The 40,701-nt window shown below is 30.4% G+C and carries 40 protein-coding genes and 1 pseudogene; 30 read left to right on the plus strand and 11 right to left on the minus strand.

All coding sequences use genetic code 11. The annotated features are described in order from the left end of the window. A pseudogene (gene putP / locus LFT63_RS12225) lies at positions 1-1,344 on the minus strand (sodium/proline symporter PutP); the annotation flags it as partial. Between the two features lie 423 nt (positions 1,345-1,767). Between putP and gatC the strand changes: the two are divergent. The 7 genes from gatC (at position 1,768) to dinB (ending at position 9,789) form a co-directional block, all read left to right on the plus strand. Next, positions 1,768-2,070 carry an Asp-tRNA(Asn)/Glu-tRNA(Gln) amidotransferase subunit GatC gene (gene gatC, locus LFT63_RS12230; protein WP_002452273.1) on the plus strand — a complete coding sequence of 101 codons (303 nt, stop codon included), beginning with the start codon at positions 1,768-1,770 and terminating at the stop codon, positions 2,068-2,070. 1 nt (position 2,071) lies between these two features. Further along, on the plus strand, positions 2,072-3,529 hold the full coding sequence (gene gatA, locus LFT63_RS12235) for an Asp-tRNA(Asn)/Glu-tRNA(Gln) amidotransferase subunit GatA (protein WP_017637869.1): 1,458 nt from the start codon (positions 2,072-2,074) through the stop codon (positions 3,527-3,529). A 12-nt stretch (positions 3,530-3,541) separates the two neighbouring features. Then, positions 3,542-4,969: an Asp-tRNA(Asn)/Glu-tRNA(Gln) amidotransferase subunit GatB gene (gene gatB, locus LFT63_RS12240; protein WP_017637868.1), complete on the plus strand. Its 1,428-nt coding sequence runs from the start codon at positions 3,542-3,544 to the stop codon at positions 4,967-4,969. Positions 4,970-5,479: 510 nt separating this feature from the next. Beyond that, on the plus strand, positions 5,480-6,451 hold the full coding sequence (locus tag LFT63_RS12245; RefSeq protein ID WP_046467430.1) for a diacylglycerol kinase: 972 nt from the start codon (positions 5,480-5,482) through the stop codon (positions 6,449-6,451). Between the two features lie 78 nt (positions 6,452-6,529). Beyond that, on the plus strand, positions 6,530-7,891 hold the full coding sequence (gene rlmD / locus LFT63_RS12250) for a 23S rRNA (uracil(1939)-C(5))-methyltransferase RlmD (protein WP_029056010.1): 1,362 nt from the start codon (positions 6,530-6,532) through the stop codon (positions 7,889-7,891). A gap of 144 nt (positions 7,892-8,035) precedes the next feature. After that, positions 8,036-8,578, plus strand: a complete 543-nt coding sequence (locus LFT63_RS12255) for a DUF3267 domain-containing protein (RefSeq protein WP_017637865.1) — start codon at positions 8,036-8,038, stop codon at positions 8,576-8,578. A gap of 140 nt (positions 8,579-8,718) precedes the next feature. Beyond that, on the plus strand, positions 8,719-9,789 hold the full coding sequence (gene dinB / locus LFT63_RS12260) for a DNA polymerase IV (protein ID WP_340769469.1): 1,071 nt from the start codon (positions 8,719-8,721) through the stop codon (positions 9,787-9,789). A gap of 31 nt (positions 9,790-9,820) precedes the next feature. On the opposite strand, the gene LFT63_RS12265 is transcribed toward dinB, so the two are convergent. Together LFT63_RS12265 and ftnA are read right to left on the minus strand one after the other, a co-directional pair. Beyond that, positions 9,821-10,372, minus strand: a complete 552-nt coding sequence (locus LFT63_RS12265; protein ID WP_029056009.1) for a 3'-5' exonuclease — start codon at positions 10,370-10,372, stop codon at positions 9,821-9,823. 339 nt (positions 10,373-10,711) lie between these two features. After that, positions 10,712-11,212, minus strand: a complete 501-nt coding sequence (gene ftnA, locus LFT63_RS12270) for an H-type ferritin FtnA (protein ID WP_017637861.1) — start codon at positions 11,210-11,212, stop codon at positions 10,712-10,714. Between the two features lie 194 nt (positions 11,213-11,406). Between ftnA and LFT63_RS12275 the strand changes: the two genes are divergently transcribed. Together LFT63_RS12275 and LFT63_RS12280 are read left to right on the plus strand one after the other, a co-directional pair. After that, entirely contained in the window at positions 11,407-12,720 is a 1,314-nt protein-coding gene (locus LFT63_RS12275) for a Mur ligase family protein (protein WP_340769472.1), read from the plus strand. Beyond that, the gene (locus LFT63_RS12280; protein WP_017637859.1) at positions 12,720-13,445 is read left to right on the plus strand and encodes a type 1 glutamine amidotransferase; all 726 of its coding nucleotides are present in this window, start codon (positions 12,720-12,722) and stop codon (positions 13,443-13,445) included. Before LFT63_RS12275 ends, LFT63_RS12280 begins: the two co-directional genes overlap by 1 nt. A gap of 384 nt (positions 13,446-13,829) precedes the next feature. Here LFT63_RS12280 and LFT63_RS12285 read toward each other — a convergent pair whose 3' ends face one another. Further along, complete coding sequence (locus tag LFT63_RS12285; RefSeq protein WP_029056008.1) at positions 13,830-14,816, minus strand: FUSC family protein; 987 nt, start codon at positions 14,814-14,816, stop codon at positions 13,830-13,832. Positions 14,817-14,981: 165 nt separating this feature from the next. Between LFT63_RS12285 and map the strand changes: the two genes are divergently transcribed. The 5 genes from map (at position 14,982) to vraR (ending at position 18,649) form a co-directional block, all read left to right on the plus strand. Further along, positions 14,982-15,737, plus strand: coding sequence for a type I methionyl aminopeptidase (map, locus tag LFT63_RS12290; RefSeq protein ID WP_017637857.1), 756 nt, complete (start codon positions 14,982-14,984; stop codon positions 15,735-15,737). 150 nt (positions 15,738-15,887) lie between these two features. Further along, complete coding sequence (locus LFT63_RS12295) at positions 15,888-16,274, plus strand: DUF2543 family protein (RefSeq protein ID WP_017637856.1); 387 nt, start codon at positions 15,888-15,890, stop codon at positions 16,272-16,274. A 14-nt stretch (positions 16,275-16,288) separates the two neighbouring features. After that, a complete protein-coding gene (gene vraT / locus LFT63_RS12300) occupies positions 16,289-16,990 on the plus strand; it encodes a cell wall-active antibiotics response protein VraT (RefSeq protein WP_017637855.1) in 702 nt (233 codons plus the stop codon). Then, entirely contained in the window at positions 16,987-18,030 is a 1,044-nt protein-coding gene (vraS, locus tag LFT63_RS12305) for a sensor histidine kinase VraS (RefSeq protein WP_017637854.1), read from the plus strand. Before vraT ends, vraS begins: the two co-directional genes overlap by 4 nt. Further along, positions 18,020-18,649 carry a response regulator transcription factor VraR gene (gene vraR / locus LFT63_RS12310; RefSeq protein WP_017637853.1) on the plus strand — a complete coding sequence of 210 codons (630 nt, stop codon included), beginning with the start codon at positions 18,020-18,022 and terminating at the stop codon, positions 18,647-18,649. The genes vraS and vraR overlap by 11 nt, the downstream gene beginning before the upstream one ends. Positions 18,650-18,739: 90 nt before the next feature. On the opposite strand, the gene LFT63_RS12315 is transcribed toward vraR, so the two are convergent. From LFT63_RS12315 to LFT63_RS12325, 3 genes are all read right to left on the minus strand, one after another. Further along, the gene (locus LFT63_RS12315) at positions 18,740-19,978 is read right to left on the minus strand and encodes a YihY/virulence factor BrkB family protein (protein ID WP_017637852.1); all 1,239 of its coding nucleotides are present in this window, start codon (positions 19,976-19,978) and stop codon (positions 18,740-18,742) included. A 289-nt stretch (positions 19,979-20,267) separates the two neighbouring features. After that, a complete protein-coding gene (locus LFT63_RS12320; RefSeq protein WP_017637851.1) occupies positions 20,268-20,552 on the minus strand; it encodes a hypothetical protein in 285 nt (94 codons plus the stop codon). A gap of 4 nt (positions 20,553-20,556) precedes the next feature. Beyond that, positions 20,557-21,021 carry a low molecular weight protein-tyrosine-phosphatase gene (locus LFT63_RS12325; protein ID WP_017637850.1) on the minus strand — a complete coding sequence of 155 codons (465 nt, stop codon included), beginning with the start codon at positions 21,019-21,021 and terminating at the stop codon, positions 20,557-20,559. Positions 21,022-21,182: 161 nt separating this feature from the next. Here LFT63_RS12325 and LFT63_RS12330 point away from each other — a divergent pair, with 161 nt between their 5' ends. The 3 genes from LFT63_RS12330 to LFT63_RS12340 are packed head-to-tail and all read left to right on the plus strand — an operon-like array spanning position 21,183 to position 23,205. After that, positions 21,183-21,365, plus strand: a complete 183-nt coding sequence (locus LFT63_RS12330; RefSeq protein ID WP_037555624.1) for a DUF1128 domain-containing protein — start codon at positions 21,183-21,185, stop codon at positions 21,363-21,365. Between the two features lie 13 nt (positions 21,366-21,378). After that, positions 21,379-22,620, plus strand: a complete 1,242-nt coding sequence (locus LFT63_RS12335) for an aminopeptidase (RefSeq protein WP_340769475.1) — start codon at positions 21,379-21,381, stop codon at positions 22,618-22,620. Between the two features lie 54 nt (positions 22,621-22,674). Continuing rightward, a complete protein-coding gene (locus LFT63_RS12340) occupies positions 22,675-23,205 on the plus strand; it encodes an acyl-CoA thioesterase (RefSeq protein ID WP_340769477.1) in 531 nt (176 codons plus the stop codon). Positions 23,206-23,300: 95 nt separating this feature from the next. On the opposite strand, the gene yfkAB is transcribed toward LFT63_RS12340, so the two are convergent. Beyond that, positions 23,301-24,443: a radical SAM/CxCxxxxC motif protein YfkAB gene (yfkAB, locus tag LFT63_RS12345; protein ID WP_340769479.1), complete on the minus strand. Its 1,143-nt coding sequence runs from the start codon at positions 24,441-24,443 to the stop codon at positions 23,301-23,303. 234 nt (positions 24,444-24,677) lie between these two features. On the opposite strand from yfkAB, the gene LFT63_RS12350 reads away from it, so the two are divergent. The 7 genes from LFT63_RS12350 to LFT63_RS12380 all read left to right on the plus strand — a co-directional run bounded on the left by LFT63_RS12350 (position 24,678) and on the right by LFT63_RS12380 (position 30,191). Then, a complete protein-coding gene (locus LFT63_RS12350; protein ID WP_017637845.1) occupies positions 24,678-24,839 on the plus strand; it encodes an SE1561 family protein in 162 nt (53 codons plus the stop codon). Between the two features lie 121 nt (positions 24,840-24,960). After that, a complete protein-coding gene (locus LFT63_RS12355; protein ID WP_017637844.1) occupies positions 24,961-25,479 on the plus strand; it encodes a type 1 glutamine amidotransferase domain-containing protein in 519 nt (172 codons plus the stop codon). 229 nt (positions 25,480-25,708) lie between these two features. Further along, positions 25,709-26,518: a monofunctional peptidoglycan glycosyltransferase SgtB gene (gene sgtB, locus LFT63_RS12360; protein ID WP_029056005.1), complete on the plus strand. Its 810-nt coding sequence runs from the start codon at positions 25,709-25,711 to the stop codon at positions 26,516-26,518. Positions 26,519-26,685: 167 nt separating this feature from the next. Further along, positions 26,686-27,504, plus strand: coding sequence for a recombination regulator RecX (recX, locus tag LFT63_RS12365; RefSeq protein WP_017637842.1), 819 nt, complete (start codon positions 26,686-26,688; stop codon positions 27,502-27,504). Next, positions 27,482-27,796 carry a YfhH family protein gene (locus LFT63_RS12370; RefSeq protein WP_340769481.1) on the plus strand — a complete coding sequence of 105 codons (315 nt, stop codon included), beginning with the start codon at positions 27,482-27,484 and terminating at the stop codon, positions 27,794-27,796. Before recX ends, LFT63_RS12370 begins: the two co-directional genes overlap by 23 nt. Positions 27,797-27,810: 14 nt before the next feature. Then, positions 27,811-29,319: an ATP-binding cassette domain-containing protein gene (locus LFT63_RS12375; RefSeq protein ID WP_029056003.1), complete on the plus strand. Its 1,509-nt coding sequence runs from the start codon at positions 27,811-27,813 to the stop codon at positions 29,317-29,319. 8 nt (positions 29,320-29,327) lie between these two features. Continuing rightward, a complete protein-coding gene (locus LFT63_RS12380; RefSeq protein WP_029056002.1) occupies positions 29,328-30,191 on the plus strand; it encodes a membrane protein in 864 nt (287 codons plus the stop codon). 112 nt (positions 30,192-30,303) lie between these two features. Here LFT63_RS12380 and LFT63_RS12385 read toward each other — a convergent pair whose 3' ends face one another. Beyond that, positions 30,304-31,281, minus strand: coding sequence for a metal-dependent hydrolase (locus tag LFT63_RS12385; protein ID WP_017637515.1), 978 nt, complete (start codon positions 31,279-31,281; stop codon positions 30,304-30,306). 164 nt (positions 31,282-31,445) lie between these two features. Here LFT63_RS12385 and mutY point away from each other — a divergent pair, with 164 nt between their 5' ends. The 3 genes from mutY to LFT63_RS12400 all read left to right on the plus strand — a co-directional run bounded on the left by mutY (position 31,446) and on the right by LFT63_RS12400 (position 35,224). After that, the gene (mutY, locus tag LFT63_RS12390; RefSeq protein WP_154829303.1) at positions 31,446-32,489 is read left to right on the plus strand and encodes an A/G-specific adenine glycosylase; all 1,044 of its coding nucleotides are present in this window, start codon (positions 31,446-31,448) and stop codon (positions 32,487-32,489) included. Between the two features lie 155 nt (positions 32,490-32,644). After that, positions 32,645-33,187 (plus strand): nucleoside tri-diphosphate phosphatase, encoded by a 543-nt coding sequence (gene ntdP, locus LFT63_RS12395; protein ID WP_002452360.1) that lies wholly within the window; start codon positions 32,645-32,647, stop codon positions 33,185-33,187. A 300-nt stretch (positions 33,188-33,487) separates the two neighbouring features. Continuing rightward, positions 33,488-35,224: an ABC transporter ATP-binding protein gene (locus LFT63_RS12400; protein ID WP_017637513.1), complete on the plus strand. Its 1,737-nt coding sequence runs from the start codon at positions 33,488-33,490 to the stop codon at positions 35,222-35,224. A gap of 108 nt (positions 35,225-35,332) precedes the next feature. Here LFT63_RS12400 and LFT63_RS12405 read toward each other — a convergent pair whose 3' ends face one another. Together LFT63_RS12405 and LFT63_RS12410 are read right to left on the minus strand one after the other, a co-directional pair. After that, positions 35,333-36,427: an FUSC family protein gene (locus tag LFT63_RS12405; RefSeq protein WP_029055999.1), complete on the minus strand. Its 1,095-nt coding sequence runs from the start codon at positions 36,425-36,427 to the stop codon at positions 35,333-35,335. Positions 36,428-36,692: 265 nt separating this feature from the next. Beyond that, complete coding sequence (locus tag LFT63_RS12410; RefSeq protein ID WP_029055998.1) at positions 36,693-37,982, minus strand: glutamate-1-semialdehyde 2,1-aminomutase; 1,290 nt, start codon at positions 37,980-37,982, stop codon at positions 36,693-36,695. Positions 37,983-38,061: 79 nt separating this feature from the next. Here LFT63_RS12410 and bcp point away from each other — a divergent pair, with 79 nt between their 5' ends. The 3 genes from bcp (at position 38,062) to perR (ending at position 40,017) form a co-directional block, all read left to right on the plus strand. Beyond that, complete coding sequence (gene bcp / locus LFT63_RS12415) at positions 38,062-38,517, plus strand: thioredoxin-dependent thiol peroxidase (RefSeq protein WP_029055997.1); 456 nt, start codon at positions 38,062-38,064, stop codon at positions 38,515-38,517. A gap of 6 nt (positions 38,518-38,523) precedes the next feature. After that, positions 38,524-39,474, plus strand: coding sequence for a phosphoglycerate dehydrogenase (locus LFT63_RS12420; RefSeq protein ID WP_340769489.1), 951 nt, complete (start codon positions 38,524-38,526; stop codon positions 39,472-39,474). A gap of 93 nt (positions 39,475-39,567) precedes the next feature. Beyond that, positions 39,568-40,017 carry a peroxide-responsive transcriptional repressor PerR gene (perR, locus tag LFT63_RS12425; protein WP_017636959.1) on the plus strand — a complete coding sequence of 150 codons (450 nt, stop codon included), beginning with the start codon at positions 39,568-39,570 and terminating at the stop codon, positions 40,015-40,017. Positions 40,018-40,701 lie beyond the last annotated feature (684 nt).

Below are 40,701 nucleotides of genomic sequence, written 5' to 3' on the forward strand. Positions count from 1 at the left end.
TGCTCCGCTAATCATTCCACTAATTGCACCAGCTCTAGTTAAATCTTTCCAATATAATGAAAATAATACTAACGGGCTAAATGATGCACCAAAGCCAGCCCATGCATTACCAACTAAATTAAGAATAGTGTCATTTGGGTACCACGCAATGACAATTGCAATAATGGCAACAATTAATACTGATAATCTACCAACCATTACAAACTCTTTTTGATGAGTAGCTGCTTTTTCTTCACCGCGAATAAGTTTATAAAAATCTTCGGTTAAAGAACTTGAAGTAACTAATAATTGTGAAGAAATAGTACTCATAATGGCTGCTAAAATTGCAGCAAGTAAAAATCCGCCAACAAGTGGGTGGAATAAAATTTGACTCATAATAATAAATAACGTTTCTGGATCTTCCATTTTTATATTTCTTTCTGATATAAATGCAATACCTGTTAATCCAACGCCTACTGCTCCTAAAAGTCCGATAGCCATCCAACTAATACCTAGACGTCTTGCTTTAGGTAATAATTTATGTGATTTAATAGACATAAAACGTACGATAATATGAGGTTGTCCAAAATAGCCTAAGCCCCATGAAAATAAGGAAATAATTCCAATTACTGTTGTCCCTTTAAAAATATCCATATTAGTAGGTTTCATTTCAGCAACTCTACTAAAAGTATCTAAACCATTTAACTGCATCATCGTAACAATTGGTACCATAACCATGGCGATTAGCATAATAACACCCTGAAAAAAGTCTGTAATTGATACGGCTAAGTATCCTCCAAAGAAAGTGTAGAAAATTACTATAATAGCTACAAGTATTAATCCATAATGATAATTTAAGCCGAACGCACTTTCAAATAACTTTCCACCTGAAACAAATCCAGAGTGCGTATATAACGTAAAAAATATAACAATAATTAAACCTGAAATAATTTTAATGATATTTTGTTGGTCATTTAATCTGTTTTTAAAGAAATCTGGAAGGGTGATAGCATCTCCCGCTATTTCTGTATAAACTCTTAACCTAGGTGCAACGACCCAATAATTGATATAGGCGCCAAGTGTTAATCCAATTGTTATCCACATCGCAGATAAACCAGTGCTATATACCGACCCCGGTAACCCCATAATCATCTAACCGCTCATATCAGAAGCTCCTGCAGATAATGCAGTGATATAAGGTCCTATACTACGACCGCCCAACATAAACTCGCTTAAATTACCAGTAGCTTGTTTGTAACCATAAAACCCAATAATAAGTAAAATAATGAAGTAAATGGCAATCATAATATAGGTTTGCCAATTTGCATTCACTTGCTGATTAAGTGCTGTCCCCAAATATAGCATTTTAAACACTCCCTTATATAAGTATTTATTTGTGTCACATGTAATATTATACATTATAGTTAAATGTTTAGAAAAGTGAAAAAATAAAATTTTGTTTTTAATCAACTTTAAGTGCTTTATGTAAAGAGGATACTTTAATAAATGTGTGTTGTTTATTGTTTATTAATTATGCATAATAATGTATCCAAAGATATACTTAGTGATATTTTTTCAATAAATATGCTTTTATTTATAAATAAGTAACAAAAACACAATTAACAATCGATGTGGTTCGAGTTTATTTCACTCCAATATTTGAATAAATATCAACCTAAGATATGAAATGAGTTATTTAAATTACTCTCAATCAATAAATGCTTAGATTTTTAAATGAATATTTGATACAATTTAGTGATGAATGAGTAATAAGGAGGCTTTTATTTAATGACTAAAGTAACACGTGAAGAAGTTGAACATATAGCTAATTTAGCCAGACTTCAAATTTCTCCTGAAGAAACGGATGAAATGGCCAATACATTAGAAAGTATTTTAGATTTTGCTAAACAAAATGATAGTGCTGATACAGAAGGTGTAGAACCAACATATCATGTATTAGATTTACAAAATGTATTACGTGAAGATAAAGCTATCGAGGGCATTCCTCAAGAATTAGCATTAAAAAATGCAAAAGAAACTGAAAATGGACAATTTAAAGTTCCAGCCATCATGAATGAGGAGGACGCTTAAGATGAGTATTCGCTATGAGTCTGTTGAGAATTTATTAACTTTAATTAAAAATAAAGAAATTAAGCCATCACAAATAGTTAGTGATATTTATGATGCAATTGAAGAAACAGATCCAACAATTAAATCTTTCTTAGCTTTAGATAAAGAAAACGCAATGAAAAAAGCACAAGAATTAGATGAATTACAAGAGAAAGACCAAATGGAAGGTAAGTTATTTGGTATCCCAATGGGAATTAAAGATAATATCATCACAAAAGATTTAGAAACTACTTGTGCAAGCAAAATGTTAGAAGGTTTTGTACCAATTTATGAATCTACAGTTATGAACAAATTGCATAATGAAAATGCTGTATTAATTGGTAAATTAAATATGGATGAATTCGCGATGGGTGGTTCAACAGAAACATCTTATTTCAAGAAAACTGTAAATCCATTTGATCACTCAGCTGTACCTGGTGGATCTTCTGGTGGTTCAGCAGCAGCTGTAGCAGCAGGATTAGTACCATTTAGTTTAGGTTCAGATACTGGTGGTTCTATTCGTCAACCAGCTTCATACTGTGGAATCGTAGGTATGAAACCAACTTATGGTCGTGTATCACGTTTTGGGCTAGTTGCATTCGCATCTTCATTGGACCAAATTGGACCATTAACACGTAATGTTAAAGATAATGCTTTAGTTTTAGAAGCAATTTCTGGAATAGATGCTAATGACTCTACTAGTGCACCAGTTGATGATGTAGACTTCACTTCTGAAATTGGTAAAGATATTAAAGGCTTAAAAGTAGCTTTACCTAAAGAATATTTAGGTGAAGGTGTTAGTGAAGATGTTAAAAAATCAGTTAAAAATGCTGTAGAAACATTAAAATCACTAGGTGCTGAAGTAGAAGAAGTATCATTACCAAATACTAAATATGGTATACCATCATATTATGTAATTGCATCTTCAGAAGCATCAGCTAACTTAGCTCGCTTTGATGGTATTCGTTATGGTTATCATTCAAAAGAAGCACAATCACTTGAAGAATTATACAAAATGTCTAGATCAGAAGGTTTCGGTGATGAAGTGAAACGCCGTATCTTCTTAGGTACATTTGCATTAAGTTCAGGTTATTATGACGCTTATTATAAAAAATCACAAAAAGTTAGAACTTTAATTAAAAATGATTTTGATAAAGTGTTCGAAAATTATGATGTTGTAGTAGGACCAACAGCACCAACAACTGCATTTGATTTAGGTGACGAAATTGACGATCCATTGACAATGTATGCTAATGACTTATTAACAACACCAGTTAACTTAGCAGGTTTACCAGGTATTTCTGTTCCTTGTGGACAATCAAACGGACGCCCAATTGGATTACAATTTATAGGTAAACCGTTCGATGAAAAGACGTTATATCGTGTTGCATACCAATATGAAACACAATTCAACTTACATGACGCTTATGAAAAATTATAAGGAGTGGAAATAATGCATTTTGAAACAGTTATCGGACTTGAAGTTCACGTTGAGCTAAAAACAGACTCAAAAATGTTCTCTCCATCACCAGCGCATTTTGGAGCAGAACCTAACTCAAATACTAATGTAATTGACCTTGCATACCCTGGTGTATTACCTGTTGTAAATAGAAGAGCAGTAGATTGGGCAATGCGTGCGTCAATGGCTTTAAATATGGATATCGCAACTAATTCTAAATTTGACCGTAAAAACTATTTCTACCCAGATAATCCAAAAGCATATCAAATTTCTCAATTTGATGAACCAATTGGTGAAAATGGGTACATTGATATCGAAGTAGACGGAAAAACGAAACGTATTGGTATTACTCGTTTACACATGGAAGAAGATGCTGGTAAATCAACACATAAAGATGGTTACTCATTAGTTGATTTAAACCGTCAAGGTACACCATTAATTGAAATTGTGTCTGAACCAGATATTCGTTCTCCACAAGAGGCATATGCTTATTTAGAAAAATTACGTTCTATCATTCAATATACTGGCGTATCTGACTGTAAAATGGAAGAAGGTTCATTACGTTGTGATGCTAACATTTCTTTACGTCCTTATGGTCAAGAAGAATTCGGTACAAAAGCTGAATTGAAAAACTTAAACTCATTTAACTATGTTCGTAAAGGTTTAGAGTATGAAGAAAAACGTCAAGAAGAAGAATTATTAAATGGTGGAGAAATTGGCCAAGAAACACGTCGTTTTGATGAATCAACTGGTAAAACAATTTTAATGCGTGTAAAAGAAGGATCTGACGATTATCGTTACTTCCCAGAACCAGACATTGTACCTTTATATGTTGATGATGAGTGGAAAGAACGTGTTCGTCAAACTATTCCAGAATTACCTGATGAACGTAAAGCTAAATATGTTAATGATTTAGGATTACCCGAATATGATGCACATGTATTAACACTTACAAAAGAAATGTCTGATTTCTTTGAAGGTGCAATTGAACATGGAGCAGATGTAAAATTAACTTCAAACTGGTTAATGGGTGGCGTAAACGAATACTTGAACAAAAATCAAGTTGATTTACTAGATACTAAATTAACTCCAGAAAACTTAGCAGGTATGATTAAATTAATCGAAGACGGAACAATGAGCAGTAAAATTGCTAAAAAAGTCTTCCCAGAATTAGCTGAAAATGGTGGAGACGCTAAACAAATTATGGAAGATAAAGGCTTAGTTCAAATTTCTGACGAAGCAACTTTATTAAAATTTGTTAATGAAGCATTAGATAATAATCCACAATCAGTAGAAGATTATAAAAATGGTAAGGGTAAAGCAATGGGCTTCTTAGTAGGACAAATTATGAAAGCTTCAAAAGGTCAAGCTAACCCTCAAAAAGTAAATCAATTATTAAAACAAGAATTAGATAAAAGATAATAGGTTTGATTTTTGCTCCTATAACGATTAGTGTAAACTAATTGTTGTAGGAGTTTTTTAGTGTTTCTTTTTGTAGAATGAAGAGTGATGACTTAGTTAATAGATATATATAAGAACGACTGAATTAAAGTTCATTCATACAAAGCCATACTTTTTTGCAAAGCAAAATTAGTATGACTTACCTAATAGTTAAAGCTATTAGGTACATAAAATAACATTTGAATTAAAGTTCATGCATAAGAAAATAGAGGAACGCCTTAGATGAATCTAATGCATAAGAAAAACTAAGGTACTAAAGTACCAAGAAATCTAGGGAACGCCTTAGCTGAATCTAATGCATAAGAACTTCTAAGCAATAAATTGCTAAGAAAATAGAGGAACGCCTTAGCTAAAGCTAATGCATAAGAAAAACTAAGGTACTAAAGTACCAAGTTTTTCTAAAAAATACTTTTAACTCGTGAGTAAATCATTTAATATTGAATATGAGTATATGAAGTCGAGGGATATGATATGAGAAAACGAGCAAGAATTATTTATAACCCGACATCTGGTAAAGAACTTTTTAAACGAATGTTACCTGATGTTTTAATAAAATTAGAAAAAGCTGGATATGAAACTAGTGCCTATGCAACAGAGCGTGAAGGTGATGCGACGCTTGAAGCAGAACGTGCACTCGATAACAATTATGATATCTTAATTGTTGCTGGTGGGGATGGAACCTTAAATGAAGTTGTAAATGGTATTGCAGAACAACCTAATAGACCTAGATTGGGTATTATACCTATGGGTACAGTAAATGATTTTGGACGTGCCTTACATTTACCAAATGATATTATGGGTGCCTTAGATGTGATTATTGAAGGTCATAGTACTAAAGTTGATATCGGTAAAATGAACAATCGTTATTTTATCAATTTAGCAGCAGGTGGCCAACTTACACAGGTATCATATGAAACACCTAGTAAATTAAAGTCAATCGTAGGATCATTTGCCTATTACATTAAAGGATTCGAAATGTTACCACAAATGAAGGCTGTTGACTTACGCATTGAATATGATGATAAAGTCTTTCAAGGTGAAGCATTATTATTCTTATTAGGTTTAACAAATTCTATGGCAGGATTTGAAAAATTAGTTCCTGATGCAAAATTAGACGATGGTTATTACACATTAATTATTGTTGAAAAAGCTAACCTAGCAGAATTAGGGCATATCATGACCTTAGCATCAAGAGGCGAACATACAAAACATCCTAAAGTAATATATGAAAAAGCAAAATCAATCAATATTTCATCGTTTACAGATATGCAACTTAATGTTGATGGCGAATATGGTGGTAAATTACCAGCAAACTTCTTGAATTTAGAACGACATATTGATGTATTTACACCTCATGACATTCATAATGAAGAATTAATTGATCAACCAACAGTAACACCACAGTTAAAATCAGAAGATCATCAACAGAATGAAGACAAATAATAATAAATATGAAATTAACACAAGGTTAGGATAGTAAAAATAACATGTCCTAGCCTTTTCATATGTGGGGGAAAGAAATTGGAAACATTAAAGAAAAATGAAATAAAAACAGGCCAAGTGTTAGATTTAACTCATGAAGGACATGGTGTTGTCAAAATTGATAGATATCCTATATTTGTTCCTAATGCCTTAATTAACGAAACAATAGAATACAAAATTATTAAAGTGAAGAAAAATTTTGCGATAGGTAAACTTCTGAATGTAATTGTAGAGAGTGATTCTCGTGTAGAACCCCCTTGTGTTTATTATGATAAATGCGGCGGATGCCAGCTTCAGCATATGACGTACCAAGCGCAACTCACAATGAAAAAAGAGCAAGTCATCAATTTATTTCATCGAAAAGGGTCATTTAACGATACAGTTATACACGATACTGTTGGAATGGAAGACCCGTGGAGATATAGAAATAAATCACAAATACCAATTGGTTTAAATAATAATAAAAAACCTATAATGGGGTTTTACCGCCAACGTAGCCATGACATTATTGACATGGATAGTTGCTTAATTCAAGATGAGAAACATCAACAAGTTATGAATGATGTAAAACAACTCATATCTGAACTTAATATCAGTGTTTATAATGAAAAGACTAAAAAAGGTTTACTACGTCATTTGGTTGTACGAACAGGTCATTATACAAATCAAATGATGATTATATTAGTTACTAATGGCAAAGCATTCAATCAAGCCAATCAATTAGTAGAAGCGTTAGTTAAATTGCATCCAAATGTAACAAGTATTAAACAAAATATCAACGATGCACATTCAAATGTTATTATGGGGCGTAAATCTATTACACTTTATGGTACTGATGAAATTGAAGATAAGCTAAGTGAAATAACATTTAATATTAGCGATCAATCTTTCTATCAAATTAATTCACATCAAACTGAAAAACTATATAATCAAGCCTTAGAATATGCCCAGTTAACGGGCAATGAAATTGTTTTGGATACGTATTGTGGTATAGGAACAATTGGTTTATATATGGCAGAAAAATCTAAGCACGTTTATGGTGTAGAAGTCGTACCATCTGCAATCAAAGACGCAGAAGAAAATGCGACTATAAACCAATTAGAAAATACAACTTTTGTCTGTGGGAAAGCAGAAGAAGTTATTCTAAAATGGAAAGCAGAAGGAATAAGACCAGATGTAGTAATGGTCGATCCACCAAGAAAAGGTTGCGATGAAACTTTCATTAAAACGTTATTAGAATTAAATCCTAAGCGTATTGTATATATTTCTTGTAATCCGTCTACGCAACAACGTGATGCACAATTACTTAGTCAACAATATGATTTGAAAGAAATCACTCCAGTAGATATGTTCCCACAAACGACTCATATAGAAACAGTTGCATTATTTGAAAGAAAATAGTCTGTTTTAACTATTGTTGATTGCTATATAAAGACGATTATTAAAATTATATTACAAGCAACTTACTTTCTTGAAAATAGCTTTAGTATCGCTATTAAACGTTGTATACTAATGTTAAATTTAGAGATAAATGGAGGGTTGGTTGTGCATAAAATTGATTTGTTTCCAGATAAAATAAACTTACGTCGTTTTGTATTAATGCAAATAGTACTAGTTATGTTTGTTATTTTATTTACATATAAATGGGCTTACAAAATAACTCATATTATAGAACAAAATATTTTATTAAATCTAGTTTATGGTTTTGCGGGATTTGTGATTTTATTAATTGTTCATGAATTTATACATCATATTTTATTCATTTTATTTTCTAAAGGTGAAAAGCCTCAATTGAAATATAAAAAGGGAACAATGATATTGCAATATACTGAAAGTTGCTTTAATAGATGGCAATTTAGCATAATCATGTTAGCTCCATTAATTATCATTAGTTCTATATTGTTAGTACTTATTAGCACATATGCCTACTCATCATTAATATTTATGTTTAGTATTCACGTTGGTTATTGTGTATTTGATATTTTATTAGTTTCCCTTGCACTTGCTAGTAAATTTAAATATATTCAAAAATACGATGAAGGTTTATATTTATACCAACATAAACCTAATGAAATGCATCATGAATAATGAAAAAGGTATAATACCGCCCCTCTAATTTGAGGAGGTGGTATTTTTGTTTTGTAAAACAAAGCATGAAGTTCGTGAAATGTTGTCTTACAATTTATAATGAGAGTAATAGATAATAGTGAACGAAAGGCGGTGAATACATGGAAGAAAGAAGGATTATACACATTGATATGGATTACTTTTTTGCACAAGTTGAAATGAGAGATAATCCAAAATTAAAAGGAAAACCTGTGATCGTCGGTGGCAAAGCAAGTAATAGGGGTGTAGTTTCCACAGCATCATATGAAGCAAGAAAATACGGTGTACATTCAGCTATGCCCATGTCTCAAGCGCATAAATTATGCCCGAATGGTTATTATGTTACGAGTAGATTTGATGCATATAGAGAAGCATCTAAACAAATAATGGATATATTTCGTAGTTATACTGAAATAGTTGAACCTATGTCATTAGATGAAGCGTATTTAGATATAACACATCTAGTTAGACCAGATTTGCCTGCGTCAACAATTGCTAATTTCATTAGAAGAGATATTTTAGAACAAACAGAATTAACTGCTTCAGCAGGAGTTTCTTATAATAAATTTTTAGCTAAATTAGCAAGTGGTATGAATAAACCGAATGGTATTACAGTGATAGATTATAACAACGTTCACGATATATTAATGAATTTGGACATAGGAGAATTTCCAGGAGTAGGTAAAGCATCTGAAAAGGTTATGCATAATAATAATATCTTTACAGGGCAAGATTTATATAATAAGGATGAGTTTGAATTAATACGTTTATTTGGTAAGAGAGGACGAGGTCTATATAATAAGGCAAGAGGTATAGATTACAATGAGGTGAAAGCTACAAGAATACGTAAGTCAGTTGGAACTGAACGTACTTTTGCAACAGACGTAAATGATGATGATGAAATCTTGAGAAAGGTTTGGGAATTATCAGGGAAAACAGCAGAGAGACTTAATAAATTACAAAAATCCGGAAAAACTGTGACAGTTAAAATTAAAACATACCAATATGAAATACTCTCAAAGCAGACAAGTCTAAGAGATCCAGTTAATTCAGAGACTGATATATATAATATTGCATATACGCTTTATACAGAATTAAAAGATCCTGATATACCAATTCGATTAATTGGTGTAACAGTAGGAAATTTAGAACAATCAGCTTATCGAAATATGACAATATATGACTTTTTATAAAGGCTAGTAATGTAAGTAAAATACTTCATTATTAGCCTTTATCTTTTAAATCTTTACCATAAATATTTAACATACTAGACAAATCATCATAGTGTTTTAATAATCGAAATGCAATCATAGCACAAGCTTTAGCATCATTTAATGCATCATGATGACCGTGAAAATCTAACTTATAAAAATCCATCATATGTTTCAATCCATATCGGTGAGATTGAACCGTGCGTTTGGCCAATTGATATGAACAGAAATAGGTAAGATGGGGTGTTTCTAATCCAATTGATTGTATACTTTGATGTAATACATTCATATCAAATGCTGCATTATGTGCAACTACGGGAAGTTCCTCTATAAATTGCATCATATATGGATATACATAAGCGAAATCAGGAGAAGAGGCTACATCTTCTGGGTGAATACCATGAACGTTAATATTTTGTTCCGAGAAGTAATCATTTGGATTAACTAATGTATGGAATGATTCTGTAATTTTATTATCGATGACTTTGACCATACCTACTGAACAGATACTAGTACGTTTACCGTTAGCAGTTTCAAAGTCCAACGCAACAAATGCATTTTTCATTTTGTATATGACAACTCCTTTAATACATGACTAATATCATTTACTTTACATCAAAATGAGTTTAAATCATAATAAATCAGACTTCATAAAACATATTTTTAATTAGAGAAAGAGATGAGTTAATAGTTATTAAAATAGGATAAGGATGAATAGATGGTCTATACCAAAATGACACATATCACTTATGTAGAACAACCAATTAAAGAAGTAATAAGGAAAGCACCACAACATCCTCAAAAAAGAAAAGGTTTGTCTCCTAAATAAGTTAGGAAACAAACCTTTTAGTTATTATTCAACTATTAAAAAATAACTTTTAGAGTTCAATAAAACCTAATTGTATTATTCTTCGTCGAATGAACGTGTTGCTAGTTCTTTTTCATAAAGATATAAAGTATTGCAATCGTCGCCGATACGATTTAAATAATCGATGTGTGTTTCAAACATTGATTCTTCTTCAACTTGTTCATCTAAGAACCAATTTAAGAATGAAATAGTAGCGTAGTCTTTTTCTCTATGTGCAATTTCAGATAAATTATAGAAACGTTTTGTAACATCTTGTTCTTGAGCTAAACCATCTTTAAATGTTTCTAAAATAGAATTGAAATCAACTTTAGGTGCTGGTAATGCTGTAAATTTAGCATGACCACCACGATCATTAATGTAGTCATAGATTTTTTTACCATGGAATCTTTCTTCTTTTGCTTGTTGAATGTAGAAATTTGCGAAACCTTCATATGATTCTGAATCGCAATAAGATGCCATCGCCATATATGCGTGAGCAGCAAAATACTCATGATTCATTTGTTCATTTAATGCATCTAAAAGTTCTTTGTTTAACATTTTTATTCACCTCATATTAAATAATTTAATTACTTTCCTTACTAACTAAACTGAGTATAACAAACTTATTCTCATTCGTAAATAATAATTATTATAATCTAGGGTGCATTTTTATCTTTTTAATTGAGAATCTTTTTAGTTATACCCTCTGCGTGTTATAATTATGCGAGTGAATAGTAATAGGGAGGAAACAAATGAGACAATGGACTGCAACCCATTTAGCGAAGTTAGCGCGTAAGGCAAGTAGAGCCGTGGGTAAAAATGGAACTGACTTACCAGGTCAAATCGCACGTAGAGTCGATCAAAACATATTAAGAAAATTAGCCGAACAAGTAGATGATATTGTATTTATTAGTGGTACTAACGGAAAAACGACGACATCTAACTTAATTGGACACACATTAAAAGCCAATCATATCGATATTATCCATAACAATGAAGGTGCGAACATGGCAGCAGGAATTACATCCGCCTTTATTATGCAAACAACAAAGCAAACAAAAATTGCAATTATTGAAATAGATGAGGGATCAATACCACGAGTACTTAAAGAAGTAACGCCGTCAATGATGGTATTTACCAACTTCTTTAGAGACCAAATGGACAGATTTGGTGAAATAGACATCATGGTTAACAATATTGCTAAATCAATTAGCGATAAAGGTATCAAATTATTATTAAATGCCGATGACCCGTTTGTTAGTCGTCTTAAAATTGCTAGTGAAACACGTGTTTATTATGGCATGAAAGCACACGCACATGAATTTGAACAAAGTACTATGAACGAAAGTAGATATTGTCCAAATTGTGGTCGTTTACTTGAATACGATTATATCCATTACAATCAAATCGGTCATTATCATTGTGAATGCGGATTTAAGCGTGAACAACCTAAATATGAAGTGACTTCATTTGAAACTTCACCATTCCTTAAATTAAATATTGGTGAAACGTCATTTAATATGAAAATAGCAGGGGATTTTAATGCTTATAATGCGCTAGCAGCATATACTGTTTTAAGAGAACTTGGTTTAAATGATGAATCTATTCAAAAAGGTTTTGAAACATATACCTCTGACAATGGACGTATGCAATACTTCTCATTGAACCAAAAAGAAGCAATTATTAACTTAGCGAAAAATCCAGCTGGAATGAATGCTAGCTTATCAGTAGGTGAACAATTAGAAGGACGTAAAGTGTATGTTATTAGTTTAAATGACAATGCTGCAGATGGTCGAGACACTTCTTGGATATATGATGCTGATTTTGAGAAGTTAAGTAATCAAGATATAGAAGCTATCATAGTAACAGGAAATCGTGCTGAAGAATTACAATTAAGATTGAAATTAGCAGAAGTAGATGTTCCAGTAGTACTTGAAAGAGATATTTATAAAGCAACTGCTAAAACAATGGATTACACAGGATTTACTGTTGCCATTCCAAACTATACTTCATTATCACCAATGCTAGAACAATTGAATCGTTCTTTTGAAGGAGGACAATCATAATGAAGCATGAATTGACAATTTATCATTTTATGTCTGATAAATTAAACTTATATAGCGATATAGGTAATATTATCGCATTAAAAATGAGAGCTAAAAAACGTGATATTCAGCTTAAAGTTGTTGAAATCAATGAAACAGACAATGTTACATTTGATGACTGTGATATCTTCTTTATCGGTGGGGGAAGTGATCGTGAACAATCACTAGCAACGAAACAATTAAGTAAAATTAAAACACCACTGAAAGAAGCAATTGAAGATGGTATGCCAGGTCTGACAATTTGTGGTGGCTATCAATTTTTAGGAACAAAATATATTACACCTGATGGGACAGAACTTGATGGTTTAGGCATTTTAGACTTTTATACTGAATCCAAAGAAGATCGCTTAACTGGAGATATTATTATAGAAAGTGATACATTTGGTACAATTGTAGGATTTGAAAACCATGGCGGTAGAACATTCCATAATTTTGGTACTTTAGGACATGTGACACATGGATACGGTAATAATGATACAGATCGACAAGAAGGTATTCATTATAAGAACTTATTGGGAACATATTTACATGGTCCGATTTTACCTAAAAATCATGAAATCACTGATTACCTATTAGAGAAAGCCTGTGAAAGAAAAGGTATTCCATTTGAACCAAAACAATTAGACAACACAGAAGAAGAAGCGGCTAAACAAGTTTTAATTGATCGTGCAAACAAAAATAAATAAGTATTAAAACATGTCGTGACATATCATTTGTGGGGATAAGAACTGAAGTTTCCATTGGTAGTGTAAGTTGAGTCATGTTATAATCTTTGTACATAAGGCACCTCGTTAATTTAGTTTAGTGATGTTTATTAAATTATACGAAAGGGCCTTATTTTTTAAAGTGTTTTGATGTAAAATTACATATAAATTCGATGTATTTTGGCGAGACTCTTAAGGGAACAGGACAAGCTGAAGACTACAGGCTGAAGCTGTCCCCTAAGAAAGCGAGCCGATAATACGAAGTATTATAAATAAAGAAGTCAGTCAATGAGTTTTTTGGATAAACTCATTGACTGGCTATTTTTCTAGGATTTATGTCCCAGTCTCTTTCATTTGAAAATATTTTTACGCATAGCGATGATCTAATATTTTATAGATTAATAAAATTTCATATATAAGATGACTTTTAATTTGATTCTGATCGAATTCTTCAAGTTGTTTTACTGAAGATTTTAAAGTTGAAGCTGATTTACGTTCACGCTTAAATGTACCATCACATAGAATGTGGCTAATACTTGTACTTATTTTTAATATTGCTAACTTTTCATCTGGAGTAAAGAATACATAGGCATCTTTAGGTAAATAAATAATATTGGCTAGGTGTGTCATTAATAATCTATTAGTATAAGCCCTACTAGTTAGTTTATTAAGCTTTTTCCAATCTTCGGCTTTATTTTGATGATAAGTAAGTTCATCACGTTGATATCCAGTTAATAAGTCAATTTTTTGGTTTAAGTTACTAATTTGAATGATTTTTTTATTACTTTTATCAGATTGAAATCGTCCAAGTAGTAACTCATGACAACGTTGGTTAAATAAGTCATACATTTTATCTTCAGATCTATATAGATTATCTTCTAATTGACTATAGTATTTAGGCGGTAAAATCATAAAGTTTACAAGTCCTGCAGTAACAAGTCCAATTAAAGCAGTTAATAAACGTGAAAAGAAATTAAATACATAAGCTTCATGTATACCAGGTATCATAGCAACTGAAGTTAAAACAGCAACTGTTGTACCAACTTGTAGATTTAATTTAGTACAAGCCAATATCGTAAACGTTGCACTACAGGCGTATGCAAACGGTGATTGATCCCCAAAAATAAATGTAAATACAACAGCAAATAAAGCTCCAATAACTGTAGCTGGTAAACGACGATAGCCTTTTTTAATAGATGCTTTAGCAGTAGGCTCTATGGTTACGATTGCTGTTAATATGGCAAAAATTGGTGTTAAGTTCAATAACATACAAAACACAGTAGTAAAGAAGGTTGCTAAGCCTGTCTTAATTGTACGTGCACCAATAATATGTTTATACCATTTTTCATTCAAGTTGTTGTCCCCCTTAAAAAGGGAATTTTTAAAACGTAGATCGCTTTTTCAAATTCTCTTTCTTATACAAACAAAATAAATACTTTATAATGCATTCATATTTAGTATATCAAAAAATTTTTGCTATAATAAGATAGAATATAAATATAAAGGAACGGGATAAAAATGATTGTAAAAACAGATGAAGAACTACAAGCTCTAAAAGAAATTGGATATATTTGCGCTAAAGTAAGAGATACAATGCAAGCTGAAACTAAACCAGGCATTACAACTAAAGAATTAGACAATATTGCAAAAGAATTGTTTGAAGAACATGGCGCATTATCTGCACCAATTCATGACGAAAACTTCCCAGGTCAAACATGTATTAGTGTGAATGAAGAAGTCGCTCATGGTATTCCAGGGAAACGTATTATTCGTGAAGGTGACTTAGTTAATATTGATGTATCAGCACTAAAAAACGGATTTTATGCTGATACAGGCATTTCATTTGTTGTAGGTGAAGCATCAGATCCTTTAAAACAAAAGGTATGTGATGTAGCGACAATGGCATTTGAAAATGCAATGGCTAAAGTGAAACCAGGCACGAAATTAAGTAATATTGGTAAAGCAGTTCATGCAACTGCGCGTCAAAATGATTTAACAGTTATTAAGAATTTAACAGGTCACGGAGTAGGTCAATCATTACATGAAGCACCTAATCATGTCATGAACTACTATGATCCAAAAGATAAAACATTATTAAAAGAAGGACTTGTCATTGCAGTTGAGCCATTTATTTCATCTAAAGCTACGTTTGTAACTGAAGGTAAAAATGAATGGGCATTTGAAACAAGTGATAAAAGTTATGTTGCTCAAATTGAACATACTGTCATTGTTACTAAAGATGGTCCTTTACTAACAACAAAAATAGATAATTAATATAAAATTAAGACAGTCCTTAAATAATTAAAGTAAATGATTATGATTTAATCTAGGACTAAAGGACTAATACGAGATGGTTCCGGAGCCTATTACTTAAGGTTTCGGAATTGTTTTATAATAGAACCTAATCAATGGTGAGGTGGTTCTATGAATTATATGGAGAATTATTTAAATCACATTTTTAAATCGTCATTAAGATATAATATCGATGAATATAAAATGAAACTAGATAAAAAAATAAAAAGTATTGAAAGTTATATAGCATATTTAAATGGGAAGAGAGCACAGCTCAAAAAGTTAATTGACAGTATATCTTTAGCATTAGAAAATAAATATATAGATATAGCAGATTTATATAATATCCAATGTGCAGAAGAAGTACATGATCATGAAATTGCAGCATTAAGAAATTACTTAAATCATATTGAGGCTTATTATGCACAAATAGAAACTAAAATAAGTGAACAGACAAAAGAAAAAATGACTATTGAAAAAGAGTGTCATTTAATTCATTATATGAGTGCTGTGGCATAGAAAGGTGGCGAACCATGACCCATAAATATATATCAACAGAATTGTTGATAGTTTTTACAGCATTAATGATTATTGCTAATTTTTATTATATATTCTTTGAAAAGATAGGGTTCCTACTCGTTTTACTATTAGGATGCGTGCTAGTTTATGTAGGATATATATATTTTCATAAAGTGAGGGGCTTGCTTGCATTTTGGATTGGTGCACTATTAATCGCTTTCACTTTATTGTCTAATAAATATACGATTATCATTTTATTTATATTTTTATTATTGCTAATTGTTAGATACTTAATTTTTAAATTCAAACCATTAAAAGTAACGGCAACAGAAGAGGAAGTGTCATCTCCAGCATTCATTAAACAGAAATGGTTTGGAGAACAACGAACACCTGTCTATGTATATAAATGGGAAGATGTCCAAATTCAACATGGAATTGGTGACATTCATATTGATTTAACAAAAGCAGCAAATATCAAAGATAATAATACTATTGTTGTTAGACATATATTAGGTAAGGTACAAGTGATCGTACCATTAAATTATAATATCAATATACATGCAGCTGCATTTTATGGATCAGCATATGTTAATGAAAAATCATATAAAATAGAGAATAATAATATACATGTTGAAGAGAAAACTAAAGAAGAAAATTACACTGTCAATGTCTACGTATCAACATTTATTGGAGACGTAGAGGTGATTTATAGATGAATCACTATATAAGAGCAATAGGCTCTATGCTCATTTTAACGTATAGTATGTTAACCGCATTTTTATTTATTGATAAAGTATTTGTTAACATCATCTATTTTCAAGGTATGTTCTATACACAGATTTTTGGCATACCTGTATTCTTATTTTTAAATATCATAGTGATATTATTATGTATCATTGTAGGTTCCGTTTTAGCTTATAAAATTAATCAACAGAATGACTGGATTAATTCTCAAATAGAACGATCTATTGAAGGTGAAACAGTTGGTATCAATGACCAAAATATTGAATTATATAGTGAAACGCTGGAAATATATCATACACTTGTACCATTAAATCAGGAATTACATCGATTAAGAATGAAAACACAAAACTTAACTAATGAAAACTACAACATGAACGATGTAAAAGTTAAAAAGATTATTGAAGACGAAAGACAACGTCTAGCTAGAGAATTACATGACTCAGTAAGTCAACAATTATTCGCTGCGAGTATGATGTTATCAGCGATTAAAGAAACTAAATTAGAACCCCCATTAGACCAACAAATTCCCGTTTTAGAGAAAATGGTACAAGATTCACAACTTGAAATGAGAGCTTTATTATTACATTTACGACCTCTAGGGTTGAAAGATAAGTCCTTAGGTGAAGGAATTAAAGATTTAGTTATAGATCTTCAAAAGAAAGTTCCGATGAAAGTTGTACATGAAATACAAGAATTTAAAGTTCCTAAAGGTATCGAAGATCATTTATTTAGAATTACTCAAGAAGCCATTTCAAATACATTAAGACATTCTAATGGCACTAGAGTGACGGTTGAACTATTTAATAAGCAAGATTATTTATTATTACGTATACAAGATAATGGTAAAGGGTTTAATGTAGATGAAAAATTGGAACAAAGCTATGGTTTAAAAAATATGAGAGAACGTGCATTAGAAATTGGTGCTACATTCCATATCGTTTCGTTACCTGATTCTGGAACACGTATAGAAGTGAAAGCCCCATTGAACAAGGAGGATTCTTATGGCGATTAAAGTATTATTTGTAGATGACCATGAAATGGTTAGGATAGGGATATCAAGTTATTTATCAACACAATCCGACATTGAAGTAGTAGGTGAAGGAGAATCTGGTAAAGATGCAATAGCTAAAGCGCATGAATTGCAACCCGATTTAATATTGATGGATTTACTAATGGATGATATGGATGGTGTAGAAGCTACAACAGAAATAAAAAAAGATTTACCACAAATTAAAGTAGTTATGTTAACAAGTTTTATTGAAGATAAAGAAGTTTATCGTGCTTTAGATGCAGGTGTAGATAGTTATATTTTAAAAACAACTAGTGCAAGTGATATAGCTGAAGCGGTTCGTAAAACTTATAATGGTGAATCTGTTTTTGAACCAGAAGTATTAGTGAAAATGCGAAATAGAATGAAAAAACGTGCAGAATTATATGAAATGTTAACAGAAAGAGAAATGGAAATCTTATTATTAATTGCAAAAGGTTATTCCAATCAGGAAATTGCCAGTGCTTCACATATTACAATTAAAACTGTTAAAACACATGTTAGTAATATATTAAGTAAATTAGAAGTACAAGATAGAACACAAGCTGTAATTTATGCATTTCAACATAATCTTATCCAATAAAGATAGTTATTACATGATATAAAATTTTACAAACAAATAGGCCAAGCGGTTGATGAACATCAATCCGTCTTGGCCTTTAATATATAATAATTAAGAATTTTTATCTTCTTCTGAATCATTATTTTTAAATTTATCTACAATTTTATCTTTAATTGTACTTTGATCTTCTTGGTACTTATCTTTAGCATCTTTATCGATATTATAATCTTCTTGTGAACCTAATTCACGGTTATCATTATATTCATAAGTTGTATCTTCATTATAATGATTTTGGTTATTATCATCATGTTTTAAAGCAGCTTCTTCAGGTGTTTCGCCTTTAATTACATTACGTTGATGAATGATAGCATTAATTTCTGCTCCAATGATAATAATAAAGCTTGTTAAGTATAACCAGATCAGTAAAATAATAATACCAGCGATACTACCATAAGTTTTAGAATAATTACCAAAGTTAGAAATATACCATCCAAATGCAAATGAACCTAGTAACCAAATGACTGATGTAAATATTGCACCTGGTAATACTGAACGAAATTTAGTTTTAACATTAGGTGCTACCGAATACAATACTATAAATAATAGTAAAATAATGATTAGAGGTAATACCACTCTAAGTAAAGTAAATATCCATTTAATTTGTGAGTCTAAACCTAATGGACCGAATAAATAATGACTAATAGCAGAACCAAGGGTAGGTAAAGCCATAGCTATTAAAAATACAAATCCCATTACAATAGTAAATACAACACTTAAAAGCTTAAGTAAAATACCATTTCGGCTATCTTCAACATCGTAAGCAACGTTAAATGAATTCATAATGGCAGTCATACCATTTGATGCAGACCATATTGCTAAGATCAGTCCGACAGATAGTAAGCCGCCACTTGAATTTTTAGTAACATCGCCTATAACACTTTTAATAATTGATGATGTTTCTGATGGTGCACTACTTAACATATCAGTAATACGACTTTGATCGATATTAAAAACTGGTAATAAAGTCAATAAGAAAATGAGCATAGGGAACATAGCAAGAACAAAGTGATATGTCATTTGAGCTGCTAAACCTGATGCATCGTCCTTACCAATTCTATATACCAAATAAGAGAAAAAGTTCGAATCTTTAGTATACTTTGCAGGTTTGTTTAATCTTGAAAGGAAGAATACCTGATTCTTCTTTTTTGGTGTCTTAGATTGAAATTCTTGAGGTTCAATGTATGTACGATCGACTTTAATTTTGTTATCACTATTTTGTTGATCTTTGTTATCTTCATATTCTTTAGCAGAATTAAGGAAGTTGGAACTTGTTTTTTCTTTCTTTGACATAACAATCTCCTTTAATAATTTGAATATTATATTTAAACACATTTTAATTTAATTAAAATTGTAAAGAAAGGGAGTGAGATGAAGTTGAGTTAATTTTTGGTTATTGGAGACTAATTTTAGTTACCAATAAGCTAAAAATCATTTAATAGCTCAACCTCTAAACTCACCCCCGTTTCAATGGAGTGGGATAACAGTTATTGAATATCTTCACTCTATTTGAATAGTTAATTAAGAAATAGTGATTTATTATTACAAAATTCTAATTCATAATTCATCTAATAATTAACTATTATTTTCCAATACGTTCATTTTTTCTATTAACAAAAGTATCTTTTGCATCTTTAATAGAACGTTCTAACTCTGGGTTATTACGACGAATTTCTTCGATAACATCTTTCCAGTACATAACTTCATCTTTAATGCTACTTACTTTAGAAGGTTTTTGAGATTTTTTACCTTCTTTAACATTTGAGAATGATTGTTTTAAAGAATTACGAGTTGATTTATCAGCTAATGTTGCTACGCCACCGATAACAGCGCCTAATAATACTCCAGGAATGAATTTGTTTTCCATAATTTTACCCCTCTTTCAAATTTGCATCTTTGACGATGTAATCAATTAAATTATCACATGATGATTGTACCATTTTATAAACACCTTCGAAATTGTTAGTGTAATATGGATCAGGTACATCACTTTCTTTCATATTACTAAATTCTAGTAATTTGAACAATTGTCCTTTTATGCTAGGATTAATTGCTTTAATATTTTCTACATTACTTTGATCCATTGCAATAATATAGTCAAAATCATCTGTTGGTTCAAAAAGTTCACTAATCATACCATCAAATGGAATGCCGTGTGTATTTAAAATCTTTTGAGTCCCTTCGTGAGGGGGCTCACCTAAATTCCATTTTCCAGTGCCACGAGAGTGAACTTTGACACCAGTTATACCTCTGTCTTGTAGTCTTTGTCTCATGATTGCTTCAGCCATTGGAGAACGGCAGATATTACCAAGACATACGAAAGCTACGTCTACCATATTAATTCCTCCAAACTATGTAATTATATCCCCATTTTACTGGTTCTTCAAACATTTAGAAAGCAAATTTTTTCAAATTCTATTAAAGTTCCATAAATTATGTTAGTTTGATAGAATACTAAGGTAAAGAGGTGAGAAGTTTGGCAACTACAAATGAAGAAATGATTACCGAAATAAGACAAAAGTTAAATATAGTTAATAAAGCGCTTATTGATCCTGATAAATTTAAAGATGCTGATCAAAATGAAATTAAAGAAATACATCAATTTGTAACTTCAAAAGATTCATTTTCACCTAGCGAAGTGACTGCTATTGCAGATGCACTAGGAGAATTAAGACAATAAAGGGGGAGTCTAAATGAGTAACTACCAAGAAAAATTGAAACAGTATGCCAAACTACTAGTTAAAGTAGGCATGAATGTTCAAGAAAAACAGCCAGTATTTATACGCTCATCTGTCGAAGCTTTAGAATTAACTCATCTAGTTGTAGAAGAGTCATATAAAGCTGGTGCATCAGATGTAAGAGTCGATTATTCAGACCCAAAATTAAAACGTATGAAATTTGAATACGAAACTGTAGACCATTTTGAGAATAATGAAGTTAAATCTTATTATGTTAATGCACGTATGGATTATGTAGAAAGAGGCGCTGCTAACCTTGCAATATTAACTGAAGACCCAGATTTATTAAATGGTATTGATTCTAATAAATTGAAAGCATTTCAATTGCAATATTCCAAAGGTTATAAAGGATATATGGAAGCAAGCCAAAAAAATCAATTTCCTTGGGTGGTTGCAGCATTTCCATCAAAAGCATGGGCTCAAAGAGTATACCCTGATAAATCAGTAGAAGAAGCTTATGAAACATTTATAGAAGAAGTGTTTGATATAGTAAGAGTAGATGGTAATGACCCTGTAGAAAATTGGAAAACACATGTAAGTAATTTAAGTAAACATGCTAAAAGAATGCAAGATAAACAATATAAAGCGTTACATTATATTTCTGAAGGTACAGATTTAGTTGTAGGGTTACCACAGGGACATATATGGGAAGATGCTACTAGCTATGTAAATGGAAATCAACAAGCATTTATTGCTAATATCCCTACAGAAGAAGTGTTCACAGCGCCAGATAGAAATAATGTAAATGGTTATGTAACAAATAAATTACCATTAAGCTTTAACGGTAATATCATTGACGGTTTCACTTTAACATTTAAAGATGGAGTTGTTGTTGATTTTAAAGCAGAAAAGGGCGAAGATGTCTTAAAAGATTTATTAAATACAGATGAAGGTGCACGTAGATTGGGAGAAGTAGCACTAGTACCAGATGATTCTCCAATTTCAAATAGAAACACTATTTTTTATAATACGTTATTTGATGAAAATGCATCCTGTCATCTAGCGTTAGGATCTGCTTACGGTTTCAACATTAAAGGTGGAACTGAAATGACAACTGAAGAAAAAATTGCAAGTGGTTTAAATGATTCAAATGTTCATGAAGATTTCATGATAGGTAGTGCTGATTTAACCATTTATGGTATTTTAGAAGATGGCTCAAAAGAACTCGTTTTCGAAAACGGAAATTGGGCAAAATAAGTCGTAAATACCAAGTACAGTAGGGAAATTTCATAGAGAGATAGGAAGATATGAATGACTAAAGAACAAGTAAATAAAAAAGCAATGTCTGAATCTAAAAGTATTAAAACAAGTCAAGTGTATCCACAAGATACTAATCATCTTCATACGATGTTTGGCGGTATTTTAATGGCAAATGTAGATGAAATTGCAGCAATTACTGCTGTGAAACATGCTGGTAATTCAGTAGTAACTGCCTCAACAGATTCAGTAGATTTCTTATTACCAATCAAGAATGGGGACATCCTTTCATACGAAGCAATGGTTTCTTATACGGGTAGTAGTTCAATGGAAATTTGTGTGCAAATTATTATTGAAGATGTCTTTGAAAGAGAACGTAAATTAGCTGCACTTAGCTTTTTAACCTTTGTAGCTTTAGATGAGAATGGTAAACCTGTACGCGTTCCTCAAGTTTATCCAGAAGATAAAGTTGAAAAATGGTTCCATGAAACAGCTCCTCAACGTGTCGCTCGTCGCAAAGAACGACGTGATGAAAGTAAAAACACTATTGAGTATTTATCTAAAATTCAACATATTGAAAATTAGATAAAAGCTTATTTAGAATTGCATATAAATAGACCTAATGAAACTATAAATTTTTCATTAGGTCTTTTTAGTTTGCTAAGCATTATGATTATAAATTATGAAAAGATATGTTTTGCATGCATTTCAATTTCTTTTTGGCGGAAATCAGTATCAGGGTAATACATATTTTTCACTAACACATTTGGTCCCAGACAATGATATTCAGAACAATGACAATTTAAAGATTGGGCTAAATCAGAAGTGAGCCATTGATTAAATACATCTGTTAATCTGTCTTTTTGTATGTTTGAAATAGTACCATTTTCATCTCCGAAATCAGTAACAATGACATTACCTGTAAATACATTTACATTTAAACGACTACGCCCATCAGGGTCATTTCTCATTGTGACATTTTTTGCATCTCTTAAACGTTGTAATAATTGTTGATCGTTTTCATCATTAATACATGGATAAATAGGTAATGTACCAAATAACATCCAAGTATCCTGGTCACGTATATCTAATAAATGATGTATCGCTTCTTTCATTTCTTTTAAAGATAAGACATTTAAAGAGCTTGCAAAATCAGCTGGATACATAGGGTGTACTTCATGTCGACTACACTTCATATCATTAACAATTTCATTATGAATTTTATCCAAGTAAGGTAATGTGCTTTGATTGAGCATTGTTTCAGCAGATACAAACATTCCTTGTTCAGAAAGAGTACTTGCATTGTCTAACATTTGCTCGTATAGTTTTAATTTTGCTTTAATTGGCGGTTGCTTTTTCATAGCTCCAAAGCCAACATCTGTGAATTCTTGAATGGTTCCCCAGTTATGTGAAATATGCATAACATCTATATATTCTGCAATATCAAGATATCGGTCTTGTGGTAACGTTAAATTAGAGTTCATTTGTACATATATCCCACGTTGATTTGCATATTTTAATAGTGGTTTCACTACATTTTTAATAGACTTTTTCGAAAACATAGGTTCGCCACCTGTTATAGACAATGTACGTAAATTTGGAATTTCATCTAAACGGCGATATATAATATCCATTGGTAAAGGATCTGGATCTTTAGTTTGTAAAGTGTAACCAACAGCACAATGACTGCATCTCATATTACATAAATTGGTTGTTGTAAATTCGATATTACTTAAAGTGAGTTGGCCATTATCAATGACATCGTTATAAGCTTCCCAAGGATCATTGTGTATTGAAATAGGTTTTTTATTTGTTATTATCATTAAAACTTCTCCTAAAAAGAGTGTGACAAAGAGGAGTTGTGAACATATATACTAGTTAAAATTTTTCAATATATCCATATTATAAATACTATGTTTCACGTTTCCTCAAAACCTGTGTCAGCTCTTTAAAATTTGTAAAAAGTACAGTAAACATTATTAAGATTATATCTCTTTTTGTCAAATTCTGTTAGGATAAATATAACAAAAATAAATTTCAAAGGAGCTCTATTTTAAATGAGTGAACAACAAACTATAGAACAAATCAAAACGAGATTAAACAAATTTATCGAGGATATTGATCATGTAAACCCTGATGAAGTGCGTGTTGAAGACATTGATGAATGGATTGGTTTACTAGATCAATTAGAAGAAAAAGTAAAACAAGTTTCCAAATAATTCACTAATCATAATTAATGACACTTTAGTGACGATTAAAAAATTTAGTACAAGATGTTTAACTTTAAACTTAAACGTGAATACAATAAATATAATCGCACAATAGAAAGGTGATCATATTATGAGTAAAAAAGTAGCAGTTCTATTAGGAAATGAATTTGAAGATATAGAATTTACAAGTCCGAAAGAGGCATTAGAAAATGCTGGATTTGAAACAGTAGTTATTGGCACTAATGCTAACGAAGAAGTCGTTGGTAAACACGGTGAAAAAGCAACTGTTCAAGTTGGTATCGGCGAAGCAAAACCAGAAGATTATGACGCTGTTCTAATTCCTGGTGGATTTGCACCAGACCATTTACGTGGTGATGCAGAAGGTAGATTTGGTACATTCGCTAAATACTTTACTTCTAATGATGTTCCAGCATTTGCAATTTGCCATGGACCACAAGTATTAATTGATACTGATGACTTAAAAGGTCGTACATTAACTGCAGTATTAAATGTACGTAAAGACTTATCTAATGCTGGTGCTCACGTTGTAGACGAATCAGTAGTTGTTGATAACAATATCGTTACAAGTCGTACACCAGATGATTTAGATGATTTCAATAGAGAAATCGTAAAACAATTAGAAGACTAATGATTGTTTAGTATAAAACATTAAATCTAAAGGCTTATTGATTTAGTTCAATAAGTCTTTTTTATTTGTAAAAGTTGATATGGAAGTAATAAATGAGTGAATTGTATATATTAAATAATAGTCAAATATGTACACCTTGGGACTGATTTTTACTATAAACTATAGCTAATGGTTTCAACTACTGGTAAACTCACATTATAACAGTGAGTTTGAGTAAAGGAGTAAATGCATGAAAAGAAGCGACAGATATGCACAATCTAATGAATTCCCTCAACGAGATATGCGTGAACCTCACTATAATACTTATTATCAACCAATAGGGAAACCACCTAAAAAAAAGAAAAGTAAACGTATCTTTTTAAAAATACTTATTACATTAGCGATTATATTAGTATTATTCTTAGGATTAATGTTTTTTTTATCATCGAGAGCTAATGTAGACGATTTAAAATCGATTGAAAATAAAAGTGATTATGTTTCGGCAGATCAAATGCCAAAATATGTCAGAGGTGCTTTTATTTCATTAGAAGATGAAAGATTTTATAAACACCATGGCTTTGATTTTAAAGGAACAACAAGAGCTTTATTTTCTACTTTGAGTGATCATGATGTTCAAGGTGGTAGTACAATAACACAACAAGTTGTTAAAAATTATTATTATGACAACGAACGTTCATTCACAAGAAAAGTAAAAGAACTGTTTGTAGCACATAAAGTAGAAAAACAATATGATAAAAATCAGATACTTAGTTTTTATTTAAATAATATATATTTTGGAGATAATCAATATACTGTTGAAGGTGCAGCAAATCATTACTTCGGCGCAACAACTAATAAAAACAATCAAAATTTGAATACAATTAGTGTATTACAAAGCGCAATTTTAGCAAGCAAAGTTAATGCGCCAAGTGTATATAATATTGATGACATGTCAGATAATTTTACGAATAGAGTTAAAACCAATTTAGAAAAAATGAAACAACTTGATTATATATCCGATGACCAATATGAGGAAGCAATGGCCCAACTAGGTCAATAACAATTACCCTATCATATGCAATGTTAGTACGAATAAATTACAGTAACTATGTAATGTTGAACATTGTAAATATGATAGGGGTTTTATTTTTATAAAGCGTGACTTTATTGCTAATGATTGAACTATGTCATAATATGATATATACAATGTTTATGAGGAGGTGTATCATGCCTAAAATCACTAAATTAGAAGTACAAAAGAAGAACAAAGAACGTTTTAATCTATATCTCGATAATCAATTTGAGATGGGAATAGATATTGATACACTTGTTAAATTTAATTTAAAGAAAGATCAAGTACTAGAAGCTGCAGAAATGGAGCAGATTCAAAAATATGACCATTATCGAAGAGGTTTAAATATAGCAATTCAATATCTTTCATTTAGAAAGCGTACTGAAAGAGAAGTACGTCAACATTTAATAAAAAATGATATTTCTGAAGAAGCGCTGCAACAAGTGATAGATTATTGTTACCAAGAAAAATTAATAGATCATTATGATTATGCTGAAAGTTTGAAAAACACTATGATCAATACAACGGATAAGGGACCTGAAACTTATAAACAAAAATTGTATCAAGCTGGTATTGAAACTAATATTATAGATGAATATACTGCTCTATACATAGAACAACAACCAATGGAAGATATCATCAAAGTAGCGAGTAAAGTAATTAAAACTAAAAAAGGTCCAACTTCAAAAGTTAAACAAAAAACAATGACTGCTTTAATGCAAAAAGGATTTACGATAGAAAAAATCAAACAAGCCATGGATGAACTTGATTTTTCACAGGACGAAGAACAACTTGACGATATGTTACAAACTGATTTAGAAAAAACATATCAAAAGCATCAAAGAAAATATGAAGGACAACAACTAGTAAGAAAAACGATAGAAACGCTTATGAGAAAAGGCTATAAATATGATAAAATTAAATCTAAATTAGAAGAAAGTGGTATTGAAAATGGAACAGAAGAAATTGAGTGAAATGTCTGAGCCAGAATTAAGACATGAAATACAAACTTATAAAGAAAAAATGAGAAAAGCAGAAATGAACGGTATTTTGAATGAATATGACGTTTATCAAAGTAAAGTAATTGTAGCTGAAAGTTATTTAGTTGATCGTAATAAAATTGAATTAGACAGAATCTATCAATTAAATGATGGCAGTGATCAATATTTTAAAGTGGAAAGATTAAAAGGTATATTCGCTTGGGGATTTAGAATTAAAAGTAGCGAACCCGAAGAAGGTTTACCAATTGCATTATTAAAATTATAGAAGGATGAAAAGAAATGGGAAGTTCAATCGTTTTAAAGTTACTTAAAGTTACTCATTATTATAGAAATAAAAAAACTAAAAAATGGTACTTACCTTTTGGATACGCCGCTGAAGATATTGATTTAAATAATGTCTCACTACATATTTATCAAGGTGAGGCCTTAGGTATTATCGGTGAACCAGGTTCTTCTAAAAAATTAATAGGTAGATTATTATCAGGATCTATTCACCCTGATAAAGGAAAATTAGTTCAAAGTGATCATGTATATTATGGAGATATTGAAGACAGAAAAATTGTAAACCAAACTGTGAAAGATTACGTTAAGCACATTGTTGAACTATTTCCATATAAAGTCTCTGATTATAAATACGATCAAGTCATTCAATATGCCCATTTAGATGAAAAACAACTCGTTTCACAATTAACCAAACAAGAATTTGCTCAGTTACTACTAAGTATAGCCAGATCATCTAAATCAAATATCATTATTTTGAATCATGTTCTTCAATATTTAGATGAATCTTTTACAAATCGAGCGATAGAGCTATCAAATGATTATATCAATCATAACCAAACGATTGTTTTTATTGATGATGACGTTGATAAAATAGAACAAGTGAGTAACTATATTACTTGGGTCTCACACGGACAGATTCGTATGGAAGGGTCTCTTAAACAAGTAATTCCTGTATTTAAAGATCATGAAAGAGACCGAAAAAGTATTGAATCAAAAGAAGAACTTTCATCATTTGATCTTGATTGGAAAAAAAGTCGAACAAGAATGCCTGAGATGACTTATAATTTTAAAAGAATTGAACGATATAATCATGCCAAACCACCAATATTTTTGGTAAGATTTTGGACTTTAATGACCAGTTTTCTAATTGGATTAGCACTTATGGGTATTCTTTTATTTAATAATTTAGGAATAATAAATATCTCAGCGGGGAATCAAACTCCACTTCAAACACAAACTAAAGATACATATGAAAATAAATTAGCTTATGGAATAGCATTAAAAGGAAGCGTTAAAATTTCAGGTTCAAATAATCTAACCTTACCTAAATATAGTGTCGTTACTATTGATGGAGAAAATAGTAAAAATTATCGATTAAATGAAAGTGGAAAAAGTTATACCGTAGCTAAAAGTAAACTAGAATATTTTAATCCAGCTGGTTTGTATGAAAAGCATAGTTTCAAAACTTTATCTCCATATATTAAATCCAACTATAGTAAGTATGTAGAATACTTCAATAGTCATTTACACAAAGACCACGATACAGTAAAAAAATCACTAGTCCCTGAAGAAGATAATCGTTTTGTTGCTGACGTGACTTCTCAACCGATTAAGATGATTTTTAATGATGATAATCAGTTAAACGGTTTTGTGATGCCTATTGTTAATAAAAGTAAATTGAAAGATAAATTCAACATTAATAAAGATGTTTGGATTTGTAAATCTGGTGATGGATACTTTATTGCCGATATGAAAGATAATAAGTGGATATATATTGAATTGTAGGTGTAAGTATGATCGATAGTATAATTATTTATTTTAAAAATTTACCACACGTTTTAAATTATTCTTTGAAACATGTTAAAAACTTATGGAAATGGTTTACGGTAAGTTTTATAGTTGGATTAGTCTTAATATTTGCGATAGAAATATTTTTCAAGGTGACAAACGCAACAGAAATGATACAAGGTGTATGGTTATATAGACTTTTAACTTTGTTAGGATTTGGGTACATCGTCCTCAGCTTATTTTTATGTTATAAAATATACGCTAAAGATTATATGATTACTAAATCGTTTAAAATATCCCCAGTAACACCCATAGTAGTTACTACAATTGTTGGAGGTATTTTACTATTTGTACTTATGACAATTATTGCAATATGGAAACCAATTAATTTTGAAAGTTCATTACTAGCTACAATATATTTTATGTTAGTAACAATAGTGTTAAATTGTTTACTATCAGTGTTATTTGGTTTAGTAAAAATCTTAAATCATAAAGCGGATATATATTTTTATATATTTTGTGTTATAGAATTTATTTTAGTACCAATTATTTATGTTCCTAAAACACATTTGACAATGATTGGACATGTATTGATGTTAAATCCATTTTATTATGTAACTAATGGTTTAGCACAATCAGTGTTGTTTGGCAGAATAAGTCTAGCTAATATACCTTATCATTTATATATACTATGTTTCATCTTGATATTATGTTTAATTAATTTTGCGTTATCTCGTTTTGTATCTCATGCTAAATATAGAAATAAAAATAAAAAAGCGCCATCAACTCTTCAATCTAATCATTTTTCAAGTAATGCTAATCATATAAAAGATAGTGACAATAGTGAAATTGATAAAAATAATAATTAAAATATAAAAAGCCAAGGTATAGGACTCATGTATTTTGCATATCCATCAAGTTAACTTAAGCAGTTTACTTTTAAGGATTACATTATTACATGTCCTTGAACCTTGGCTATTATTATTTTGCGAATAATTTACGTTGTAATTTGTCTTCACTAAATACCCAACCAATATAAGAATGATCTATTTCATTTTGAGATGTTAGATGGGCAATAGCAACAAATGCATAATGATCATTATTTAAATATCTTAAATCCATTAATCGAATTTCTGTAGAACCATCATCTAATGGCGTTGTTTGCCAACGATATATAGAAGAAAAGTTTAAAAATGTTCTTATATCTTTATTACTTTTAACTTTCCATAATAATGAGTCGATAGATAAATGTTGACGTTTAACTTTATCACTAAAAACAATATTTCGACCATGTGATCTACCAACATAATCATGTTCGTCTGTTTGAATAGCAATACGCCATTCCATAAATTTCATTGTAGGAATTACAAATACTTTTACAGGGTTATGCTCTTGTTTAATTTGCTTTAATGCTTGTTTCTTTAAGAAAGATTGCATTTTAAATCGGATTATATAATAAATGATTAAAATACCGATTATTGGAAAGAATGCCAAATAAGGATGTACCCCTAATACCCATAACACCACGCCTATACATAATATAATGAATATAATTGGATCAAACGTGTTAATAACGCCGAGTTGTATCCATTTATTAGTAATTGGTCTTAAAGCTTGTGTTCCATATGAGTTGAAAATATCAACAAACACATGTAAAAAAACTGCTAATTGTGCCCACATCCATATATGTAATGGGGATGTGTGGTTGAATATAACAAATATTAAAAATGTAATTAATATTGGCCATAATATAGTGAATGGAATAGAGTGCGTAATGCCTCTATGATGGGAAATATAAGTTGAATTATCTTTTAATTTTAAAACCGTATCCCCATCAGGTATAAGGGAACCTGCAATCAGTGTTGTGGCACTTGCCGCGAATGTGCCTGACATCGCTGGATCTTGAGTTGCAAGTGCAGTAAGTCCAACTCCAATAACAATGTGCGTGGCTGTGTCCATTTATGTTCACTCTTTTCATCTTAATTTATAATATATTATAATCTAAAAGTTAGAATAACAAAATCAACTCACATTAATAATGTGTTATTCTTATTTATCATGTAAGTAAAATATCCATTAAAATCAAATTGAAACATTAAATCATTGTTCAGGAAGGGAAATATATGTATTTAGAAGAAAATTTCAAAGATAATATTGTACATTGGTTTAATAACAATCAACGTTCAATGCCTTGGAGAGAGACTACTAATCCTTATTATATATGGTTAAGTGAAGTTATGTTACAACAAACACAAGTCAAAACAGTTATAGATTATTATGATAGATTCACTCATCGTTTTCCTACAATAGCCGATTTGAGTGAAGCAAATGAGGATGAGGTACTCAAATATTGGGAAGGACTTGGTTATTATAGCCGAGCAAGAAACTTTCATCATGCAGTCAAAGAAGTACAACGTGATTATAATGGAATAGTCCCATCTGATCCTGAAAATTTTAAATCTTTAAAAGGTGTCGGACCATATACTCAAGCAGCAGTAATGAGTATAGCCTTTGACCATCCACTCCCTACAGTTGATGGTAATGTTTTTAGAGTTTGGTCTAGATTAAATAATGATAGCAGTGATATAAAGCTCCAATCTACACGTAAAACATTTGAACAACAGTTATTACCTTATGTTCAAGAGGAAGCTGGAACGTTTAACCAATCAATGATGGAATTAGGTGCGCTTATCTGTACACCTAAAAACCCACTTTGTATGTTTTGTCCAGTTCAAGAAAATTGTGAAGCCTTTGATAAAGGAACAGTATTAGATTTACCAGTTAAAACCAAAAATATTAAAAAGAAAACCATTGAACAAAGTGTCTTTTTAATTCGAAATCATAAAGGACAATATTTATTAGAAAAAAGACAGGAAAGGTTATTGAATGGTATGTGGGAATTTCCAATGTTTGAAGCCTCTAATGCTATTTCAGAAATATCTCATAAACTAAAACATGACATAGAACCTTTACCAGAACATATATTTAAATTAAAACATCAATTTACACACTTAACTTGGAATATTAAAGTCTATAGTGTGCCTGAAACTATAGATATAAATGAAAAGGTTTTACCTGATAATATGGTTTGGTTTGATTTATCTAATCGAGATGATTATTCATTTCCAGTATCAATGGATAAAATATATAGATTTATTGAAGGATAGGTTTCTTCAAAACAGAAATAATAATAAATCATTTTACTTATTTATAATCCAATAAAATCTAACTAATACTTAAATTTAATGGCGTGAAAGTACAGAAGTAGTTTGAAAATATGATATAATCTAAATGGTTAAAAAGTATAAAGGTGGTGTGGAGTATGGTAAAAGAATCCATACCTAAAGAAGGACAAGACATCAAAATTCAAAGTTATAAACATGATGGAAATATTCATCGCGTTTGGTCTGAAACAACCATTTTAAAAGGTACAGATCATGTGATTATTGGTGGGAATGATCACACGTTAGTAACAGAAAGTGATGGTCGCACTTGGATTACAAGAGAACCAGCTATTGTCTATTTTCATTCTGAATATTGGTTTAATGTGATTTGTATGTTTCGTGAAGATGGTGTTTATTATTATTGTAATTTATCTTCACCATTTGTTTGTGATGAAGAAGCCTTAAAATACATCGACTATGATTTGGATATTAAAGTTTATCCTAATGGGAAATACCATTTATTAGATGAAGATGAGTATGAGCAACATATGAATCAAATGAATTATCCTCACGATATAGATGTTATTTTAAGAAGAAGTGTAGATATTTTACAACAGTGGATAGAACAGAAAAAAGGGCCTTTCGCTCCTGATTTTATCAAAGTTTGGAAAGAGCGATATAAAAAAATTAGGGATTATTAAGCAAATTAGATGTAAAACGATATGAGATGGTTTATATTATTCAATGTTGCATTGATTTAATTAAATAAACATTGATAGTTTAGATAAAACAATCTCTATTAACTAAAATTATATTTGTTAATCGTATCAATCAGAGGTTGAGATATGTTAGTCAATTGTTGCGGAATAATTTAATTAATTATTAGCTTATGTATACTAATGATTAATTGAAATGATATTCCAAGGCGATTCATCATATCCAACCTCTGTTCAATTTTAAAAAGATCAATTTAAAAAATATTATATGGGGGGATTAAAATAATGATTAAACGATATTTAAAGTTTGTTAAACCATATAAATATCGTATTATTGCTACTATTATAGTTGGTATTATTAAATTTGGTATACCAATGTTAATTCCATTGCTTATTAAATATGCAATAGATGGTGTTATCAATAATCATTCACTTAGTGATAGCGAAAAATACTCACACCTAGCCATAGTTATAGGTATTGCCCTATTTATCTTTTTAATTGTTAGACCGCCAATTGAATTTATAAGACAATATCTAGCTCAATGGACAAGTAATAAAATATTATATGATATAAGAAAGCAACTTTATAATCACTTACAAGCATTGAGTGCACGTTTCTATGCTAATAACCAAGTAGGGCAAGTTATTTCACGAGTGATTAATGATGTGGAACAAACAAAAGATTTTATTTTAACAGGATTAATGAATATTTGGCTTGATTGCATAACAATAATAATAGCATTAACAATTATGTTCTTCCTTGATGTTAAACTGACTTTTGCTGCATTATTTATTTTCCCATTCTATATCTTAACGGTTTATTTCTTCTTTGGTCGTTTAAGAAAATTAACAAGAGTAAGATCTCAAGCTTTAGCAGAAGTTCAAGGATTTTTACATGAACGTGTACAAGGAATGTCTGTTATTAAAAGCTTTGCAATTGAAGATAATGAAGCGGGTAATTTCGATCACCGTAATAAAAACTTTTTACAAAAAGCATTTCAACATACGAGATGGAATGCATATTCTTTTGCTGCAATTAATACTGTGACAGATATAGGCCCAATTATTGTCATTGGTGTCGGTGCTTACTTAGCAATAAGTGGTTCTATTACAGTAGGGACATTAGCTGCATTCGTTGGTTATTTAGAACAATTATTCGGTCCTTTAAGACGATTAGTATCTTCTTTTACAACATTAACTCAAAGTTTTGCGTCAATGGATCGTGTCTTCCAATTAATAGATGAAGATTATGACATAAAAAATGGTATTGGCGCTCAACCAATCGAAATTAAAAAAGGTCAAATTGAATTAAAACATGTTGGGTTCAAATATAATGAAAATGAACAAGACATTTTAAAAGATATTAATTTGACTATTCATAAAGGTGAGACCGTTGCCTTCGTAGGAATGAGTGGTGGAGGTAAGTCAACACTTATTAATTTAATACCTCGGTTTTATGATGTTACAGAAGGAGAAATTCTTGTTGATAACCACAATGTTAAAGATTTCTTAACAGGTAGCCTAAGAAATCAAATTGGTTTAGTTCAACAAGATAATATCTTATTTTCCGATACGGTTAAGGAGAACATTCTACTAGGCCGACCTGATGCTTCAGACGAAGAAGTTATTGAAGCAGCTAAAATGGCTAATGCTCATGAATTTATAATGAATCTTCAAGATGGATACGACACAGAAGTTGGTGAACGTGGCGTGAAATTATCAGGTGGTCAAAAACAAAGACTATCTATTGCACGTATATTCTTAAATGATCCACCAATTTTAATCTTAGATGAAGCTACTAGTGCATTAGATTTAGAAAGTGAAGCAATTATTCAAGAAGCACTAGATGTTTTAAGTAAAGATCGTACGACGTTAATCGTAGCACATAGACTTTCAACAATTACTCATGCAGACAAAATTGTAGTTATAGAAAATGGTGAAATTGTTGAAATGGGTACACACCAACAATTAATTGATAAAAAAGGTGCTTATGAGCATTTATATAGCATACAAAATTTATAATAATAAAAAAGAGCTTAAGGCAAATGTTGAATTGCCTTAAGCTCTTTTGCTATATAGTTCTAATTAATTTATAAATAGCTTAGATTGATAATTAAATAAGTTTAAAAGCTATAAGTCAAAATCTTCATCAGCAATATCAATATCAGTATCATTGCGATGGTAAGTAAAGAAACTAATACGAAGTCTATCTAAATGTTCCAAATGATATCTATATTCTTCTATTGCTGCGATAATTTGCATAATATTAGCATAAGAATAATTAGTTTGATATGGATTTTGAATTAATTCATTTTGAAAAGCAGTCATAAGTTCTTTTTTAAGTGGGTTATCAACTTCATATTGCAATTGTGTGACTTTAAATTTAGCCTTTTTAGATAAACTTTTTAAAATTTGCTCGTGGAAAGCAATTAATGAGTCTAATTCCAATTTAATTTGTAATAACAATTGATTATTTAGTTGATGTAAATCATTTGGGTAACGTGACATTTTGTTTAATACTTCATAAGCTAATCTAGTCGTTCTTACTACTTCTTTAAATAGAATTTTCTTTCTATATTGTTCAAATATATTCTTTTTTAATAAAGGTCTTTCTTCATGATAGAAGTCGTAAATCTTTTCGAGTTTATCGATTCTAGAATTCAGTTGATCGCCATCTTGTTTAATATTATTAAATTCAGAAGTGTCATTTAATACCAATTTAAACCAAACGAAGATATCGGAGGTAATATTTACAGAATTATAATAAATTTTAGTTTCGAATTTTGGAGGTAAGAATAATAAATTTACTACTGAAGAACTTAGTACTCCAATCATAACTAAAACAAATCTGTAAAATGCAGCGACATAAAATGAACCAGAGACTTGGCCCATAATGATTAATGCTGTGACACTTGCTAATGTAGCAACATGTGCAAGATTAAATCGGAATAAAATTGCGATTAATACGATAACTGTAACACCCATAATTATAAAATTATTACTAAAGATTGTAACCATGGTAACAGCTAATAATGCGCCAATAATATTACCGATAGCTTGATCAGAAACAGTTTTAATAGACTTATAAACACTAGGTTGCATTGCGACAACTGCACTGACACCGGCTAATGCTTTTAGACCAATATTATTAGGAAGTAAAGAAGCGATAGACATAGCTAGTATGATTGCTATACCTGTTTTAAAAATCCGAGCTCCTAGTCTCAAAAAGAAGCGCTCCTTTTATTTTTATTGAATAAAATTTTAAATTCGTATTCATTATTGTTATACACTGACTAATCATAAATTTCAAGTGAATACAATAGTGTAGCTTTTGAAATATAACATTATATAACAAATCGCTAGTCAAATTATTTTAAATGAACACACAATCAGTTTAACTAAAGATATTTTTATAAAATGATAAAAGCTCCCTCAAAGTCCATTTAAAATGATTACAATGAGGGAGCAAATATGGTTAATGATATAGCACTTATTTCATTTGACTAAATGCATAGTCAGCTGCTTCTAGTGTTTTATCAATATCTTCTTCTGTATGTTCCGTAGTTAAGAACCATGCTTCAAATTTTGAAGGTGCTAAATTAATACCTTGGTTAAGCATTAATTTAAAGAATTTAGCAAACGCTTCGCCATCTGAATTTTCTACTTGTTCATAGTGAGTAATTTTTTCATCAGTGAAGTATAACGTTAATGAACCATAAATTCGATTGATAGTAGCAGTAATATTATGTTTGTCTATTAATTTTAGTAGCCCATCTTCTAAACGTTTACCTAATTGATCTAATCTTTCATAAACGCCATCTTGTTCTAATACTTCAAGTAATGCAATACCAGCTTTCATTGATAGTGGATTACCTGCCATAGTACCGGCTTGGTATGCAGGGCCTAGTGGGGCAACATGTTCCATAATGTCTTGTCTTCCACCGTATCCACCAATTGGTAGTCCGCCACCAATGATTTTACCAAATGCAGTTAAATCAGGAATCACACCAAGTAAATCTTGTGCTGCACCATAATGGAATCTAAATGCTGTAATGACTTCATCATAAATTACTAAACTGCCATTATCATGAGTAATACGGTTCACTTCTTCTAAAAATCCTGGTTCAGGCATAACCATGCCAAAGTTACCAACAATAGGTTCAACTAAAACGGCTGCAATTTCATCTCCCCAATGATCAATAGCATCTTTATAAGATTCAACATCATTAAATGGTACTGTGATTACTTCTCTAGCCACGCTTTCAGGAACACCAGCTGAATCGGGGGAACCTAATTGTGAAGGACCACTACCAGCAGCAACTAATACTAGATCAGAATGGCCATGATAAGAACCAGCGAATTTAATGATTTTATTACGTTTTGTATAAGCACGAGCAACTCTAATCGTTGTCATAACAGCTTCTGTACCAGAATTAACAAATCTGATCTTTTCTAATGAAGGAATAGCTTCACGTAACTTTTTACTGAAATCGATTTCTAATTCAGTTGGTGTACCATATAGCACACCTTTAGCAGCTTGATCTTGGATAGCTTTAGTTATATGTGGATGAGCATGACCAGTAATAATTGGTCCATAAGCTTGTAAATAATCAATAAACTTATTACCATCTACATCATATAAATAAGCGCCTTTACCTTCTTTCATTACTACAGGAGCTCCACCGCCAACTGCTTTATAAGAACGAGAAGGTGAATTAACGCCACCTAATATATATTCATTAGATAATTCCTGAAGTCTTTCGCTTTCAGTAAATTTCATTTTATCAACCTCTTTTAATTTAATATTGTCGACTATTATCGTATCATAAAATTAACATAATGAAGAAATAGGTGATTAAATGTTAAAAAAAGGTGATAAGTTCCCAGAGTTTTCTCTAGAAAATCAGAATGGAGAATTAGTATCGAATGAAACAATTAAAGGACAAACGACAATACTTTACTTTTATCCAAGAGATAATACACCTACTTGTACAACAGAAGCGTGTGATTTTAGAGATAATATCGAACTTTTTAATGATTTAAACGTGAATATTTATGGTGTTAGTGGAGATTCTAAGAAAAAACATCAAAATTTCATAGAAAAACATCAGTTAAACTTTGATTTATTAGTAGATGAAGATTTCTTACTTTCTAAAGAGACTGGGGTTTATCAACTGAAAAAATCATTTGGTAAAGAAAGTATGGGAATAGTTCGTACAACATTTGTTATAGATGAAAAAGGAATTATAAAAGATGTTATCGAGAAAGTTAAGGTTAAAACACACATTGATGAGTTAAAAAATATATTGGAGTGATAATCTATGAAGGTTGTAAGTCTGTTTAGATTAGGTGAATTAGAAGATGAGTTAGTAGAGAAATTCCCACAAGTTGATTTTAAGTTTATTAAAAAAGCTAAAAATATACCATTTGAAGACAGACAATCTTTAGATATATTAATAGGTTATGATGGTGAATTAGATGAATCATTTTTAAAAGATTACCCAAATCTTAAATGGATCGCATGGTATGCGACAGGTGTTAATTCATTACCATTAGATTATTTGAAAAATCATAATATTAAACTAACTAATAGTAGGGGAGTACAAGCAAAACAACTTTCTGAATTTATCTTAGCGTTCATATTAGATGATTATAAAAAAATGAGAACATCATTTATTAACCAACAAAATAAAGTGTATGATTCTAAAATGGTAGGAAGACGATTAAGTGGGGACAAAGTATTATTTTTAGGTACTGGTGCGATTGCAAGTCGTGCTGCAAAGTTAGCCAAAGCATTTGATATGCAGGTAATTGGTTTGAGTAACTCCGGAAAAGATAAAGAGTGGTTCGATGAAGTATATAAAATAGAAAAATTGAATGAAGTTATTGGAGAAGTTGATATTATTATCAATGCTTTACCTGAAACAAATGAAACAATTCATTTATTACAATATGATCACTTTAAACAAATGAGTAACGATGCACTTTTTATTAATGTTGGACGAGGTACTATAGTTAAAGAAACTACAATTCTAAAAGTATTGAAAGAAAACTTAATTAGACATGCTTATTTAGATGTATTTGAAAATGAACCATTAGATGAAAACAATCCATTATATGAATTAGATAATGTAACAATAACAGCACACATTACTGGTAATGATAATAATATAAATAAAGAAGTAACGGATATATTTGTGAATAACTTGAAACATTTTCTCAATAACAAAGATTTAATTGAGAATATAGTTGATTTAAATAAGGGATATTAATTAAAATACTGCAGTTATATTGACAATTTTAATTCGCAACAGTTATATTAATATTAAGTAATAATAATTATTAACTAGAAAGATGGTGAAAGAATGAGTGCGGAATTAGAATCTATAGAACATGAGCTTGAAGAATCAATTACATCATTGAGAAAAGCGGGAATCCGTATTACTCCTCAAAGACAAGCAATTATTAAATTTATGATTTCTTCAAAAACACATCCAAGTGCCGACGAAATATATCAAGCACTTTCACCAGATTTTCCTAATATAAGTGTTGCGACTATCTACAACAATTTAAGAGTATTTAAAGACATTGGCTTAGTTAAAGAACTCACATATGGTGATTCATCAAGTCGCTTTGATTTCAATACTCATAATCACTACCACATTATTTGTGAAAAGTGTGGAAAGATTGTTGATTTTCATTATCCTCAATTAGATGAGGTAGAACAACTAGCACAGCACGTAACAGAGTTCGACGTAACACATCATCGTATGGAAATTTATGGGATCTGTAAAGATTGTAAGGAAAAAGAATAATAAGTTGTTTACTTATACATTATATTCTTACACAAATAATAGTTTTAAATAAAACCATGTTTATTCTAAATAAGAATAGACATGGTTTTTATTTACTTCAACAATCTGTATAACATGAGCACTGATTAATTACGAAATTATGATGTGACAATTAGATTTATATTTTAGACGCTTATTAGGAAAGACAGATTAAAATAAAAGAGAAATCGTTAATGTTAAATAAACAAACTAGAATGTAGGGAGAATTACAAAAGATTAGTTAGATTAATATACTGTATATTAAAATAGAGAATATATGAGATTATTGTGCACTCAAACAATTAATAGTTACTATAGTGGTAAATTTAAACCAAAATAGTGTATGAAATTCGTTGACGATAAACAAATTAATTGATACTATATAAAAGTCGTCAAAATGATGTTAAGTTATTTGAAAGGTTTTATTAACTTTTTAAATGAAATATTAACAAAGTGTAATTTTGACTATTGAACTTTCAACTTAAACATTATATTATAGTTCTTGTTGAGTTATTAAACAACAATTTAATTTTTAAAAAAGAAATTAAATTTATTCTTGACTTAACAAAACGGACACGATATAATAAGATATTGTAAGTGAAAAAACGAACATTGAAAACTGAATGACAATATGTCAACGTTAATTCCAATAATGTAACGAAAGTT

It is taken from the genome of Staphylococcus sp. FSL H8-0121, assembly GCF_038008425.1.
Lineage (GTDB): Bacteria > Bacillota > Bacilli > Staphylococcales > Staphylococcaceae > Staphylococcus > Staphylococcus pasteuri.

Bases quoted from the DNA above. Each gene is read 5' to 3' on its own strand.
- LFT63_RS12340 (WP_340769477.1), top strand. From the start codon at position 22,675: ATGACTAAAGAACAAGTAAATAAAAAAGCAATGTCTGAATCTAAAAGT.
- LFT63_RS12400 (WP_017637513.1), top strand. From the start codon at position 33,488: ATGATTAAACGATATTTAAAGTTTGTTAAACCATATAAATATCGTATT.
- vraS (WP_017637854.1), top strand. From the start codon at position 16,987: ATGAATCACTATATAAGAGCAATAGGCTCTATGCTCATTTTAACGTAT.
- LFT63_RS12265 (WP_029056009.1), bottom strand. From the start codon at position 10,372: ATGAAAAATGCATTTGTTGCGTTGGACTTTGAAACTGCTAACGGTAAA.
- LFT63_RS12370 (WP_340769481.1), top strand. From the start codon at position 27,482: ATGGAACAGAAGAAATTGAGTGAAATGTCTGAGCCAGAATTAAGACAT.
- recX (WP_017637842.1), top strand. From the start codon at position 26,686: ATGCCTAAAATCACTAAATTAGAAGTACAAAAGAAGAACAAAGAACGT.
- sgtB (WP_029056005.1), top strand. From the start codon at position 25,709: ATGAAAAGAAGCGACAGATATGCACAATCTAATGAATTCCCTCAACGA.
- ntdP (WP_002452360.1), top strand. From the start codon at position 32,645: ATGGTAAAAGAATCCATACCTAAAGAAGGACAAGACATCAAAATTCAA.
- LFT63_RS12375 (WP_029056003.1), top strand. From the start codon at position 27,811: ATGGGAAGTTCAATCGTTTTAAAGTTACTTAAAGTTACTCATTATTAT.
- LFT63_RS12275 (WP_340769472.1), top strand. From the start codon at position 11,407: ATGAGACAATGGACTGCAACCCATTTAGCGAAGTTAGCGCGTAAGGCA.
- mutY (WP_154829303.1), top strand. From the start codon at position 31,446: ATGTATTTAGAAGAAAATTTCAAAGATAATATTGTACATTGGTTTAAT.
- ftnA (WP_017637861.1), bottom strand. From the start codon at position 11,212: ATGTTAAACAAAGAACTTTTAGATGCATTAAATGAACAAATGAATCAT.
- gatC (WP_002452273.1), top strand. From the start codon at position 1,768: ATGACTAAAGTAACACGTGAAGAAGTTGAACATATAGCTAATTTAGCC.
- LFT63_RS12295 (WP_017637856.1), top strand. From the start codon at position 15,888: ATGAATTATATGGAGAATTATTTAAATCACATTTTTAAATCGTCATTA.
- yfkAB (WP_340769479.1), bottom strand. From the start codon at position 24,443: ATGATAATAACAAATAAAAAACCTATTTCAATACACAATGATCCTTGG.
- LFT63_RS12410 (WP_029055998.1), bottom strand. From the start codon at position 37,982: ATGAAATTTACTGAAAGCGAAAGACTTCAGGAATTATCTAATGAATAT.
- dinB (WP_340769469.1), top strand. From the start codon at position 8,719: ATGGAAGAAAGAAGGATTATACACATTGATATGGATTACTTTTTTGCA.
- LFT63_RS12245 (WP_046467430.1), top strand. From the start codon at position 5,480: ATGAGAAAACGAGCAAGAATTATTTATAACCCGACATCTGGTAAAGAA.
- LFT63_RS12315 (WP_017637852.1), bottom strand. From the start codon at position 19,978: ATGTCAAAGAAAGAAAAAACAAGTTCCAACTTCCTTAATTCTGCTAAA.
- LFT63_RS12280 (WP_017637859.1), top strand. From the start codon at position 12,720: ATGAAGCATGAATTGACAATTTATCATTTTATGTCTGATAAATTAAAC.
- LFT63_RS12350 (WP_017637845.1), top strand. From the start codon at position 24,678: ATGAGTGAACAACAAACTATAGAACAAATCAAAACGAGATTAAACAAA.
- gatB (WP_017637868.1), top strand. From the start codon at position 3,542: ATGCATTTTGAAACAGTTATCGGACTTGAAGTTCACGTTGAGCTAAAA.
- LFT63_RS12335 (WP_340769475.1), top strand. From the start codon at position 21,379: ATGAGTAACTACCAAGAAAAATTGAAACAGTATGCCAAACTACTAGTT.
- map (WP_017637857.1), top strand. From the start codon at position 14,982: ATGATTGTAAAAACAGATGAAGAACTACAAGCTCTAAAAGAAATTGGA.
- LFT63_RS12380 (WP_029056002.1), top strand. From the start codon at position 29,328: ATGATCGATAGTATAATTATTTATTTTAAAAATTTACCACACGTTTTA.
- LFT63_RS12325 (WP_017637850.1), bottom strand. From the start codon at position 21,021: ATGGTAGACGTAGCTTTCGTATGTCTTGGTAATATCTGCCGTTCTCCA.
- LFT63_RS12355 (WP_017637844.1), top strand. From the start codon at position 24,961: ATGAGTAAAAAAGTAGCAGTTCTATTAGGAAATGAATTTGAAGATATA.
- vraR (WP_017637853.1), top strand. From the start codon at position 18,020: ATGGCGATTAAAGTATTATTTGTAGATGACCATGAAATGGTTAGGATA.
- LFT63_RS12385 (WP_017637515.1), bottom strand. From the start codon at position 31,281: ATGGACACAGCCACGCACATTGTTATTGGAGTTGGACTTACTGCACTT.
- perR (WP_017636959.1), top strand. From the start codon at position 39,568: ATGAGTGCGGAATTAGAATCTATAGAACATGAGCTTGAAGAATCAATT.
- bcp (WP_029055997.1), top strand. From the start codon at position 38,062: ATGTTAAAAAAAGGTGATAAGTTCCCAGAGTTTTCTCTAGAAAATCAG.
- LFT63_RS12330 (WP_037555624.1), top strand. From the start codon at position 21,183: ATGATTACCGAAATAAGACAAAAGTTAAATATAGTTAATAAAGCGCTT.
- gatA (WP_017637869.1), top strand. From the start codon at position 2,072: ATGAGTATTCGCTATGAGTCTGTTGAGAATTTATTAACTTTAATTAAA.
- LFT63_RS12420 (WP_340769489.1), top strand. From the start codon at position 38,524: ATGAAGGTTGTAAGTCTGTTTAGATTAGGTGAATTAGAAGATGAGTTA.
- LFT63_RS12320 (WP_017637851.1), bottom strand. From the start codon at position 20,552: ATGGAAAACAAATTCATTCCTGGAGTATTATTAGGCGCTGTTATCGGT.
- vraT (WP_017637855.1), top strand. From the start codon at position 16,289: ATGACCCATAAATATATATCAACAGAATTGTTGATAGTTTTTACAGCA.